This is a genomic window from Pseudomonas sp. SID14000, from assembly GCF_002165135.1.
In the GTDB taxonomy this organism is placed as follows: Bacteria; Pseudomonadota; Gammaproteobacteria; order Pseudomonadales; family Pseudomonadaceae; genus Aquipseudomonas.
The window spans coordinates 169,375-224,397 of sequence record NZ_NFZQ01000010.1 but is presented as its reverse complement, the minus strand read 5'-3'; the positions used below and the strand labels follow the sequence as shown (position 1 = coordinate 224,397).

The 55,023-nt window shown below is 61.7% G+C and carries 56 protein-coding genes and 2 pseudogenes (2 of these 58 cut by a window edge); 26 read left to right on the top strand and 32 right to left on the bottom strand.

Annotation, left to right across the window (positions count from 1 at the left end; all coding sequences use genetic code 11):
- The 11 genes from CAY82_RS17025 to CAY82_RS16975 all read right to left on the bottom strand — a co-directional run.
- Positions 1–1,028, bottom strand: partial view of a GntP family permease gene (locus tag CAY82_RS17025; protein WP_087502262.1) — the 5' portion only. Its footprint begins 364 nt before the window's first position; 1,028 of the gene's 1,392 nt are visible here — the first part of the coding sequence; the start codon lies at positions 1,026–1,028; its stop codon lies beyond the left edge, outside the window.
- Between the two features lie 268 nt (positions 1,029–1,296).
- Complete coding sequence (locus tag CAY82_RS17020; RefSeq protein WP_087502261.1) at positions 1,297–2,679, bottom strand: sigma-54-dependent Fis family transcriptional regulator; 1,383 nt, start codon at positions 2,677–2,679, stop codon at positions 1,297–1,299.
- Positions 2,680–2,819: 140 nt separating this feature from the next.
- Positions 2,820–3,836 carry an ABC transporter permease gene (locus CAY82_RS17015; RefSeq protein WP_087502260.1) on the bottom strand — a complete coding sequence of 339 codons (1,017 nt, stop codon included), beginning with the start codon at positions 3,834–3,836 and terminating at the stop codon, positions 2,820–2,822.
- Positions 3,836–4,894, bottom strand: coding sequence for a microcin C ABC transporter permease YejB (locus tag CAY82_RS17010; protein ID WP_087502259.1), 1,059 nt, complete (start codon positions 4,892–4,894; stop codon positions 3,836–3,838). Before CAY82_RS17010 ends, CAY82_RS17015 begins: the two co-directional genes overlap by 1 nt.
- Entirely contained in the window at positions 4,891–6,819 is a 1,929-nt protein-coding gene (locus tag CAY82_RS17005; protein WP_087502258.1) for an extracellular solute-binding protein, read from the bottom strand. Before CAY82_RS17005 ends, CAY82_RS17010 begins: the two co-directional genes overlap by 4 nt.
- A gap of 11 nt (positions 6,820–6,830) precedes the next feature.
- Positions 6,831–7,112 (bottom strand): peptidylprolyl isomerase, encoded by a 282-nt coding sequence (locus CAY82_RS17000; RefSeq protein ID WP_003248318.1) that lies wholly within the window; start codon positions 7,110–7,112, stop codon positions 6,831–6,833.
- 79 nt (positions 7,113–7,191) lie between these two features.
- Positions 7,192–8,247: a 3-deoxy-7-phosphoheptulonate synthase gene (locus CAY82_RS16995; RefSeq protein WP_087502257.1), complete on the bottom strand. Its 1,056-nt coding sequence runs from the start codon at positions 8,245–8,247 to the stop codon at positions 7,192–7,194.
- A 555-nt stretch (positions 8,248–8,802) separates the two neighbouring features.
- Positions 8,803–9,354, bottom strand: a complete 552-nt coding sequence (locus tag CAY82_RS16990; protein WP_087502256.1) for a YbhB/YbcL family Raf kinase inhibitor-like protein — start codon at positions 9,352–9,354, stop codon at positions 8,803–8,805.
- Positions 9,355–9,402: 48 nt separating this feature from the next.
- The gene (locus CAY82_RS16985; RefSeq protein WP_087502255.1) at positions 9,403–9,717 is read right to left on the bottom strand and encodes a hypothetical protein; all 315 of its coding nucleotides are present in this window, start codon (positions 9,715–9,717) and stop codon (positions 9,403–9,405) included.
- 126 nt (positions 9,718–9,843) lie between these two features.
- Positions 9,844–10,809 (bottom strand): endonuclease, encoded by a 966-nt coding sequence (locus tag CAY82_RS16980; protein WP_087502300.1) that lies wholly within the window; start codon positions 10,807–10,809, stop codon positions 9,844–9,846.
- A gap of 142 nt (positions 10,810–10,951) precedes the next feature.
- Complete coding sequence (locus CAY82_RS16975) at positions 10,952–11,419, bottom strand: Lrp/AsnC family transcriptional regulator (protein WP_087502254.1); 468 nt, start codon at positions 11,417–11,419, stop codon at positions 10,952–10,954.
- A 167-nt stretch (positions 11,420–11,586) separates the two neighbouring features.
- Between CAY82_RS16975 and CAY82_RS16970 the strand changes: the two genes are divergently transcribed.
- Together CAY82_RS16970 and CAY82_RS16965 are read left to right on the top strand one after the other, a co-directional pair.
- Positions 11,587–12,837 (top strand): Zn-dependent hydrolase, encoded by a 1,251-nt coding sequence (locus CAY82_RS16970; protein ID WP_087502253.1) that lies wholly within the window; start codon positions 11,587–11,589, stop codon positions 12,835–12,837.
- Between the two features lie 79 nt (positions 12,838–12,916).
- Positions 12,917–14,245: a diaminopropionate ammonia-lyase gene (locus tag CAY82_RS16965; RefSeq protein WP_087502252.1), complete on the top strand. Its 1,329-nt coding sequence runs from the start codon at positions 12,917–12,919 to the stop codon at positions 14,243–14,245.
- Between the two features lie 50 nt (positions 14,246–14,295).
- On the opposite strand, the gene CAY82_RS16960 is transcribed toward CAY82_RS16965, so the two are convergent.
- A complete protein-coding gene (locus CAY82_RS16960; protein WP_087502251.1) occupies positions 14,296–15,480 on the bottom strand; it encodes an MFS transporter in 1,185 nt (394 codons plus the stop codon).
- A gap of 81 nt (positions 15,481–15,561) precedes the next feature.
- Positions 15,562–16,443: a LysR family transcriptional regulator gene (locus CAY82_RS16955; protein WP_087502250.1), complete on the bottom strand. Its 882-nt coding sequence runs from the start codon at positions 16,441–16,443 to the stop codon at positions 15,562–15,564.
- A gap of 170 nt (positions 16,444–16,613) precedes the next feature.
- On the opposite strand from CAY82_RS16955, the gene CAY82_RS16950 reads away from it, so the two are divergent.
- Positions 16,614–18,257, top strand: coding sequence for an acetolactate synthase large subunit (locus CAY82_RS16950; RefSeq protein WP_087502249.1), 1,644 nt, complete (start codon positions 16,614–16,616; stop codon positions 18,255–18,257).
- 61 nt (positions 18,258–18,318) lie between these two features.
- Here CAY82_RS16950 and CAY82_RS16945 read toward each other — a convergent pair whose 3' ends face one another.
- A complete protein-coding gene (locus tag CAY82_RS16945) occupies positions 18,319–19,119 on the bottom strand; it encodes an SDR family oxidoreductase (RefSeq protein WP_087502248.1) in 801 nt (266 codons plus the stop codon).
- A gap of 107 nt (positions 19,120–19,226) precedes the next feature.
- On the opposite strand from CAY82_RS16945, the gene CAY82_RS16940 reads away from it, so the two are divergent.
- Both CAY82_RS16940 and CAY82_RS16935 read left to right on the top strand, forming a co-directional pair.
- Positions 19,227–20,171: a GlxA family transcriptional regulator gene (locus CAY82_RS16940; RefSeq protein WP_087502247.1), complete on the top strand. Its 945-nt coding sequence runs from the start codon at positions 19,227–19,229 to the stop codon at positions 20,169–20,171.
- 177 nt (positions 20,172–20,348) lie between these two features.
- The gene (locus CAY82_RS16935) at positions 20,349–20,975 is read left to right on the top strand and encodes a dTMP kinase (protein WP_087502246.1); all 627 of its coding nucleotides are present in this window, start codon (positions 20,349–20,351) and stop codon (positions 20,973–20,975) included.
- 34 nt (positions 20,976–21,009) lie between these two features.
- On the opposite strand, the gene CAY82_RS16930 is transcribed toward CAY82_RS16935, so the two are convergent.
- The 4 genes and pseudogenes from CAY82_RS16930 to CAY82_RS27095 all read right to left on the bottom strand — a co-directional run.
- Complete coding sequence (locus CAY82_RS16930; protein WP_170931093.1) at positions 21,010–21,432, bottom strand: hypothetical protein; 423 nt, start codon at positions 21,430–21,432, stop codon at positions 21,010–21,012.
- Positions 21,433–21,578: 146 nt separating this feature from the next.
- Positions 21,579–22,820: a DUF4010 domain-containing protein gene (locus CAY82_RS16925; RefSeq protein ID WP_087502244.1), complete on the bottom strand. Its 1,242-nt coding sequence runs from the start codon at positions 22,818–22,820 to the stop codon at positions 21,579–21,581.
- On the bottom strand, positions 22,805–23,626 hold the full coding sequence (locus CAY82_RS16920) for a helix-turn-helix domain-containing protein (protein ID WP_087502243.1): 822 nt from the start codon (positions 23,624–23,626) through the stop codon (positions 22,805–22,807). Before CAY82_RS16920 ends, CAY82_RS16925 begins: the two co-directional genes overlap by 16 nt.
- Positions 23,627–23,680: 54 nt before the next feature.
- Positions 23,681–23,835: pseudogene (locus tag CAY82_RS27095) on the bottom strand (NAD(P)-dependent alcohol dehydrogenase); the annotation flags it as partial.
- 204 nt (positions 23,836–24,039) lie between these two features.
- On the opposite strand from CAY82_RS27095, the gene CAY82_RS16915 reads away from it, so the two are divergent.
- Entirely contained in the window at positions 24,040–24,966 is a 927-nt protein-coding gene (locus CAY82_RS16915; RefSeq protein WP_087502242.1) for a universal stress protein, read from the top strand.
- A gap of 284 nt (positions 24,967–25,250) precedes the next feature.
- Positions 25,251–25,925: a dienelactone hydrolase family protein gene (locus CAY82_RS16910; protein ID WP_087502241.1), complete on the top strand. Its 675-nt coding sequence runs from the start codon at positions 25,251–25,253 to the stop codon at positions 25,923–25,925.
- Here CAY82_RS16910 and CAY82_RS16905 read toward each other — a convergent pair.
- Positions 25,907–27,274, bottom strand: coding sequence for an erythromycin esterase family protein (locus CAY82_RS16905; RefSeq protein ID WP_087502240.1), 1,368 nt, complete (start codon positions 27,272–27,274; stop codon positions 25,907–25,909). The two genes, CAY82_RS16910 and CAY82_RS16905, sit on opposite strands and share 19 nt — an antisense overlap.
- Positions 27,275–27,702: 428 nt before the next feature.
- Here CAY82_RS16905 and CAY82_RS16900 point away from each other — a divergent pair, with 428 nt between their 5' ends.
- Positions 27,703–28,434 (top strand): helix-turn-helix domain-containing protein, encoded by a 732-nt coding sequence (locus tag CAY82_RS16900; protein WP_087502239.1) that lies wholly within the window; start codon positions 27,703–27,705, stop codon positions 28,432–28,434.
- Here CAY82_RS16900 and CAY82_RS16895 read toward each other — a convergent pair.
- From CAY82_RS16895 to CAY82_RS16880, 4 genes are all read right to left on the bottom strand, one after another.
- Positions 28,409–29,140, bottom strand: a complete 732-nt coding sequence (locus CAY82_RS16895; RefSeq protein ID WP_087502238.1) for a hypothetical protein — start codon at positions 29,138–29,140, stop codon at positions 28,409–28,411. The two genes, CAY82_RS16900 and CAY82_RS16895, sit on opposite strands and share 26 nt — an antisense overlap.
- Positions 29,141–29,357: 217 nt before the next feature.
- Positions 29,358–29,783, bottom strand: coding sequence for a potassium channel family protein (locus tag CAY82_RS16890; RefSeq protein WP_087502237.1), 426 nt, complete (start codon positions 29,781–29,783; stop codon positions 29,358–29,360).
- 28 nt (positions 29,784–29,811) lie between these two features.
- Positions 29,812–31,659, bottom strand: a complete 1,848-nt coding sequence (gene ftsH / locus CAY82_RS16885; RefSeq protein ID WP_170931092.1) for an ATP-dependent zinc metalloprotease FtsH — start codon at positions 31,657–31,659, stop codon at positions 29,812–29,814.
- Between the two features lie 19 nt (positions 31,660–31,678).
- Entirely contained in the window at positions 31,679–32,326 is a 648-nt protein-coding gene (locus CAY82_RS16880; RefSeq protein WP_087502235.1) for a BON domain-containing protein, read from the bottom strand.
- Positions 32,327–32,522: 196 nt separating this feature from the next.
- On the opposite strand from CAY82_RS16880, the gene CAY82_RS16875 reads away from it, so the two are divergent.
- The 4 genes from CAY82_RS16875 to CAY82_RS16860 all read left to right on the top strand — a co-directional run bounded on the left by CAY82_RS16875 (position 32,523) and on the right by CAY82_RS16860 (position 37,714).
- A complete protein-coding gene (locus CAY82_RS16875; protein WP_087502299.1) occupies positions 32,523–32,777 on the top strand; it encodes a hypothetical protein in 255 nt (84 codons plus the stop codon).
- 5 nt (positions 32,778–32,782) lie between these two features.
- A complete protein-coding gene (locus CAY82_RS16870) occupies positions 32,783–35,065 on the top strand; it encodes a heavy metal translocating P-type ATPase (protein ID WP_087502234.1) in 2,283 nt (760 codons plus the stop codon).
- A 110-nt stretch (positions 35,066–35,175) separates the two neighbouring features.
- Positions 35,176–36,795 carry a chaperonin GroEL gene (gene groL, locus CAY82_RS16865; RefSeq protein ID WP_087502233.1) on the top strand — a complete coding sequence of 540 codons (1,620 nt, stop codon included), beginning with the start codon at positions 35,176–35,178 and terminating at the stop codon, positions 36,793–36,795.
- A gap of 28 nt (positions 36,796–36,823) precedes the next feature.
- A complete protein-coding gene (locus CAY82_RS16860) occupies positions 36,824–37,714 on the top strand; it encodes a universal stress protein (RefSeq protein WP_087502232.1) in 891 nt (296 codons plus the stop codon).
- An 87-nt stretch (positions 37,715–37,801) separates the two neighbouring features.
- On the opposite strand, the gene CAY82_RS16855 is transcribed toward CAY82_RS16860, so the two are convergent.
- Complete coding sequence (locus tag CAY82_RS16855) at positions 37,802–38,374, bottom strand: phosphoribosyltransferase family protein (protein ID WP_087502231.1); 573 nt, start codon at positions 38,372–38,374, stop codon at positions 37,802–37,804.
- Positions 38,375–38,653: 279 nt separating this feature from the next.
- Here CAY82_RS16855 and CAY82_RS16850 point away from each other — a divergent pair, with 279 nt between their 5' ends.
- The 4 genes from CAY82_RS16850 (at position 38,654) to CAY82_RS16835 (ending at position 40,687) form a co-directional block, all read left to right on the top strand.
- Entirely contained in the window at positions 38,654–39,091 is a 438-nt protein-coding gene (locus CAY82_RS16850; protein WP_087502230.1) for a YeeE/YedE family protein, read from the top strand.
- 1 nt (position 39,092) lies between these two features.
- Positions 39,093–39,512, top strand: a complete 420-nt coding sequence (locus CAY82_RS16845; RefSeq protein WP_087502229.1) for a DUF6691 family protein — start codon at positions 39,093–39,095, stop codon at positions 39,510–39,512.
- Positions 39,513–39,602: 90 nt separating this feature from the next.
- Positions 39,603–40,103: a peroxiredoxin gene (locus CAY82_RS16840; protein ID WP_087502228.1), complete on the top strand. Its 501-nt coding sequence runs from the start codon at positions 39,603–39,605 to the stop codon at positions 40,101–40,103.
- A 125-nt stretch (positions 40,104–40,228) separates the two neighbouring features.
- Positions 40,229–40,687, top strand: a complete 459-nt coding sequence (locus CAY82_RS16835; RefSeq protein ID WP_087502227.1) for a MaoC family dehydratase — start codon at positions 40,229–40,231, stop codon at positions 40,685–40,687.
- A gap of 30 nt (positions 40,688–40,717) precedes the next feature.
- Here CAY82_RS16835 and CAY82_RS16830 read toward each other — a convergent pair whose 3' ends face one another.
- The 4 genes and pseudogenes from CAY82_RS16830 to CAY82_RS16815 form a co-directional block, all read right to left on the bottom strand.
- Complete coding sequence (locus CAY82_RS16830) at positions 40,718–41,584, bottom strand: patatin-like phospholipase family protein (RefSeq protein ID WP_087502226.1); 867 nt, start codon at positions 41,582–41,584, stop codon at positions 40,718–40,720.
- A 90-nt stretch (positions 41,585–41,674) separates the two neighbouring features.
- A pseudogene (locus CAY82_RS26175) lies at positions 41,675–41,773 on the bottom strand (tyrosinase family protein); the annotation flags it as partial.
- 239 nt (positions 41,774–42,012) lie between these two features.
- Positions 42,013–42,834 carry a helix-turn-helix domain-containing protein gene (locus tag CAY82_RS16820; protein ID WP_087502224.1) on the bottom strand — a complete coding sequence of 274 codons (822 nt, stop codon included), beginning with the start codon at positions 42,832–42,834 and terminating at the stop codon, positions 42,013–42,015.
- 2 nt (positions 42,835–42,836) lie between these two features.
- Positions 42,837–43,052 (bottom strand): hypothetical protein, encoded by a 216-nt coding sequence (locus tag CAY82_RS16815; RefSeq protein ID WP_087502223.1) that lies wholly within the window; start codon positions 43,050–43,052, stop codon positions 42,837–42,839.
- A 17-nt stretch (positions 43,053–43,069) separates the two neighbouring features.
- Between CAY82_RS16815 and CAY82_RS26725 the strand changes: the two genes are divergently transcribed.
- Together CAY82_RS26725 and CAY82_RS16805 are read left to right on the top strand one after the other, a co-directional pair.
- Positions 43,070–43,279: a hypothetical protein gene (locus CAY82_RS26725; RefSeq protein ID WP_170931091.1), complete on the top strand. Its 210-nt coding sequence runs from the start codon at positions 43,070–43,072 to the stop codon at positions 43,277–43,279.
- Between the two features lie 144 nt (positions 43,280–43,423).
- Complete coding sequence (locus CAY82_RS16805) at positions 43,424–44,350, top strand: universal stress protein (protein WP_087502222.1); 927 nt, start codon at positions 43,424–43,426, stop codon at positions 44,348–44,350.
- Between the two features lie 27 nt (positions 44,351–44,377).
- Here the strand turns inward: CAY82_RS16805 and CAY82_RS16800 are convergent, their stop codons facing one another.
- Complete coding sequence (locus CAY82_RS16800) at positions 44,378–44,926, bottom strand: GNAT family N-acetyltransferase (protein WP_087502221.1); 549 nt, start codon at positions 44,924–44,926, stop codon at positions 44,378–44,380.
- Positions 44,927–45,113: 187 nt separating this feature from the next.
- Between CAY82_RS16800 and CAY82_RS16795 the strand changes: the two genes are divergently transcribed.
- The 4 genes from CAY82_RS16795 to CAY82_RS16780 all read left to right on the top strand — a co-directional run bounded on the left by CAY82_RS16795 (position 45,114) and on the right by CAY82_RS16780 (position 48,814).
- On the top strand, positions 45,114–46,040 hold the full coding sequence (locus CAY82_RS16795; protein ID WP_087502220.1) for a universal stress protein: 927 nt from the start codon (positions 45,114–45,116) through the stop codon (positions 46,038–46,040).
- Positions 46,031–47,398, top strand: coding sequence for an MBL fold metallo-hydrolase RNA specificity domain-containing protein (locus CAY82_RS16790; protein WP_087502219.1), 1,368 nt, complete (start codon positions 46,031–46,033; stop codon positions 47,396–47,398). Before CAY82_RS16795 ends, CAY82_RS16790 begins: the two co-directional genes overlap by 10 nt.
- Before the next feature lie 55 nt (positions 47,399–47,453).
- On the top strand, positions 47,454–48,062 hold the full coding sequence (locus CAY82_RS16785) for a hypothetical protein (protein WP_087502218.1): 609 nt from the start codon (positions 47,454–47,456) through the stop codon (positions 48,060–48,062).
- Between the two features lie 62 nt (positions 48,063–48,124).
- Complete coding sequence (locus CAY82_RS16780) at positions 48,125–48,814, top strand: phosphoribosyltransferase (protein ID WP_087502217.1); 690 nt, start codon at positions 48,125–48,127, stop codon at positions 48,812–48,814.
- 57 nt (positions 48,815–48,871) lie between these two features.
- Here the strand turns inward: CAY82_RS16780 and CAY82_RS16775 are convergent, their stop codons facing one another.
- A complete protein-coding gene (locus CAY82_RS16775) occupies positions 48,872–49,441 on the bottom strand; it encodes a GNAT family N-acetyltransferase (protein WP_087502216.1) in 570 nt (189 codons plus the stop codon).
- A gap of 219 nt (positions 49,442–49,660) precedes the next feature.
- Here CAY82_RS16775 and CAY82_RS16770 point away from each other — a divergent pair, with 219 nt between their 5' ends.
- The 3 genes from CAY82_RS16770 to CAY82_RS16760 all read left to right on the top strand — a co-directional run bounded on the left by CAY82_RS16770 (position 49,661) and on the right by CAY82_RS16760 (position 53,166).
- Positions 49,661–50,221: an Hsp20/alpha crystallin family protein gene (locus tag CAY82_RS16770; protein WP_087502215.1), complete on the top strand. Its 561-nt coding sequence runs from the start codon at positions 49,661–49,663 to the stop codon at positions 50,219–50,221.
- 68 nt (positions 50,222–50,289) lie between these two features.
- The gene (locus tag CAY82_RS16765) at positions 50,290–50,754 is read left to right on the top strand and encodes a CBS domain-containing protein (RefSeq protein WP_087502214.1); all 465 of its coding nucleotides are present in this window, start codon (positions 50,290–50,292) and stop codon (positions 50,752–50,754) included.
- A 36-nt stretch (positions 50,755–50,790) separates the two neighbouring features.
- Positions 50,791–53,166, top strand: coding sequence for a phosphoketolase (locus tag CAY82_RS16760; RefSeq protein ID WP_087502298.1), 2,376 nt, complete (start codon positions 50,791–50,793; stop codon positions 53,164–53,166).
- A gap of 14 nt (positions 53,167–53,180) precedes the next feature.
- On the opposite strand, the gene CAY82_RS16755 is transcribed toward CAY82_RS16760, so the two are convergent.
- Complete coding sequence (locus CAY82_RS16755) at positions 53,181–54,164, bottom strand: ribose-phosphate pyrophosphokinase (RefSeq protein ID WP_087502213.1); 984 nt, start codon at positions 54,162–54,164, stop codon at positions 53,181–53,183.
- A gap of 110 nt (positions 54,165–54,274) precedes the next feature.
- Between CAY82_RS16755 and CAY82_RS16750 the strand changes: the two genes are divergently transcribed.
- Positions 54,275–54,811 carry a BCAM0308 family protein gene (locus CAY82_RS16750; protein WP_087502212.1) on the top strand — a complete coding sequence of 179 codons (537 nt, stop codon included), beginning with the start codon at positions 54,275–54,277 and terminating at the stop codon, positions 54,809–54,811.
- A gap of 55 nt (positions 54,812–54,866) precedes the next feature.
- On the opposite strand, the gene CAY82_RS16745 is transcribed toward CAY82_RS16750, so the two are convergent.
- On the bottom strand, positions 54,867–55,023 hold the 3' portion of the coding sequence (locus CAY82_RS16745; RefSeq protein ID WP_087502297.1) for a universal stress protein. Its footprint extends 833 nt past the window's final position; 157 of the gene's 990 nt are visible here — the last part of the coding sequence; its start codon lies off the right edge, out of view; its stop codon occupies positions 54,867–54,869.

Below are 55,023 nucleotides of genomic sequence, written 5' to 3'. Positions count from 1 at the left end.
ACCAGGAAGCCCGGCAGCGAGGCGATTACCGCGCCAAAGCCGTATTCCGAGGCGGTGTTCATGGCCGCCAGCAAGGCGCCGCCCACGGCGCTTTTGGTGCCTTCGGCCAGGCGGGCGCGGATGGCGCCGAAGGCACACACCAGCACCATCAGGATGCCCACCAGCAACGCTGCCTGCACTGCCCAGATGGCGGTAAGCTTGGCCACATCGCTTTGTACCGGCGCGCTCATGCCGGGCAGTTGCAGGCTGTGGCTGGGGCCGTACCACTGCGGAATCCAGTGGGTGAACAGCAGGTTCATCACCCCCACCAGCAGCAGCGGCGACAGCGCCAGCCAAGGATTGGGCAGGGCCAGGTCGGCAGCGGTTTCCGGTTCGTTGCGCAAGTCGCTGCCATAGCCTTCACCGGTGCGCTGGGCCTTGTTGCGCTGGCGCTGCAGGTAGGCCATGCCGACGCAGAACACGAACAGCGTTCCGATCAGCCCCAGCCAGGGCGCGGCCCAGGCGGTGGTGTTGAAGAAGGTGCTGGGGATGATGTTCTGGATCTGCGGGGTGCCGGGCAGGGCGTCCATGGTGAACGAGAACGCGCCCAGGGCAATGGTTGCCGGAATCAGGCGCTTGGGGATATTGCTCTGGCGGAACATCTCGGCCGCGAACGGGTACACCGCGAACACCACCACGAACAGCGAGACGCCGCCATAGGTGAGCAGGGCGCAGACCAGCACGATCACCAGCATTGCCTGGCGGGTGCCGAGCACGCGGATGGCGGCAGCGACGATCGAGCGCGAGAAGCCGGACAGTTCGATCAGCTTGCCGAACACGGCGCCTAGCAGGAACACCGGGAAGTAGAGCTTGATGAAGCCGACCATTTTCTCCATGAACACCCCGGTGAATGCAGGGGCCACGGCGGACGGGTCGGTGAGTAATACCGCTCCGAGAGCGGCGATGGGGGCGAAGAGGATTACGCTGTAGCCGCGGTAGGCAGCGAGCATCAGCAGGGCCAAAGCGGCGAGGGCGATGAGCACGGTCATCGGGTGGATCTCCTGGGTGAGTCTTGTTTTTATTGATTTGCAGGAGATAGCGGGAATCGTGCCAGATTTTAACTTATTGATTTATATAGGTATTTTGTTTTCTTCTGAATTTTTGTCTCTTATTTGAGATTTTGGGGCCGCCTTGCGGCCCATCGCGACACAAGGCCGCTCCTACAAGTGCACCGCGGTTCCCTGTAGGAGCGGCCTTGTGTCGCGATCAAGGGCAAAGCCCTCGCGGCAATCTCAAAATGGAAACAAAAGTCTCCTATCAGAGACCAAGCGCCACCATCTTCTTGTATAGCGTCGAGCGCCCCAGTCCTAACGCCGACGCAGCTTCCGGCACATTTCCCGCATGTTCGGCCAGTGCCCCGGCAATCAGCTCGCGCTCAAACTCTTCACACGCCTCACGGTATGTCTGTTGCACTGGCGTATCGGCCACCGGGCTCATTGGCCCCAATGCCGCCCGTAGATCCGCCACCCCCAGCCGCGGCTGATCCGCCAGCAGCGTCGCCCGCTCCAGCACATTGCGCAGCTCGCGAATGTTCCCCGGCCATGCATGCCGTGCCAGCAACTGCTGCGCTTCGGCCTCCAGCTCATACTGGCTGCCCAGTTCGCCCAGGATGGCCTCGCACAGCGCTGGCAGGTCCTCCAGGCGTTGCCGCAGTGGCGGTACCTCGATCGGTAGCACATTCAGCCGGTAATACAGGTCGGCGCGGAATGCCCCGCGAGCGATGGCGGCCTGCAGGTCGATGGAGGTGGCGGCAATGATGCGCACATCGCTGCGTAGCATCTGGTTCGAGCCTACCGGCTCGTACTCCTTCTCTTGCAGCACCCGTAGCAGTTTGCTCTGCAGGGCCAACGGCATATCGCCGATCTCGTCGAGGAACAGCGTGCCGCCTTCGGCCAGTTGCAGCTTACCGCTGCGGCCCTTGCGGTCGGCGCCGGTAAAGGCACCGGGGGCGGTGCCGAAGAACTCGGCTTCCAGCAGTGTCTCGGGGATCGCCGCACTGTTGATGCTGACAAACGCCTTGTGCGCCCGTGCCGATGCCGCGTGGATGGCATGGGCCAGCAGCTCCTTGCCGGTGCCGGTTTCGCCCAGCAGCAACACCGGCGAATCACCGCTCGCGCCACGCCGGGCGCGGCGCTTGGCCTCCAGGCTGGCGGCGCTGCTGCCGACGAACTGGGCGAAGCTGTACTTGGCCTGGCGGGCGCGTAGCTGCGAGCGGGTCGAGGCCAGCTCCTGCTGCATGCTGGAGTAGCGTTTGAGCAGCGGCGACAGGCTGCGCAACTCATCGAACAGGGCAAAGCCGATGGCGCCGATAAGCGCACCCTGGTCATCGTGGATGGGCAAGCGCATTACCACCAGGGGCTCGTTCGGGGTGTCGAGCATGTCCAGCAGGATCGGCCGGCCATTACTCACCACTTCGCGCATCAGGCTGCCCGGGATCACCGCCTCGCACGGCTGGCCGATGGCACTGGCGGCGTCGGCCAGACCAAAGCGCCGGGCGTAGCGCTCGTTCATCCAGACGATACGCGCCTGGCGGTCGACGATCACCGTGCCTTCGCTGGACTGTTCGATGATCTCGAACAGGGAGCGGATCGCCAGTTGCCGTACCTGGGGGTAGTCCTTGAGGCTGTCGCTGTCGTGCATGGGTAAAAATCCTGAAATCTGTAAAAGCAGGGCCGGCCTCTTCGCGGGTAAACCCGCTCCCACAGGTACCCCACAGTCCTCAGGATTTGTGGTGACCCTGTGGGAGCGGGTTTACCCGCGAAGAGGCCTGACCTGCAAACCTATCCCCTTGGGTCGAACGCCTCGCGCAAGGCATCCCCGATAAACACCAGCAGCGACAGGATCACCGCCAGCGCAAAGAATGCGGTAAAGCCCAGCCATGGCGCCTCCAGATGCTGTTTGCCCTGGGTCACCAGCTCACCCAGCGAAGCACTCCCGGCCGGCATGCCGAAACCGAGAAAATCCAGCGCAGTCAGGGTAGTGATCGCACCGGTCAGCATGAACGGCACATAGGTCAGCGTCGCGTTCATGGCATTGGGCAAGATGTGCCGCAGCATCACCTGGCTGTCCGGCAACCCCAGCGCCCGGGCAGCCTTCACGTACTCCAGGTTGCGACCGCGCAGGAACTCGGCGCGTACCACATCGACCAGGGTCAGCCAGGAGAACAACGCCATGATCCCCAGCAGCCACCAGAAGTCCGGCTCGACGAACCCGCTCAGGATGATCAGCAGGTACAGTACCGGCAACCCTGACCAAACCTCCAGCAGGCGCTGGCCGAACAGGTCTACCCAGCCCCCGTGGTAGCCCTGCAAGGCACCGGCCACCACGCCGATCAGCACGCTGACCACGGTCAGGGCGAAGGCGAACAGCAGCGACACCCGCGTGCCGTACAGTACCCGGGCCAGCACATCGCGGCCCTGGTCGTCGGTACCCAGCCAGTTGCTCGCGCTTGGCGGGCTGGGGGTGGGCACTTGCAGGTCGTAGTTGGGGGTATCGGCGCTGAACGGGATGGGGGCGAACAGCATCCAGCCACCTTGCTGTTCGATCAGCTGGCGTACATAGGCGCTGCGGTAGTCCGGCTGGAACGGCAGCTGGCCGCCGAACTGCTGTTCGGTGTAGCGCTTGAGCGCCGGCATGTACAGCTCGCCCTTGTAGCCCAGCAGCAGCGGTTTGTCGTTGGCCACCAGCTCGGCACACAGGCTCAGCAGCAAAAGGCCGGCGAACAGCCAAAGCGACACCCAACCCAGGCGGTTGCGTCGAAAGCGCTGCAGGCGACGGCGCGAGATCGGCGAAAGCATCAGTTTGCCCTCGCGTCGAAGTCGATACGCGGGTCGAGCAGGGTGTACGACAGGTCGCCGATCAGACGGATCAGCAGGCCCGCCAAGGTGAAGATGAACAGCGTGCCGAATACCACCGGGTAATCCCGCGACACGGCCGCGTCGTAACTCATGCGGCCCAGGCCATCGAGCGAGAAGATCACCTCGATCAGCAACGAGCCGGCGAAGAACACCGTGATCAACGCCTGTGGCAACCCGGCCACCACCAGCAGCATGGCATTGCGCAGCACGTGGCCATACAGCACCCGACGCTCGCTCAGGCCCTTGGCGCGGGCGGTGACCACGTATTGCCGGGAAATCTCGTCGAGGAAGGCGTTCCTGGTCAGCAGTGTCAGGGTGGCGAAGCCGCCAATCACCAGGGCGCCGACCGGCAGTACCAGGTGCCAGAAATAGTCGGCGACCTTGCCCAGCAGGCTGAGCTCGTCGAAGTTGTCCGAGACCAGGCCGCGCACCGGGAACCAGTTGAGCGAGGTGCCGCCGGCGAACAGCACGATCAGCAGCAGGGCGAACAGGAACGAGGGCAGGGCATAGCCGACCACGATCAGTGCGCTGCTCCAGGCGTCGAAGCGGCTGCCGTGGCGAACCGCCTTGCGGATGCCCAGCGGGATCGACACCAGGTAGGTGATCAGCGTGGCCCAGAAGCCCAGCGACAGGGTGACCGGCAACTTGTCGAGGATCAGGTCGGTGACCTTGGCGCCGCGGAAGAAGCTGTTGCCGAAGTCCAGCCGGGCATATTGGCCCAGCATCAACCACAGGCGCTCGGGGGCGGACTTGTCGAAGCCGTACTGGCGTTTGATCTCCTCGATCAGTTTAGGGTCCAGGCCACGGGTGGCCCGTGACTCGGCGTGTACCACCTCCGCCCGGGCACCGGGAGCGCCGCCGCCGATGCCCTGCAGGCGCGCTACCGCCTGCTCCACCGGGCCACCCGGCGCGGCCTGGACAATGACGAAGTTGACCAGCAGGATCGCCAGCAGGGTCGGGACGATCAGCAACAGGCGGCGCAGGATGTAGGTGGTCATGGCGAGGGTTTCCGGCGTTCGGCCATTTGCGCATTGGTCAGCGCGGTAGGGCTGATTTCCCACCAGGTATCCAGGCCTTCGTCATACGCAGCCTGGACCTTGGGCAGGCCGAAGCGGTTCCACCAGACGGTGGAACTGCCAGGTGGGTAATAGTTGGGGATCCAGTAGTAGTTCCATTGCAGCACCCGGTCCAGGGCATGGGCGTGGTGCAGCATGTCGGCCTGGGTGTCGGCGCGTACCAGGCCGTCGATCAAGTGGTCCACGGCGGGGTCCTGCAGCACCATCAGGTTGTTCGACCCGGGGTCGTGGGCCGCTGCCGAGCCAAAGTAGTTGTACAGCTCGGCGCCAGGCGACAGGGTAACCGGGTAGCCGGTAACGATCATGTCGTAGTCACGGGCCATCAGGCGGTTTACGTATTGGGCCGAGTCGACGTTGCGGATGTCCATGGTCACGCCAATCTGTGCCAGGTTGCGCTTCCATGGCAGCAGCAGGCGTTCCATACCTGTCTGGCCATTGAGAAAAGTGAACGCCAGCGGCGTGCCCTGGCTGTTCACCAGACGGTCGCCTTCGGGGCGCCAGCCGGCTTGCTCCAGCAGCGCCAGCGCCTGCAACTGCTGCTTGCGGATGATCCCTGAACCATCTGTGACCGGGGCGGTGAAGACGCTGCTGAAGACTTCGTCCGGTACCTTGCCGCGCAAAGGTTCGAGCAGTTTCAACTCGCTTGCATCCGGCAGTTGGCGGGCGGCCAGTGGGGTATTGGAGAATACGCTTTGCTGGCGGATGTACATACTGCGCATCATCTGCCGGTTGCTCCACTCGTAGTCCCACAACATGCCCAGCGCCTGGCGCACGCGGCGATCCTTGAACTGCGGCTGGTCGAGGTTGAACACGAAGCCCTGGGCCACCTGCGGCTTGGCCGGGCCCAGGTGGGCGCGCTGCAGACGGCCGTCGTCCAGTTGCGCGCCGTTGTAGCCCAGGGTGTAAGCAGTGGCGGAGAACTCACGGTTGTAGTCGTAGCCACCGCCTTTTAGCACCTGCCGCGCCACCTCGGTATCGCCAAAGTACTCGATGCGCAGCTTTGTGAAATTGTAGCGGCCACGGCTGACCGATAGGTCGCGCGCCCACCAGCTCGGATCGCGCTCGAAGGTGATGCTGCGGCCGTTGTCGATGTGCCCGATACGGTACGGCCCGCTACCTACCGGTTTGTCGAAACCGGCGCCGTTGGCAAAATCGCGCTGCTGCCAGTCGTGTTCAGGCAGTACCGGCAGGCTGGCGAGGTCCAGCGGCAGGGTGCGGCCGTGGTCGGGTTTGAGGTCGAAGCGCACGCTGTGCGGGCTTTCCACGACAACGGCGGCAACATCGGCGAACTGGGTGCGGTACTTGAGGCTGCCCTTGCTCATCAGCAGCTCGAAGGTAAAGCGTACATCTTCGGCACGCACCGGCTTGCCATCGGCGAAGGTGGCGCGTGGGTCGATCTCGAAACGCAGCCAGGCATCGTCCGGGCCGCGCTCCATGCGCCGGGCGATCAGGCCGTAGACGGTGTAGGGTTCATCGAACGAGCGCACGGCCAGTGGTGCGTAAAGCAGGCCATCGACCTCGCTGACGCCGATGCCCTTGTCGATGTACGGCAGGATATGGTCGAACTGGCCGATCTCGATGGCCGAGCGGCGCAGGATGCCGCCTTTGGGGGCGTCGGGGTTGACGTAGTCGAAATGCCGGAAGTTGGCGCTGTAGCGGGGGGCTTCACCGTAGACGGTGAGGGCGTGGGTGGGTGCAGCCTGGCTATTGAAGGAAAAACAAAGCAGAAAAAGGTAACACAGGGCCTGTGGGAACGGGTTCACCCGCGAATGCGTCCGTTCACGCAACGTCGTTGCCTGATCTGGCGCTTTCGCGGGTGAACCCGCTCCCACAGGGGACATGAGCAGCTACTGGCTACTTAGTCCTGGCGGCTGGTCACTTCCAGCAGGTGGTAGCCGAACTGGGTCTTCACCGGGCCTTGTACGGTGTTGACCGGGGCGCTGAACACCACGGTGTCGAACTCCTTGACCATCTGGCCCGGGCCGAACGAGCCCAGGTCACCGCCCTGGCGGCTGGATGGGCAGGTGGAGTTGGCTTTGGCGATTTCAGCGAAGTCGGCGCCTGCTTCGATCTGGGCTTTCAGTTCGTTGCATTTATCTTCGCTGCTGACCAGGATGTGGCGGGCGGTTGCACGGGCCATGGGTACTGCTCCTTGGGGTAAAAAGGCAAGCCTAGCGCACTTGTCCGGGGTATGTCTCGCCAGGCTTGCAACCCGCTTCCTACAGTTTTTGTGCCGCCTCCCGCAACAGGGTTGCGGTCGAGGCCCAGCCCAGGCAGCCATCGGTGATCGACACGCCGTATTTCAGTGCACCCTTGCCCAGCGTCTGGCAGCCGTCGAACAGGTGCCCTTCGATCATCACGCCGACGATCGAGCGGTCGCCGGCCAGGCGCTGCTCCAGCACATCGTTGAATACCGCCGGCTGACGCGCCGGGTCCTTGCCGCTGTTGGCATGACTGCAATCGACCATGATCCGCGCCTGCAGCCCGGCCTTGGCCAGCGCCTGGCGGGCCATGGCGATGCTGTTGGCATCGTAGTTAGGGCCCTTGTGGCCGCCGCGCAGCACCAGGTGCGTATCCGGGTTGCCCAAGGTCTCGATGATGGCCGGGTAGCCCTGTGCATCCATGCCGAAGTGGCGGTGCGGGTGGGCGGCGCTGCGCATGGCGTCGCTGGCGATGGCAATACCGCCGTCGGTGCCGTTCTTGAAGCCGACCGGTAGCTCCAGGCCACTGACCATTTCGCGGTGGATCTGCGACTCGGTGGTGCGCGCGCCAATCGCGGCCCAGGCCAGAAGGTCATCGAAGTAGCCGGCAGCCATGGGCTGCAGCAATTCGGTGGCAACCGGCAGACCGCGTTCGATCATGTTCAGCATCAGCCCGCGGGACAAGGCGATGCCGCCGTGCATGTCATCGCTGCCATCGAGGTGCGGGTCGTAGGCCAGGCCTTTCCAGCCGACCGTGGTGCGAGGTTTTTCGACGTAGGCGCGCATCACCAGCAGCAGCTTGTCGTCGACTTCGCGGCTGAGGGCTGCCAGGCGATCGGCGTATTCCAGGGCTGAGCGTGGGTCGTGGATCGAGCAGGGACCAACGATCACCAGCAGGCGCTGGTCACGGCCTTCGAGAATGTCGCGGATGGCCTGGCGGTGGGCATGGACTTGCTGGGTAAGGTCGCTGGACAGCGGCATTTGCTGCTTGAGCAGGTGCGGGCTGGGCAGGCGCTGGCTGACGGTGGTATTGGCTGCTTGCGGCTGGGTCAGGGCGAGGCTGGAAGCTTGCATGGCGTTTTTTCCCTGGGCGGACGGCGGGTTCTGGCCCGCGCGGTCGGCCCTATCGAGGTGTTCGACAGATCGTTGAATTCGTATTGGCTGCTGCATTGCCACCTGTGGAAGACCGAACGGAGGCGGCAGGCTGGCCCGAACGGGATTGGCTAAATCGCCAGGCGTAGGTGTTTGCGTAGTAATAAGTGGCGTAGTTCATGAATCTGTCCTCAATGTGAATCGGTGTTGTTCAAAGGCCTGAAAAGCAAAACCCCCGGTCGGGGAGCCGACCGGGGGTTTGAGTATTCTCATGTTCGGCGGCCCCTCGAAGGTGGGCGCCGTGTGGGTATCGGCGCCTAGTGGCTAAACCAATACCCGAAGTAATAGCTGGCAGGTGCCACGCAGCCGGCAACGGCCAGCACAGGGCGCAGGGTGCGACCGGTGTGGTTGGCGTGGTTGCGGGTGTGTTTTGGCATGTTGCTCTCCAGTGAATGAGCCCGAGCTTACTTCAGTTCGGTCGGGCCATTCAATGGATAAATGCTATGGGGGCGATCATTTGTTTTTGTACTGGATGGTTCAATGGCCATAGCGCCCGATCAGGCTCTGCGCCCCTAGCGCGTGGCCTTGCAGCAGTTGCAGCAGGCCACTGCGGTCCAGGCCCTCGGGCAGGGTGCCCAATGGCAGGTCGGTGGCGATCAGCGTCAGTGCGTAGTGGTGCGGGTTGTCGCCGGCGGGTGGGCAGGGGCCTCGGTAGCTGAGCGTGCCCCGCGAATTGCGACCCACGGTCACGCCTGGCCCGGTCAGCCCGGCGATGCCTTCCTTCAGCCCATCCTGAGCCGGGTCAATGTTGTAGGCGATCCAGTGGACCACGCCAATACCCTTGCCGCCGTCCGGGTCGAACATGATCAGCGCCAGCGACCGGGTGCCTGCGGGGAGGTTGTCCCAGCTCAGTTGCGGGGTGCGCTCTTCGCCAGCGCCGCAGGCCGGGTCCGGGCCAACCTGCTGCAAGGCGATCACGCCGCCATCGGTGAACGACGACGAACTGATCGACAGCGCACCCTGGCCGCCAGCGACGGCCAAGGTGCTGCACGGCAGCAGGGCGGCAAGCAGCCAGGGTTTGAGGTTCATGGTGAATCCTTGGCAGGGCGTTCGGGCGCAGTGTAGCCCAGGCTGGCCTCAATGGCTGTCCTGGTCCTCGGCGGTGCCGCCGGTGCGCCCGGCGCCGGAACCGGTGGCTTCGCCGGTGCTGTTGGAGCCGCCAGCGGCGCCGTCGGCGGCATCGCTGTTGCTGCCGGTGTCGCTGCTGTCGTTGCCTTTGCTGCTGCCAGGGCTGTTGACGCTGCTACCTTCACCGGCAGTCTTGCCACCGGACTGGTCGGTTGGCGGGTGGCTGTCGGTATGGGTGTCGGTGGCGGCCAGGCTGGTGCCAGTGGCAGCGGCCAGGGCAAGGGCAAGGGCAAGGCACAGCGAGAGTGGGCGAATGCGGATCATGGAACGTCTCCTTTGCGGATGATCTGTCATTCGTTGGGCTGAGGGCGGGGAGTGGGGTGCCGTCTGGGCGACGGATGGTCATTCGATCGGGCTGCTGTGCAGCCCGATCGATTGCAAGGGGGCCGATCAGCGGCAGTTGCCCGCCTTGCGATAGCCCGCTGCCTGCGCCTCACCTTCTGTGGCGAAGGTGACCTGGTTCTTCGCGGTAAGCTGGGTATAGCCCGGGCAGCCGACGGAGAGGTGATAGACGTGGCTGTTGCGGTTGCCAAGCACCGCCCCCACCGACCCGGCACTGGCCAGGCTCGGCTTGGCCTCCGGTTTGGCGGCCTTCGCCGGCACCGCTTGCACCACGCCACCGCCGACCGGCTTGTAGTTGGCGGTCCATTTGCGTTCCCCGGTCACGAAGGGGTTGGCATGCCCCATGATCGCGGCAATGCGCCGGTCACGCTCTTTCTCCCAGGCCGACACCGGGTATTGTTTGTCCCAGGCCATCAGCAGCTGTTGCTGCTGGCGCGACATGTTCAGCTTGTAGCGGTCGTACATGTAGAACGTGGTGCGGGCGACCAGGCCTTTCACTTCGTCACGTGGTTCGGCAGCACGCTGCACGAAGTCGACCTTGGTGGAGCACTGCCCGTATTGCCCGGCATTGCCAGCAACCATGCCGTAGTTGAAATTGCTGCGGTCGCCGTTGACCTCACCCACTGCCGGGTACAGGTTGAACAGGTCGGCCTCCATGGCACGGAATACCGGGTCGTCATCCACGCAATGCTCGCGGCCACCGTTCTTCCAGCACTGGCGCTGGTTGCCGAAGGTATAGGCCGGCACGATGTGCTCCCATTCGGTGCGCTCTGCTCGGTTCTGCTGCTTGCGGGTCTGGTAGCCGCACGAGGCGGGATCGATACGCCCGCCGGACTTGCCCACCCAGGTCCATTTGCAGCCGCAGTACAGGTCACCCATGGCACTGCTGGCCTGGTCCATGTACACCTTCTGCTTGGCCACCACTTTGGCTTCGGTGAAGGTCGCTGGCGGGTTGGCCAGGGCGGGGAGGGTGAAGGAAAACAGTAAGAATACGGCGTAAAGCAGTGATTTCATGAGAGAAACATATTTCAGGTTGGGGCGCGCATTGTAATCATTTCCCAGCGGCTGGCCAGCTTGGGCAATGTGGCTGTCAACCTCGGTCAGGTAGAGGTAAACGCGGGCAATTGCCTGTCGAGCTGCGCGCTCCTGCAAGGCTTCAGTGCGTGAGGGTCGGCACAAACATGCCAGTTTTCACATTGCTCATCGACACCAGTGTCTTGAAGCGCTTGACGTTGTTGTTTTCGAAGAACAGCTCACGGGTCAGCTGGGTGTACTGCTCCATGTGCCGCACCAGCATGATCAGCACGAAATCGCATTCCCCGGCCACGTAGTAGCACTGCTGCACCTGCGGGCAGGCGAGGAAGGTGCGTTTCATCTCGTCCAACAGGTCCAGCCGCTCGTTCTCTACTTCTACCTCGGTGATCACGGTCAGTGTGTAGCCCAACTGCTCCGGGTTCACTTGCGCAACCGTGCCACGGATCACGCCGTCGGCTGCCAGCTTCTTCAGCCGGCGGTTGACCGCTGCCGAGGACAGGTTGACCTGCGCCCCGAGGTCCAGCTGTGAAGTGCCGGCGTCACGCTGTATGGCATCGAGCAGGGCCAGGTCGAAGTGATCGAGGGGCATGAAGCGGCTCCGTAGGTGAACAGCGGTGAATGCCGAGAATACGTAATAAAAGTGCATGCAAAGGCAGAAAATCAAGATTTTAGTGCAGTACGAGCGAATAGAATTCCCCCATGAACAAAAAAACGGTGGTGTAGAGCCAAGGCTTTGCGCGCAGGGAGAAATGGTTGATGAATGCAAGTACCCCACTGCAACTGAACGGCTCTTTGCTGCTGCAGCAGATCCGTGCACTCGGCCAGGTAGGCGCTGACGCCCCCCATGGCGGGCGCACCCGGATTGCCCTGAGCGATGCCGAAAAGGCTGGGCGCGACCTGCTGGTCGGCTGGATGCACGAGCTTGACCTCGACGTGCAGGTCGACCGTATCGGCAACATTTTCGGTACTTTGCGCGCAGCCGCTGATAGCGGCGAGCAACGCCCACTGATGATCGGTTCGCACATCGACACCGTCACCAACGCCGGAGCCTTGGATGGCTGCTATGGCGTGCTGGCCGGGTTGGCGGTGATTCGGGCGTACCGTGATGCCGGGCACTTGCCCGAGCGTTCGATCACGGTCGGCGCGTTCACCAATGAAGAGGGTGTGCGATACCAGCCCGACATGATGGGCTCATTGGTCTTCGCCGGTGGCCTGCCTCTGCAGCAGGCATTGGATACCCTGGGCACCGACGGTACGCGGCTTGGCGATGAGCTGGCGCGCATCGGCTATGCCGGCACGCTGGAACCTGGCGCCATCGTGCCGTACGAATACCTCGAACTGCATATCGAGCAGGGGCCGATCCTCGAAGCCGAAAACACCTTGATTGGCGTGGTCGAGAACCTGCAGGGTATTTCCTGGCAGCAAATAGAGGTGAAGGGACACGCCAATCATGCAGGCACCACGCCGACCCATTTGCGCCATGATGCAGGCTTCGTCGCCAGTGCCATCGTCGCCGAGTTGCGCGCCATGGCCGTGGAATCCGGCACGACCTTGGCCACGGTCGGCTGCATGCAGTTCGAGCCGAACGTGATCAACGTCATCCCGCGCAAGGCTACCTTTACCGTTGACCTGCGCGACCCCGACGAAACCTGCCTGGCTTACGCCGAAAACCACCTGAGCCAATACCTGGAAGCGCTCTCCAAGCGCGAAGGAGTCACCATTACCACTGAGCGCCTGGTGCGTTTTGAACCGGTGGTGTTCGACGCAGGCCTGGTCGGTGCCATCGAAGCCTCGGCGCAGCGTTTCGGTTTCAGCCACCGCCGCATGACCTCTGGTGCAGGCCACGACGCGCAAATGATCGCCCGCATTGCCCCTGCTGCGATGATCTTCGTGCCCAGCCAGGGCGGTATCAGCCACAACCCGCGCGAGCATACCGATGACGAACAACTGATCCAGGGCGCCCAGGTACTGCTGGACGTCGCCAGCCGTCGCCTGACCCACGCCTGATCCCCACTGTAATGCCCCGACCGCTGAAGCCTGGTTTCAGCGGCATGGGCTTCCTGTTGCCTGTAGAAAGGAGTGCCGCATGTTTGTTTCCAACCCCAAGGCTGGCCGCCAGCCTTACCCGCAAGCGTTGCAGGAGGTGATGAGCATCGCCAAGGCTGAAGAAAGCCGCCAGTGGCTGGCCGGGTGGGTGCGCTTGAACGCAGGTGCTACGCCGCTGTACAGCCTGCCTGACCTGGCCGCGGAGCTGGGCGTTGCCCAGCTGACGGTGAAGGACGAATCGGTGCGTTCGGAACTGGGCAGTTTCAAGGCGCTGGGCGCGCCGATTGCCCTGGTCCGGCTGATCCTGCGTACCTTCCCCGCACAGCAGTTCGACCCGCGCGGCTTGCTGGATGGCCAGTACGCGAACCTGCTGGCCCCCTTCACCGTGGTCAGTGCCACCGATGGCAACCATGGCAAGGGGCTGGCGGCGGCCGCGCAAAGCATCGGCTGCCGCTGCGTGATCGTGCTGCATGCCAAGGTCAGCATAGAGCGCGAGCAGGCGATTGCGGCCTATGGCGCGCAGATCGTGCGTATTGCCGGCAATTACGACGAATCAGTCGAGCACGCCGCGGAGTTGGCGGCCAGCAATGGCTGGACCGTGGTTTCCGATACCTCTTATGAGGGCTACGAAGTGATCCCGCGTGATGTGATGCAGGGCTACTGCACCATCGCCGCAGAAATCACCGAAGCCACTGCCGGGCAGCCGCCGTTGACCCATGTGTTCCTGCAAGGCGGGGTGGGGGGCCTGGCGGCCGGCATCGTCAGCTATCTCTGGGAGCACTACGGCGCACAGCGTCCGTTGGTGGTCATGGTCGAGCCGGAGCAGGCCGACTGCCTGTACCAGAGTGCCTTGCTCGGCAAACCGGCCAGGGCGACCGGCTCGGTGGACTCGGTAATGGCGGGCCTGGCGTGCGGCGAGACATCGCCATTGGCCTGGCGATTCCTTGAGCCGAGCGTCGATTACTTCATGACCATCACAGATGACCAGGCTGTTGCCGCCATGCGCCGCCTGGCGGCTGGCAGCGCTCGCGACATTCCGCTAGTGGCTGGTGAGTCCGGCGTCGCCGGCCTGGCCGGGTTTGCCCGCCTGGTAGCGGATGCTGGCGCAGCTGCCGACCTGGGTATCGACGGCAACGCCCGCATCCTCTTCATCAGTACCGAAGGCGCCACTGCGCCTGGCGTCTACGCCGATCTGCTGGGCGAGTCGGCCAGCTCGGTACTGGCCCGCCAGCAAGCCTGGGTTCGCAAGCGATCCTCGTACCCTGTGGGAGCGGCTTTAGCCGCGAAGAATCCAACGCGGTGCATGGCACCGGCTGCGCCGGTGTTCGCGGCTAAAGCCGCTCCCACAGGGTCCCTGCTAATTCAATGACTTATGGGCTGCATGGCAGCCCCGTTCACGCTGTCTGTCAGGCCTGAACCTCAGTGCCCGCCCTTCATCCGCCGTGCCACCAGGTAGATCCCCAGCCCAACCAGCGCCGTCGCTGCGCCGATGTAGCCGGTGCTGGTCCAGCCCATGCCCGCGGTAATTGCCATGCCTCCCAGCCACGGCCCCAGCGCATTGGCCAGGTTGAACGCCGCATGGTTCGACGCCGCGGCCAGGCTTGGCGCTTCATGGGCAATGTCCATCAGGCGGATCTGCAGTGGCGCCGCCAGGGCAATCATGGTTCCGACCAGGCCAATGCCCAGCAGCAGGCTCCACAGCGCCTGGGCAGCGAAGGTGAAGAACAGCAGCACGGCAATCGACCACACCAGCACCAGCCCCACGGCGCGGAACTGCAGGTGGTCGAACAGCTTGCCCCCGGCGATGTTGCCGACGATGCCACCGACGCCGAATGCCGCCAGGCCGAACGGAATCCACTGCGGCGAGACCTGGGTCACTTGCAACATGGTTGGCGCCAGGTAGCTGAACACACAGAACATGCCGGCAAAGCCGATCGAGGCGATGGCCAGCGCCATCCACACTTGCGGCAGGGTGAACGCTTGCAGTTCCTTGCGCGGGTCGCTGCGCACTTCATCGTGGCGCTGGGGCACATAGCGCCAGACCAGGGCAATGGTGCACAGGGCGATCATGCCGACCAGCACGAACGCCGAGCGCCAGCCGAAGTACTGGCCCAGCAAGGTGGCGACCGGGTTGCCAAGCAACATGGCCAAGGTCAGGCCCATCATCACCCGTGCCACGGCCCCCGCCCGCTGATCTTTGGCCACCATGCTCGACGCCACCACCGCCGCAATGCCGAAGTAGGCGCCATGGGGCAGTCCGCTGATGAAACGGAAAGCGACCAGGCCGCTGAACGAGGGGACAAAGGCGGTAGCCAGGTTGCCAAGGGCATACAGCGCCATCAATAACAGCAGCATATTTTTGCGCAACAGCCGGGCACCGATAATCGCCAGTGCCGGGGCCCCGACCATCACCCCCAGCGCATAGGCGCTAATGGCATGGCCCACCTGGGGCTCGCTCAATTGCAGGTTGCTGGCGATGTCGGGCATCAGGCCCATGATGGCGAACTCGCCAGTGCCGATAGCGAAGCTGCCCAGTGCCATGGAGGCTTCCATCTTGGCGACGGTACTTTTGCTAGGGAGAGGGGGTAATTCCTGAACTGACATCTGGATCCTTGTTGAAACATGCTGAAACGTTCAACGTGGGATCATAGTCAATCCGCGATAGTGACGTCGAGGAGGGTGGAATCAGCGCTCCAGGTAATGGGTCTGCGCGGCAAAGTCGATGAAGCGCTTGCTGGCCAGCGACAGGTATTCCCCCGATCGCCAGCACAAGCGGAAGCTCATCTGCTGCGCTGGCTGGAAAGGTACGCCAACGATGCCCGGCGTGCGCTGCTGTACCGAGCGCAGCAGGGTCGCCACGCCCATGTTGTCCAGCGCGGCCTGCACCACCAGCGATACGAAGTTGCTCTGCAGCGCCACCCGGTAAGTAATGCCATGTTCGGCGAAGAATGCGTCCAGCAGGTGGCGCTGCACGAAGGTGCGGTCGAACACCACCATGTCGGTATTGCGCAGGTCCTCGGCCGTGAGGAAGGCCTTGCCGGCATAAGGATGGTCAGGGTGCATGCACGCCAGCATCTCGTCGCTGCCCAGCAGGATCGATTCCTTGTCGGGCGGCACGCGCCTGGACTCCAGTAACGCCAGGTCGATATCCCGTTGTTCCAGACGATGGCCGATGTCCTCGGCACTGCCTTCGAATACGGTCATGGCAATGCCCGGGTACAGCTGGCGGAAGGCGTTCATTAACCCGGGCACATAGTGCAGGCCGAACATCGGCGGAATACCCAGGCGTACTTCGCCGCGCTTCAGGTCGGCCATGTCGCGCAGCTCTTGCCGGGCTACATCCATTTCGCGCAGGGCCGATGCAATACGTGGCAGGAACCGTTCACCCTCGGCCGTCAGGATGACTTTGCGTGTTGTGCGGTTGAACAGGGTCACGCCCAGTTCTTCTTCCAGGCGGGTAACGGCCATGCTCAGTGCCGGCTGGGCGATGTGCAGGTGCTGCGCGGCTTTGGTGAAGCTGCCTTGGCGTACGATTTCGACGCAGCAGCGCAATGCCTTGAGGTTCATTGAAGGGGCTTACCATTCATAACAAACTGTGATGCCAAGCATAATAACAATATATTTATTATTATTAACCAGAGGGCCTACGATGCGCGCCACTGAGACATCCTGCAACATCTCAGTCACGCAGCTTAATAAATCTGCAATCCCACAAAGATTTTGAGGTAGTACCCTAAATGGCCAAGGCCGCCGATGTCGTTGTGCAATGCCTGGAAAACGAAGGTGTCGAGTATGTATTCGGCATTCCCGGTGAGGAAAACCTCGACCTGCTGGAATCCCTGCGCAAGTCGAAGATCAAGCTGGTACTGACCCGTCACGAGCAGTCCGCAGGTTTCATGGCTGCTACCTATGGTCGCCTGACCGGCAAGACCGGCGTCAGCCTGTCGACCCTCGGCCCTGGTGCCACCAACCTGGTCACCGCCAGCGCCTACGCCTACCTGGGCGGCATGCCGATGATGATGATCACCGGCCAGAAGCCGATCAAGAAGTCCAAGCAGGGCCGCTTCCAGATCATCGACGTGTGCGGCATGATGGACCCCATCACCAAGTACACCCACCAGTTCGCCTCGGCTGACAACATCCCGGCCCGCATGCGCGAGGCCTTCCGCCTGGCTGAAGAAGAAAAACCAGGTGCGGTCCACCTGGAGCTGCCGGAAGACATCGCCGCCGAGCAGACCGACGCGCTGCCGATCCCGCCAAGCCTGCACCGCCGCCCACTGGCCGAGCACGTGGCGATCGACGCTGCCGTGCAAAAGCTGAAGAACGCCCGTAACCCGATCCTGGTGATCGGTGCCGGCGCCAACCGCAAGATGACCGCCAAGGTCCTCAAGCAGCTGATCGACAAGACCGGCATCCCGTTCATCACCACCCAGATGGGTAAAGGTGTGGTCGACGAACGCCACCCGCGTTTCCTGGGCAACGCTGCACTGTCCTCGGGTGACTTTGTCCACCGCGCCATCGAAGCGGCCGACCTGATCGTCAACATCGGCCACGACGTGATCGAGAAGCCACCGTTCTTCATGGTCCGTGGCGGCACCGAGGTCATCCACATCAACTTCCGCTCGGCCGAAGTCGATGCCGTGTACTTCCCGCAGGTGGAAGTGATCGGTGACATCGCCAACGCCGTGTGGCAGATCAGCGAAGCGCTGAATGACACTTCGCACTGGGACTTCACCCGCCTGATGGCCATCCGCGAAGCCAACGAAGCGCAGATCGCCGAAGGTGCCGACGACAATCGCTTCCCGGTGTACCCGCAGCGCCTGGTTGCCGACATCCGTCGCGTACTGCCGTCCGAAGGCATCGTCGCCCTGGACAACGGCATCTACAAGATCTGGTTCGCCCGCAACTACAAGGCGCACAAGCCCAACACCGTGCTGCTGGACAACGCCCTGGCGACCATGGGCGCCGGCCTGCCATCGGCCATGGCCGCGCACCTGGTGCACCCGGACCGCCCGGTTATTTCGGTGTGCGGTGACGGCGGCTTCATGATGAACAGCCAGGAGCTGGAAACTGCTGTACGTCTGGGCATGCACATCACCGTGGTGATCCTGCGTGACGACGGCTACGGCATGATCCGCTGGAAGCAGGCGAACATGGGCTTCACCGATTTCGGCCTGGACTACGGCAACCCCGACTTCGTCAAGTACGCCGAAGCCTACGGTGCCAATGGCCACCGCGTGGAAAGCGCCGAAGGCCTGCTGCCGCTGCTCGAGCACTGCATCAAGACCCCGGGCGTGCACGTGATCGACTGCCCGGTCGACTACAGCGAGAACGACCGCATCCTCAACAGCGAGCTGCGTGAGCGCGCGCTGGCGGTGTAAAGCCTGACAGGTACGGCGCCTCCTCAAGGCTGGCGCCGTAGCCCTGCAGGAGCGACCAATCTCAAGATCCTTCGCTGTAGCGAGGTGCCAGTCGGTTGCTGGAAAGCTTACCGAACAGCGCCTGACGGCTGCTCTCATAGGTTTCGTAGCGCTGCAGCTCGTGCAGGGCCGGTATGGAAACCAGTACCTTGTTGTCGAAGTCCTGCAGGGCGCCTTCCACCAGGTCATCAACCGACATCACGATACCTGGGTCCAGGTTCTCTATCGGCAAGCCGCCAATCGCCCAGAAATCGGTAGCCGTCGCGCCAGGCAGCACGGCCTGAACCTGGATGCCGTGTGGCGCGAGTTCCTTGTGCAGCGACTGGGTGAAGGCGGTGACATACGCCTTGCTGGCGCCATACACGCCATTGAGCAACTCCGGGGCCAGGCTGACGATCGATGAAATGTTGATCACTGCACCTTGCTGACGGGCAACGAAACCTGGAGTGATGGCATAGGTAAGGCGGGTTAGGGCGGTGACGTTGAGGCTGATCATCTCTGCCATGCGTTCGACATCGCTTTCCAGCAGCGGGGTATGGGTGCCGATACCGGCATTGTTCACCAGCAGAGTGATGCTCGCGTCTTCACGCAACTTGCGCTCGACCCGGGCGAGTTCATCGGGGCGGGCCAGGTCTGCGGGGAATACTTCGACACTTTGCCGGGTTTCCCGGGTGATGCGGCTGGCCAGTGCATTGAGACGGTCACGGTTGCGTGCGACCAGCACCAGGTCGTAGCCGCGGCGGGCCAGGCGTTCGGCGTAGACCGAGCCGATACCCGAGGATGCCCCGGTAATGAGGGCGGTGCCTTTGTGCGAGAGAGTCATGACTCAAGCTCCAGTGGGGGGGATTGGGGTCATGATGCGGTAAATTTTCGCTGGCTCAAATGACGTATATGGTAGTGTTTCGAGACGCAACGGAACGGAGCCCGGTCATGCATCGTATCGGCTATCTGATCACTGAAGGTTTTCAGCTCATGGGCCTAGCCACGCAGGCGGTGTTCGAGTTCGCCAATATCGTGGCAGGGGAGGAGGTTTACCGAGTGCAGAACTTCTCGGTAGGTGGCGGCATGGTCCGTTCATCGCTGGGCATGCTCATCGATACCCTGCCGTTGGCTACGCCAGGCCTGGCTGACACCTGGATGGTCAGCGGTACCCTGACCCCCGAGATACCACCAAGTGATGAGGTGCTGGCGTATGTGCGAGGCTTTGTTGCCAGTGCGCGCAGGACCGCCGGGCTATGTACCGGCACCTTTGTGCTGGCCCAGGCCGGCGTGCTGGACAATCGCCGGGCCACCACCCATTGGGCCTATGCCAAGGCGCTGCGCCACATGCACCCCAGGATCGAGGTCGACGATGACCGGATCTTCATCGTCGATGGACCGGTCTGGACATCGGCGGGCATGACCGCGGCGCTCGACATGGCGCTGGCCATGGTGGAGAAAGACCTGGGGGCCGAACTGGCCAGGTCGGTGGCGCACAAACTGGTGATGCATCAGCGGCGCTCGGGTGGGCAGTCGCAGCATTCCGAACTGCTTGCGCTGGCGCCGAAGTCGGACCGCATCCAGAGTGCCTTGGAGTATGCCCGCCAGCACCTGAGCCGGCCGCTCAGTGTCGAAGAGCTGGCCGGCGTGGTGCACCTGAGCCCCAGGCAGTTCACCCGGGTGTTCACTGCCGAAACCGGGCAGTCCCCGGCCAAGGCCGTGGAAAGCCTGCGCCTGGAGGCTGCCCGCTTGATGATCGAGCAAAGCCGGCACAGTCTGGATGTGGTAGCCAGGGAGACCGGCTTCAGAGACCGCCGGCACCTTCGCGAGGTGTTCATCCGTGGGTTTGGCGTGCCACCGCAGGCGGTGCGCAGGGATGCCAGGCGAGTGGTCTAGAACTGCGTCATCTGCTTCGCGGGCATGCCCGCTCCCATGAGGACCACACTGGCACCCAAGCCGGCGTTGAATCTTCATATTGCCTTTGGAGCACAAATGTTCTCCTTCCGGGTAACCCTTGAAGGCAGACCACGATCAATGGTCTTATCGCGCACTTGGCCTGACTGGTAATGAAAAATGACCCGCCCGCTGTTTGTCTCCATCGATGGGCCCAAGGGCACCGGCAAAACCACACTTCTGGAGGCCGTTACCAAAGCCCTGAGGGCTGACAACAGGAAAGTGATCCGGCTTTGCGAGAAGAAAAGCGACCCCTACCGGTGTGAAACCATGGCTCTTGTCAATCAACTGGTCAGAAGCCCTTCACGGGACCTGGAATTGAGGGTGTGCGAGCGCTTTGCCGAAAGCCGTGCCTGGATTTCCCGGCACGTGCTGCCCAGGCAGCCATCGGGCAGTATCATCCTGATCGATCGCTGGTACCCGTCTGATGCCGCATTTCGCCGTACCGTGCCGTTCGACGAGATCCTGCGCCTGAACGCCGAGCGACATGTGCAGGTGCCCGATTTGCATGTCGGGGTTGTCACGGCCCCTGATACCTCATGGGCAAGGGCCGCAGCCCGCACGCGTGGGCTGGGCAGTACGGTAATCCATAGCCTGGACGAGCAGGTTGCCTGTACCGAGGCGTTCGAACGTGCAGTTGCGGATCATGGCTGGGTACTGTGCCGTAATGAAGGGGCCATCGAGGATGCAACAAGGCAGGTCGTGGCCGAAATCGATAGCGTGCTTCGACCACCTCATCGACCGTGATGCTATCACCGATGGCACCGTGGAGCAGTGCCGGTTACTGCGTCATGGGCATATCCATCATTGACGACTGCTGATCCATCATCTTCATCATCATGTCCATCATTCCGTGGTCCATGCCCATGCCGCCCTTGGCTCCCGACATCCCCATGCCCGAGCCCATGCAGCCAGCGGCATGGTGCTTGCTCATAATGGCCATGCTTTCCTTCATTGTCTGCATACCCTCGTGCATGGCGGCTTGCCGCTCGGCTGGGGTCTTCGCTGCAGCGGCTTTGTCATGAGCAATCTGCATCTTGTGCATTTGTTCGCTCATCGCCTTGTTCATGGCCGACTCGGAGGGTGTACTGGCGGCTGGCGCGTTGGTAGTGGCATCGCCAGCGTTTTGCTTTTCATCGGCATGCGCCATGAGTGCACTACCGGCCAGAACAACAGCAAGCATCAATTTCAATTGCGATTGCATGGTGAACTCCACGTATCTGGATATGGATGGTGTGCCCCAAAGGCCTTGGTATGCCTGGACGTTTTAAGTGTAGGCAGCCAGTTGGTCGCTGGTTTGACTTGAATCAAGCAAGTGGTCCATCCGGTTCTCACATATTCTGTGCCTCGTCAGTACATAGCCAGCCCAAACCACATTGCCCCGAGGATGATGATCTGTGCTGGAACAAGATAACGCGCAAACTGGAAACCGCCATTGCTGAGCGCCAGCACACATTTGGTCAGCGTGTTCCCGGTCACGGCCATCATGCCCGGTACCACGACATCGGCTACCTCCAGCCGTCCGGCCATCACCAGCGAGGCCACCGACGCAGTTGCTGCGTGGGCATCACCCAGCCCGCTGACGAATGCTGCAATGCTGACGCCGTTGTGGCCCAGTTGCTGAAGAAGAAACGCTGAGAACAGGGCGACGCCGGTCAGGGCAAGCGTGATGATCAGTGCGGTCCAGAGACTGAAGGCACCGTTACCCTGATGTGCCGCGGAGCCGCCAGAAGCGGCACGCCAAGGTGCCAGCAGTAATATCCCGTAAGCCACGGTGACCGATGCGCCAAGCCCGATCGAAATCACGAAAGGGCTCAGCAGGTGCCGGTCGATGATAATCAGCACCAAGGCGAATTGCGTAATGCTCGCAAGGTTGGACAGCACCGCCGATGCCGCGAAAGATCTGACTGCAAGTTTCTGCTGCCGAGCTTCACGGGCCAACAGCGCAATGGTTGCCGTGCCCGAGGCAAAGCCTGATGCTATTGCGCTCAAAGGCAAGCCATAACGAGGGCCCATCAGGCGCATGGCGATATGACCCACTGCACCGACAGCCATCAGCAGGACGACCAGCGTGCAGATCGTGCGGGGGTTGAGCACGCTATAGGGTCCCAGGAACCGGTCTGGCGTCAACGGCAGTACCACTAGTGCAACCGTTAGCAACATCAAGCCATCGCGCAGCTCTTCTTCACTCAGCTGCTGCAGTACGAAGTGATGAAGCTCACGCTGCATGGCCAACAGCACGGTCAGTACCACGCCTACCGCTGTAGCAAGCTCGGGCTCGTTCAGGCTCAACGCGCCCAGGGTCAGCACCAGCAGCAGAGCGATTTCGCTGGTGACCTCAGGATCTTTGTCGGCATGCTTGCGGTAGTGCATGCAGAGCATCAGTACCAGGCCCAGACTGGCTACCCCGACCAGCATCGGGCCTGCCAGCAACATACTGACGTAGCCCAGCAGGGCAGTGATGGCGAAGGTCCTGAGTCCGGCTGCGGCATGGTCTTCGTTGCGGCCTTTCTTGCGTTCGCGCTCAAGTCCTACCAGCATGCCGATGCCCAGCGCCACGGCGCCGTGTCCGACATTCAGGGTGTCGAGCATGGTGCCTCGGGAACTCCCTTGTGGTCACATTCAACACCGCCCTGTTCGAGCGTCATAAGGGCAGGCATGTCGAGAATCTCCACCAGTCTGCCATGCAAGCTGACGATGCCGAGCGCGCGAAGACGGGCGACGGCACGGCACACGGTTTCCAGACGCAATCCCAGGTACGACGCCATGTCTTCGCGGGACATGCGCAACATGAACCCATGGGCAGAGTAGCCCCGGTTGACGAAGCGCCTGGACAGCCCGACCAGGAAGCTGGCCAGCCGCTGTTCAGCAGTGAGGTTGCATAACATCAACACGCGCTCGTGTTCACGCACGATCTCCCGACTCATCAACCGATTCAGACTTTGTTGCAGGACCGGGAAGTCCCGTGCCAGGGCTTGCAAGCGGCGATAGGGCACGGGGCAGACTTCGCTGTCTTCCAGGGCAATGGCATCGCAGACATGATGCTCGGTGGCAATGGCATCAAGGCCAAGCACGTCACCCGGCATCCAGAAGTTGATCACCACCCCTTGGCCTTCGGCGCTGTTCAGGCTGGTCTTGAAGCTGCCGCAGCGAACCGCATACAGCGTGGTCAGTGAATCATTGGCATTGAACAGTGCGGCGCCTTTGCGAACTCGCATGCGTGGGCCTATCAGTGCGCCCAGGCAACTGTTGTCGTGAATGGGCAAGCCGGTGGGCAGGCACAGGCCGCTGACCCGGCATTCCCTGCACAGGGGCACCAGCGGTTTCAGGTGAATCGGATTTGCCACGCGCGACGAAACAGACTGATCAAGGAGCGTGACTTTCAGTTGACCGGACATTTTCAGGCCTCCTCCGAGCATCGGAGATTGGCAAAGCGGGTACGGGGTGACCAATCAGCGAATCTTCATGACACCATCGCGCTGATGGGCGAACAGTTCATAGGTAGCCTCAATGTCATCGAGTCGAAAGCGGTGCGTGACCAGTTGCGAACGTCGCCCCGGCCGTTGGCGATCACCGCCATCAGCCGGCGCATGTGCTCTTTGCCGCCATGGCCCGCCTCCGAAGCAAGAAATCATTGTTGATATGCCAGTAGCGTGCTCCGTTAGCGGCTAGAAGCCTTGATCAGCATCAAATTCCCGCGCCATCCAGAATGCCGTTTGTCTGCGCGGAAGCGGGCAGTTGACAAACATCAAATTTGCAAAAGATGAGTGGCAGATGCTCCAGGTACGTACCGCAATCGCAGAGGTGTGCCATGGACAATCCACAAAGACTGCTGCTGATAGCATCAGCCCTGATGCGCCGGACTCCGATCTATGATCGCGCAGCAGCGCTGGCCAAGGCCAAGGGCATGGCGCTGCACATTGTGGCGTTCGATTATCTGGAAGGGCTTGCCACGGCGGGCCTGGTCAATGACCAGGCGCTGGCTGTCATGCGCGAAGGCTATGTGCAGCAGCACCGTGACTGGCTGGAGTCCCAGGCGCTGTCGATGCGGCGCAATGGTGTCACGGTCACCACGGAAGTGGTGTGGGTGCAGCATCCGCTGGACGAGATCCTCGCGCACTTGCGCGAGCAGCCTTTCGCCATGCTGATCAAGGAGCTCGAGCATGAACCCTGGTGGATGCGCGCCATGTTCACGTCACTGGATGTTCAGCTATTGCGCGATACACGCATCCCGCTGCACCTGGTGCACAAGGCCAGCCATGCGCTGCCGCGCAGGATTCTTGCAGCTGTGGACCTGTCCAGGCCTGAAGATCAGTATGAGGGCTTCAACGACCAGATCATCAGTGAAGCGCTGAAGTTGGCATTGCAATGCAATGCCCAGATCGAATTGTTATATGCCTATGACCTGGGCTCGATGTATCTGGACGCTGGCGGCAGCCGGGAACATTCGTTCCTGTTCGACTCGAATTCCGCTCGAACCCTTCATGAGGCCCAGAGCGAAGCCTTCCAGTCGCTTGCCGAGCGCAATGGTATCGCCGCCGAACACCGCCACATGCGAATGGGCGATCCGGCCAAGGTCCTGGCGGTGTTCATGGATAACAATGATATCGACGTGCTGGTCATGGGCAGCTATCACCATCATGGCATCGGCTGGTTCATCGGCAGCACTGCGGAACGAGTGATGCATCGGCTCTCCAGCAGCGTACTGGTTATTTCACCGGAGCATTCCCAAGGCTGATGGGCAAGGCCCGCAATGGCCTGCTTTCAAAGCTTTCAAGGACGCAGGCCATGCTCGTACATGCGCTCGTGAAACGACAGGCGCCATCTCGGTGCGGGAGGTTTCATGTCATATGACCTTGCAGTGCAGACCTCGTTTCCAGACCGTCCCGAGGCCGGGCGTTGCCTTGTCGAACCGCTCACCCGGTTCGCCGGCAGGTCAAACTTCGGTTGAAGAAGTCATGGCGCTCATGCGTCAAGCTGACGCGCGCGTGCTTTCCCAGGATACTTCCCAGGAGCGAGGACATGACTGAGGTACGATCGCAGACTATCAAGCTGCCCGGCGTCGAATTGCTGGCCGACTTACGGTTGCCGGGCAATTGCCGCGCTCTGGTCATTTTCGCCCATGGCAGTGGCAGCGGTCGTTTGAGCGCCCGGAACCAGTTCGTGGCTGACATCCTCGCGGCTCGCGGGCTGGGGTCGTTGCTGTTCGACCTGCTGACGCAAAAAGAGCAGCGACTGGATAACGAGACCGGGGAACTGCGTTTCGACATTCCATTGCTGGCCAAGCGATTAGTCGATGTCGTCGATTGGGTACAACGGGATAAGCAACTCCAGCCCCTGCGCGTTGGCCTGTTTGGTGCCAGTACTGGCGCGGCCGCGGCGCTGCTCGCAGCGGCTCAACGCCCGGATGTGGTGGCGGCGGTGGTCAGCAGGGGAGGCCGGACTGACCTGGCCTGGTCAGTGCTGCAGCGAGTAAAAGCGCCAACGTTGCACATCGTGGGTAGTGAAGACGTACAGGTGCTGGAGCTCAATCGTCTGGCGGGTCGCATGTTGCAATGTGAGCATCGACTTGAAGTGGTGCCAGGCGCTACGCATCTTTTCGAAGAACCTGGCACGCTGGGCAAGGCTGCGGCGCTCGCTGCCGACTGGTTTGTAGCGCACCTGCAAGCTTCGGGCAGTCACACGCCAAATGGATAGGTTTCGTCCTCCGGTTCCAGATGTTGTTGTTTCGGCAAGGGCAGCGCGGTGACCGGCCTGGTTTGTTCGACCCAGAGCATGGCATCGAACTGCTCGGCCAGAACTGCCTCGAAATAGTGGCTGAGCCGCTCGCTTTCGGGACGATAGATGACACCAATGGCCCGCTCGAGCAATGGCGTGGACAAGATCCGGCGCAGTTCCTTGCGCTGCGGGTCTCGCCAGTCGGTCAACGAGGCTGGCACTCCGGCAAGCCGGAACTGGCACTCCCAACTGTCCGGGCGGGATGGACGTATGTCCTTGATCTGCAGGTCGCCGTCCCAGTCATCGGCTGCGGCCACCTGGCCTCGGTCGGTCGCCATGCCGATCAGCACGGCATCCCGTCCAAACGCACTGCGACACAGCTGACCGATGTTGAACTGGCCTTTCCAGCCCATTTCTGTGGCGCCTGCATTGCCGATATGAGAATTGTGTGCCCAGACCACCGCCTTGGCTTTCGGACCGCGGCGCTCGAGCAGCGCACGCAAGGTATCGAACATGTGCCGGTCGCGCAGGTTCCAGGATGCGGCCGACCCTCGGTAGATGGCTCGATAGTATTGTTCCGCAGCAATGATTACGCGTGCATTCTGCGTTGCGTTGAAAAAGGCTTCGTCATTGCGGATCAAGCCTGACAATTGTTCGGCCAGCATGACATTCAGTTGCTCGATCACCGGTTGCTCGCAAGGCATGACGCCACCGCGCTCGACAAAATGGCCATACAGCGCAGGGTCGTCCTGCCAGGGCGTCAGGCAGCCGTAGCGCCGACGGGCCTCATGGGCCAGATGCGGATCGACCCGGTCCAGATAGGCCAGCACTTCATGTATGGAGTTGCGCAGGCTGTAGACGTCCAGGCCACGAAACTCTACGCGACGGTCCTCGGCCAGCATGCGATTGTGCGCGTGGAGCCAATGGACAAAGGCCTTGACCTCACTGTTGCGCCACATCCAGGTTGGGAAACGGCTGAAGATATGGCGTTTCCACGCTGAATGTGCAAGCCCTCGCACATATTGATCGACATGCCCGGCATCCGGCCAGTCGGCTTCGACGGCCACGATGTTGAAGCCATGCAGTTCGATGAGTCGTCGGGTAATAGCCGCACGGGCGCGGTAGAACTCGCTGCTGCCATGGCTCGCCTCGCCGAGCATCACCACTCGGGCATCGGCATAACGGTCGAACAGCTTGGCAAAAGCCGGGTCTTCCAGGTCCGGTAGGGGCTCGGCGTATTGGTGCAGCATTGGCGCGATATCACCAGTATCGACCTGGTATTGCTTACCGTAAAGCTGCTCCATCAGCTTGTTCGAAGGTCCGTTCATGGGCATTCTCCCTTGGAGGGATTGCTGCGTCGGCCCGCGGTAGATGCCAGGCGCCGCAGCATGACAGGTCATGGGGCGGTGGCCTTGGGTCAGCTCAGTGCAAGGCGGTGGATGACCTCTTTCGGACCAGGCTACGGCCTTGGCAAACTCAATGATTTGAGCATTGGGTGCCTGTTAGTCGAGGTCTTCGCAGCTTGCAGGCGCAATTGTTCGGGTAGTCCATGACCAGCAGGTCGGCATCCGTCAGTGCAACATGCGTAGCCACGCTCTTCGCCGTCGGTTTCATTATTTGCGCATGAAGGCCGTAAGACTTGATCCTGATCAAGCCTTGGCAGGTGACATTACCCTTCGTCGGTAGCCCGGAAACCACTGAGCGTAGCGGCTAATTTTGAATTAATGCTCGCATGAAAAAACGTTGAGGCGTCATCATGTCAGGCCCTGTAGATATGGGGGCAAGGCCCCATGTGAAGTGCCTTGCGTGTTCGTTGAGCCGCCTTTGCTTGCCCGCTAGCCTCAGTGCTGACGAAGTGGACAAGCTGGAACGTATCGTGCGCCGTAACCGTCCGTTGAAGAAGGGTGCCTATCTGTTCAAGGCCGACGAGCCGATGGACCATGTATTTGCCCTGCGCTCGGGGGCTATCAAGAACTTCCTGCTTGATGCCGAGGGCAACGAGCGGGTCACCGGCTTCGTCCTGCCGGGTGAGATGCTGGGGCTGGACGCTATCGGTGCGAGTCATTATCGAAGCTACGCGCTGGCGCTTGAAGTTTCTCTGGTCTGCTCCATCCGGCTCGATCAGCTGGTTGATCTGTCGGGGCAGATCCCTGGCTTACGCTACCAGCTATTGCATATGCTGAGCCTGGGCATCCAGGGCAAGGATGAACACCTGCGGTGCTGCCATGGGCGGGCCGATCAACGGTTGTCGATATTCCTGTTGGGCATGTCGGCGCGCTACCATGAGCGCGGATTGAGGGCAGATGTTTTCAATCTGCCCATGTCCCGCAGCGATATCGCAAATTACCTGGACCTCACCCAGGAAACCGTCAGCCGGTTGTTCACCCGGTTCATCCAGGCAGGGTTCCTGCAATGCGTAGGGCGCGAGGTACGACTTGTCGACCAACAAGGGCTGCTCAACCTCAGCCGGCCGGAGGAACCCGTTTAAGCGCCGCGAGCACTCTGTCATAGCGTTGCACAAGCCCACTCGATGGCGACTGGGTACTCCAGGTCGGGTAGGGCACATGGTCTGTTCGCAGCCAGATGCGCTGTGGCTGCACGCCTTTTCGCCAGCACAAGCGTGCTGCCTGGCGCGCTACTTGCGGTGGTGCACAGCAGTAGACCGTATCCGGCCTGAAATCTTCCAACTGCTTTGTCAGTTGCGTCCATCCGCTTTCGCTGTCGCGCACTACCGTCTTTTGTGCCGTCAGGCACACGAGGCAATCTGCGGGCAAATGCTCCAGGGGCAAGCCTTCGTGTAGCAGCCGCACCTGAACCCAAGGTAGCCAGCAGCGGATTTCATCGAGCAGGCAAAGAAGCGCCAACACCCCCTCGCCGCGAGTGATGGCCAGCAGCCGCTTGCTTTGCAGGGGTACTGGCCAGGCGTTGCCCAATGGCCCGGAATAGCGAAGCAACTGACCCGCCTTATCCAGTGCCTGGGTAGCATGAGTGGTTACCATGAACCGGCCAGCCATCCCTGGCAGGCTCACATAGCTGCAGGGCCAACGTTGCTCGCGACTGGCCAGAAAGCAGTATTGGCCCGGCATCGCCTCGCTGCGCTGCGGGGTGCAAAGCGCCAGGCGCAGGTACTCCTGGGTGCCCATACCCGACAACGTTTCCAGCAAACGGACACATCCACCGTCGTCCCGCCCCATGTGCGCCTCGATTGTGTCTGGTACGACCCTGCTGCATTCAGGTTAGGCGCCTGCCTTCCCTGGACCTTGATCAGGATCAAAGGGGCAGCGATGGTAGCCGCTAGCAGATTGATAAACGCAGGGTTGCCTCCGCCCCCAAGACTGATCGAGCATGGTGAAGACGTGCCTGACGTTGCGCAATGGCACTGCACGCGGCCGCCAAACGACTGAACCACCGTTATTTGGCTTTCCAGTACTTCTGCATTTCCAGGAACAGGAACGAAGCTGTCCAGGTGATCAGCACCAGGCCGGTCAATGCCTGTAGGCCAGTGAGGTATTTGAGGTGCCCGGTAGGGGCGATGTCGCCGAAGCCGATGGTGGTGTAGGTGGTGAAGGAAAAGTACACGCAATCCAGGAAGCTGCCATCGAAATTGCCACTGAGCGTGCCCCAGCCATCAGCGTGAGCCATCAGGTAATAGGCCAAGGCAAAACACCAGACCTCCAGGGCATGGGCCAGCAGCGCGCCGAACACACCCGCAACTATTCGGAATCGGCTCCACAATTTAAGCCGCGGTAGCCAGTCATTCAGGCGCAGCAAGCATTCGTAGTGAATGATTACCACCAGTATGACTACCAGCATGTTGATCAATGTGACGGTGAGCATGGTCGCTTTCCTGAGCAGGAGCGGAGCGTCATTTGGCTGTGTCGAGTAGCGGGTAGGTGACAGCTTCCTTGACCAGCGGCAGCAGTGCCGGGAATTCTTCGGGGGTGATGGTCTCCTTGGCCAGTAACAGGCGTGCTCCGGCGTCGAGGTCCGCCCGGCGCTGTTCGAGCAACACCCGGGCACGGCTGTAGGCCTCTTCCAGCAAGCCACGAATGCCCAGGTCGATCTCCCGTGCGGTCTGTTCAGAATAGTCCTTGCGCTCCTGGCGCAATACCGACTCGCCCAGATAACTGGCCTGTTGCCGCTCGAGCACGGCCTGGCCCAGCTCCGCGCTCATGCCGAAGCGCGTGATCAACTGCCGGGCTATGTCGGTGGCGCGCCCCAGGTCGTCGGCGGCACCGGTCGAGACCTGGCCGAATGCCAGGCTTTCGGCAGCGCGCCCGGCCATCATCACGACGATACGGTCACGGAGCATCTGCGCGCTGATCAGGAAGCGGTCATCGGTGGGCCGTTGCAGGGTATAACCCAGCGAGCCTGCGGCGCGGGGGATGATCGAGACTTTATGCACCGGGTCCATCGCCGGCAGGCTGCTCGCCGCCAAGGCGTGCCCCATCTCATGGTACGCCACCACTTGACGCTCATCGTCGCGCAGCACGTTGCCCTTGCGTTCCACACCCGCGACCAGGCGCTCGACGGCAGCAGTGAAGTCCTGCAATTCCACCCACTGGCTGGCACGTCGTGTGGCGATGATGGCCGCCTCGTTTACCAGGTTGGCCAGGTCGGCACCGGTCAGGCCTGGCGTGATTTCGGCAATACGCTCGCAGTCCAGGTCGTTCTTGTAGACGATCTTGTGCAAGTGCACCTTTAGAATCGCCAGGCGACCTTTGCGGTCGGGCCTGTCGATGAGAATCTGCCGATCGAACCGTCCTGCGCGCAGCAGCGCCGGGTCCAGCACTTCGGGGCGGTTGGTGGCCGCCAGCAGCACGACGCCTTCGCGCGCGTCAAAGCCATCCAGTTCGGCCAGCAGTTGATTGAGCGTTTGCTCCTTCTCATCATTGCCGCCAAGGCTGCCAAGCCCGCGCATCTTGCCCAAGGCGTCCAGCTCATCAATGAAGATGATGCAAGGCGCCGCCTGGCGTGCCTGGTCGAAAAGATCGCGAACCCGCGCGGCGCCCACGCCCACGAACATCTCGACGAACTCCGACCCGGAAATGGAAAAGAACGGGACCGCCGCTTCGCCGGCGATGGCCTTGGCGACCAAGGTCTTGCCGGTGCCGGGTGGACCGACCAGCAATGTGCCCTTGGGCACGTGAGCGCCCAGGCGGGCATACCACGCCTTGTTCTTCAGGAAGGCGACGATCTCGGTCAGCTCATCCTTGACATCGTCTATACCGGCAACATCGGCAAAGGTCACCTTGATATCGCGCTCGACATAGACGCGGGCGCGTGACTTGCCTACACCCATCAACCCGCCCAGGCCCTGTTTTTCACCAAGCCCATGGAACAGGAAGTACCACAAAACCAGCATCATCAGCAGTGGCATGAACCAGCCCACTGTGGTGGCCAGCGCGCTGTCCTCGGCGACACCGGTAAACTCCGCCCCCGAGCGCCCCAACTGCTCGCTCAGCACCGGGTCGATACGCACCGTGGAAAACATCGAATGTCCATCGATGGGTTCCTGCAGCCTGCCCAGGATGCGGTCGTGCTCGATGCGCAGGTCGTTGACTTTCTGCTGTTCCAGTAGCTGTAAAAACTGACTGTAAGGGATGGCCTGCACCGCCGGGCGGTTGAACAGGCCGAGTTGAACTGCGGCCAGCAACGACAGCCCGATGGCCAGGAAATAGAATTTCCATGGCTGACCCTTGTTCATGGTCATCCCTCCTACGGGCTGAGTGCTAGGCAATCAACAGGAAGTCTTCGACTTTGCTCACACCCGGTACTGACCAGGCCGCGCGCTCGACCACTTCCCGTTCACGAAGCAAATGCACCTTGCCTTCTAGCCTGACCACACCCCCGTTGACGGTGACGCGGATCCCTTCAGCCTGAATCTCTGCGCTGCGCTTGAGGGCTTCCTCGATGTGGTGCTTGATATCGCTGGCATTGGCCCGTGCCTTCAAGGTGATGCGGTTGTGTACGCTAACCACGCCCGACAGGCGCCACACGGCCTGTTCTATCACCTCCTTCTGGTATTGCCAGTCCAGCTCGCCTTCCAGGGTCACCGTGCCTTTGTGCACGGTAACCTTGATGCCCTCGACATTGGCATCCGAGCTCCAGGCAATGATTTTCAGGGCGCGGTTGGCAATCGTGTCGTCGGCCGTACCCTCCAGCTTGTTCAGTCGGACTTCGATTTCTTCGGCCAGCCCACGCACGCCTTTCATGGCTTTGACGGTGCGCTCGGCACTGACCTTCTGAGCATAACTGTTGACATGGCCGGAAAGCGTGACCACGCCGTCCTGCACCGTCACACCGATGCTCGCAGCATTGATGTCCGGCTGAAACTCCAGTTCTTCGAGTACCAGGTCGCGCAGTTCGAGGTCGTTCATGATGAGCTCCAGTGTCATATCCAGAAGTGGGTTGGAATGCCTTGAGCCCTTTTTTCTACGCTCCAGCGCTGTTGAGCGATTGACAAAGGTCAAGGTGGCGCACTGACAGATGCCTCATGAGATTGATAAATGTCAGGCTGCCGCAGGCGGTGCTGCCGATACTCAGGATGTCTTGGGCACGCGAGAGGGCATCTACATGCAACGCTATCTGCTTGTAGGATTGACGAGCCTGCTGCTGGCATCCGCCCTGGGATGTACGCGTTGGCCTGCCGAGGAATACGATGCACGTCTGGAGTCGGCTGAAAATAACGCGGCGACCGCCAGGCTGCGAGCCGACCAGGTGTGCTACCGGATCGATCTGGTCGAGCAAACCGCCAACGAGGCGCTGCGCAGGGCTACTCATGCCGAGGACCAGATCCAGCAGTTGCTCCGCCAGGCCAAGCACAAGTAGCCGCCATGTCACGTCGATGGCTGGACCCGGTCCTGTTGCTGGTTTGTGTTCTGGCCTTGCTGGTCGGTGGGCTGGCCTATGCGGCACAACGGCCTGCCTGGGCCTCTGTAATCTGGGCCGGTGGCAGCGCGATCATGGCAGTGGTGCTGGCGGTGGAAATGACTCAACGCCTGGCCAGACGCGAGGCGGGCATCGATCTGATCGCGCTGATGTCTATCGGCGCGGCCTTGGCTCTGGAGCAGATGCTGGTGGGGGCGGTGGTCGCACTCATGCTTGCCACCGGCCGTGCGTTGGAGGCGCTCAGTTTGCGTCATGCCGAGCGCGAGTTGCGCGCACTGATCGACAGGGCTCCCCAACGGGCCTGGATTCAGGAGCACGACAGGCTGCGAGAGGTGCCCGTGTGCGAAGTCCAGCCTGGCCAAGTCGTGCTGGTGCGACTTGGTGAAGTGGTTCCGGTGGACGGACGCCTGCAGACGGAACAGGCGACCCTCGACGAGGCCGCGTTGACTGGCGAATCGCTACCCGTCACCCGCCATGCCGGCGAGCCTGTGGCCAGCGGTGTGATCAACGCGGGCGCGCCGTTGCTGTTGTTGGCCACGCACACCGCCGCGCAGAGCACCTATGCCGGCATCGTGCGCCTGGCCGAAACAGCACGCCAGTCACGGGCACCCTTCGTGCGCTTGGCCGACCGTTACGCGCTGGCGCTCATTCCGCTGACGCTGTTCATCGCAGCGCTGGCCTGGTGGGCCAGTGGCGACGTGCAACGGGTGCTGGCTGTGCTGGTGGTTGCCACGCCTTGCCCACTGATACTGGCCGTACCGATAGCCATTCTGTCAGGTATTTCCAGAGCCGCGCGGCGCAACATCCTCGTGCGTGATGGCGAGGTGCTGGAAGCGCTGGCCGGGATCCGTCATGTGTTCCTCGACAAGACCGGCACCTTGACCAGCGGCCATGCCCAGTTGCAATCGATCGAGATCAAAGGGGAGGGGACGCCCTTGCAGATCTTGCAACTGGCCGCGTCGTTGGCCCAGGCTTCCACTCATCCGATTGCCCAGGCCATCGTTCACGCTGCCCGTCTGCGCAACCTGGCGCTGACACCTGCGCAACAGGTACAGGAAAGCCCTGGCCTGGGGCTTGCCGGCAATGTGCAGGGCAAAGCCGTCCGCTTGGGGGCCCTGGCTTACGTGCGCAATGGCACAGATGATGGCAGCTGGGCTCAGGCGCGCTTACAGCAACTGGACTACTTGGCCAACAGTGGCAGTTTCGTGGCGGTCGACGGTGCGTTGAAAGCCGTGCTGCGGCTTGCCGACGACCTGCGCCGGGAAACACCCCAGACCCTGCGTCTGCTACGTGCCCGCGGCATTGACAAGATTGTCATGCTGACCGGAGATCGCCCGGAAACGGCCGAGATGATTGCTCTGACAGCGGGCATCGACGAACTTCGTTCAGGGCTTTCTGCGCAGGACAAAGTTCGCCTGGTCCAGCAAGGCTGCCGCAGTGGACCGACGCTGATGGTCGGTGATGGCATCAACGATGCCCCGGCGTTGGCTGCAGCCGATGTCGGAGTTGCCATGGGTGCCACTGGGGTTACTGCCTCGGCGCAGGCGGCCGGTGTGGTCCTGCTGGTCGACAGGCTCGATCGTTTGGTCGAGGTACTGGATATCGCCCGGCATGCCGTGCATATCGCCCGGCAGGGGGTATGGGTGGGCATGAGCCTGTCATTGCTGGCTATGCTGGTCGCCGCAGCCGGTTACCTGCCAGCGCTGATGGGGGCGGTGCTGCAGGAAGGTATCGACCTGTTGATCATCATCAACGCCTTGCGCGCGCTTGGCCCCTTGGCGGGCCGGCGGCACACCGGGCTCCCCGTGGAAGACCTGAATCGGATGCAGGATGAGCATCGGCAGCTCGACGGGCTGCTGACGCAACTTGGCCAGATGGCTTGTGACTTCGCCAGGCGCCCTGCCGGGCAGGCTCGGGCCGACCTGCGCGAACTGGTCGGTGCGCTGCACGACCTGCTGGAGCGCCACGAGCGCGATGACGAACGCCGCTTGTATCCGGCGTTGAGCCGTTTCATTCCCGGTGAAGATCCACTGTCGGCAATGAGCCATACCCATCGGGAAATCTTTCGGCTCATCCATCTGCTGTCGTGCATGAGCCGGGATTTCAGCCAGGCGGCCGACAGCCCGAGCGCCGACGATATCCAGCACCAGCTCATCCGTCTGGATACTCTGGCCAAGCTGCACTTTGACCAGGAAGAAGCCTTGTATCGATATCTGGATCGCCGCTGAGCAGCGCTTCTGCTGCCCTGATGGGTTGACAAAAATCAAGCATCAGGGGGCGGGGGGCGAGATGCTGGCAGCATTCGCGATTAGTCCTGACCTGCATGGGAGGCGACGCCATGGCCCACAGCAAAATCCTGTTCCGCTCGGCCGCGCGGGAAAAAATTCTAAGTGGTGCCACTCAGCTTGCCGATGCCGTACGCGTCACCCTGGGGCCAAAATCCAAATCGGTGCTGATGCAGAGCAGTTGGGGGAGGCCGACCGTCTGCAACGATGGTGTGACCATTGCCAAGCGGGTCGATCTGCAGGACCCGGAAGAGAACCTCGGCGCCCAGATGCTGCGCCAGGCGGCCGAGCGTACCGGGGAGGCGGTGGGCGATGGCACCAGCACTGCGACTATCCTGGCCCACGCGATACTGGCCGATGGCGTACGTAATGTGGTGGCAGGGGCCAGTGCCATTGACCTCAAGCGTGGCCTGGACAAGGGGCTGGCATTGGTCATGAAATCGCTGCTGGCACAATCACGCCAGGTCAGCACGCTCAAGGAAAAGGCCCAGGTGGCGACCCTGTCGGCGCACAACGACCCATTGATCGGTCAGTTGGTCGCCGATGCCCTGGAGAAGGTCGGGGTCGAGGGCGTGGTCAGCGTGGAGGAGTCCAAAACCACCGAAACCGTGGTCGACATCATGGATGGCATGCGCTTTGACCGGGGTTATGTGTCTCCTTACTTCGTCACTGATACCGAAAAGATGCAGGTAGAACTGACCGATGCTTGTGTCTTGCTTTGCGACCACAAGATAGGCGCACTCAATGACCTGCTGCCATTGCTGGAGCAAGTGGCGAAAAGCGGCCAGCCGCTGGTGGTGATCGCCGAGGACATTGACGGCGAGGCGCTGACCACGCTGGTGGTCAACCAGATTCGCGGGGTGCTGCGCGCGGTAGCGGTGAAAGCTCCCGGCTATGGCGATCGGCGCAAGGAAATGCTGCAGGACATCGCCGTGCTCACGGGGGCGACCCTGGTTTCAGCGGAGCTTGGCGTCAATCTCGATCAACTGCAGCTGTCCCAGTTGGGCCAGGTGCACCGTGCGGTGGTGTTGAAAGACAGCACGGCGCTGATCGGTGGCAAGGGAACCCAGCAAGCCGTGGCGGCACGGATCGCACAAATCCGGGTTCAGATCGAGGCGTGCACCAGCGATTATGACCGGGAAAAACTTCATGAGCGCCTGGCAAGGCTTGCCGGCGGCGTGGCAGTGATCCGTGTTGGCGCACCCAGCGAAGCGGAGATGAAGGCGCGCAAGGATGCGTTGGATGACGCCTTGGCCGCCACCCGTGCGGCTATTGCCGAAGGCATAGTGCCAGGCGGTGGCCTGGCCTTGCTCAAGGCCGTGCCCGCGCTGCTCGCCGAAGAAGCAGATAGTGACGGCGATACGCGCACTGGCCTGCAGATACTACGGCGGGCGCTGGAGGCTCCAGCGCGAATGATCGCCGAAAATTCCGCGGTCGACGCGGGCGTGGTGGTGGCACGCATGCTCGCCGAAACGGGCAGCATCGGCTTCGATGCCGCGGCGAACGCCTACGTGGACCTGTATGAAGCCGGGATTATCGACCCCACCAAAGTGGTGCGCATCGCACTCGAGAACGCCGTGTCGGTCGCCAGTATCCTTCTGCTGACCGAGGCAACCATGACCGACATCCCCGAAAAGACACCGCCTTTGATGCAACCCCCGTTGCCTGAGTGATCAGGCGAACTGATCGTTGGAGGCAACCATGAGCCACTATCAACGCCTGCTGCTGATCCTGCACCCGGCATTGCGTCAGTCCAGCGCTTTGGAGCAAGCTGCCGCCCTGGCCAGGTCAAGTTCGGCCAGCCTGCATATCGTCGGCCTGCTGGAGTCGCTGGACAAACTCAGGTTCCTGGAGACAGGTGATCGTCTAGCGGAGCGGCAGGCCTACCTGCAATCCCAGCAGCAACAGCTTGAAAGCCAGGCGCAAGCGCTACGCGCTTCGGGGGTGCAAGTAACGAGCGAAGTTGCCTGGAGTAGCGATCTGCAGGCAGATATTCTTGAGCGTGCGTTGGAAATACAACCGGATCTGTTACTCAAACAGGTCGATCACGAGCCGGTGCTCAAGCGGGCTTTCTTTACCCCATTGGACTGGAAGCTGCTGCGCCATTGCCCGATCCCGGTCTATTTGTTGGGGGCTGCCAGGCCGGCCTTGCCACGGCAGATAGTAGCGGCAGTGGACGTAGCGGATTCGTCACCTGAGGGCGAGGCGCGCAATGAAAGCATTGTCCAGCAGGCCAACGCCTTGGCCTTGCAGACTGGAGCGCAACTGGATCTGTTGCATGCCTGTGACCTGACGATGGCCTACATGGGCGATATGGGTTACTCCACGTGGGCAGTCGGCGATGTTGGCGAACAGTTGCGGCAAACCCTCGAGGCTGACTTCAGGGCGCTGGCCGACCGTTATGGCGCCCCGGCCGAACGCTGCCACTTCGTCCTGGGGCGCCCGGTCACCGTGCTGAGCGAGTACGTGGAGACTCACCCTGTGGACGTCATTGTCATGGGCAGGCCTTTTGCAAAGGTGCTGGACCGGCTATTTGGTAGCACCACAGAGCACGTCTTGTACCAGCTATCCTGCAATATTCTGGCCGTCTAGGGCCCTGGGCCGGGTCACGCAGTCCCCCCGCCCGCAAGCAGCTCGTAATGACAAGGGCATGCAACAGTTCTTCGCCCGCCAGGTGATTCAGGCTGTATCAGCTGTGCGCCCATGCCGCACCACTTCCACACAGAATTGCGCCTCGTAGGGCGGCACATGGCATTCGACGATATCCTGCGGCGCAACCTGCAGGTGAATGCCCACGATATCCGCATGAACCGGCTGGCGGCAGACGTGTCGGTCAACGAGCACTGCGCTGACGACACGCCGCGCACCCAGTTCGGCCAGATAAGCGCAGGTGCGCAGCAAAGAGTACCCTTCGTAGAGCACGTCATCGACAACCAGCAAGGTGGTACTGGCAAGGTCCAGCTTGCCTAGCTGAGGGTTCCCGGTGAGCTGCGTATGGGCGTGCAGGAGGCTGAGGTCGTCTGCATAGCGCTTGACCTTGATCGGGTAGAGCGGCAATGGTGCCGCACCGGTCAGTGCTTGCAGGTGCAGTTGCAGGCGACGCGCCAGCGGTTCACCGCGCCGTTGAATGCCCACCAAGGCCACATGGGACGCAGGCAGGTATGCCAAGGCCTGGCGGGCCATAGAGCGCAGCACCTCGTCCAGGTCCTCCTCGTCATACAGGCGAACCCTTGAGGGAGCGAGGCTGTTCATGATTTTTCCTTTGGCCGGACAATGGTCACTGGGAGCTTACCCAGGCAGCACTGGGTGGACTTGATAAATGTTAATTCGTGGGCGGTAGAGCAAGGGCAACGTATTACCGTCCGTTGAATGTCAGTTCTGATCCAGGCCAAACACCCCAGGCAAAGGCTGGGTATCGTTAAGGCGAAATTCTCTTTAAATTGGTTTGTATGTATCCGGGATAATCTTGAATTCATTCTGTTTGTGTTGAAACTTTATCCTTCTCTTATTCCTGTTGCAGGGAGAAACACGATGGCAATTGATTTGCTGGCCTTCACACCATGGTCCGCTCTGGCCGGTGGTGCGTTGATCGGGCTGGGGGCTGGTTTGTTCGCGGTGATGAATGGTCGTATTGCGGGAATCAGTGGTTTGCTTGGTTCGATGTTGCAGCGAGGCGGGGAAGGGCGCAGAGAAAAGCTGGCCTTTCTTTTGGGATTGCTGGCAGCACCGCTGTTGTGGGGGGTATTTGCCACGGTGCCGTCCCCCCATTTCACTACGGCATCGGGGACGCTCATCATGGCAGGGCTGTTGGTAGGCCTCGGCACACGCTACGGCAGCGGTTGCACCAGCGGCCACGGCGTCTGCGGCCTTTCTCGCCTGTCACCACGTTCGGCCGTGGCAACGCTGTGCTTCATGGCAACCGGTTTTGCCACGGTGTATGTCGTCCGACACCTTGTACAAGGGGGCTGACATGCCTGTCATCAGTGGGTTTCTCGCCGGGGTGCTGTTCGGCATTGGGTTATTGCTGGCGGGGATGGCCGACCCTTCCAAGGTGCTCGGTTTCCTCGACATTGCCGGACAGTGGGATCCTTCGCTGGGGCTGGTGATGATCGGGGCCATCGCTACGGCTTGGTTGCCGATGCGCTGGGCGCGCCGACATTCAACGGCGTTGCTGGGTGGGGTGATGCAGTTGCCCGACCGACGCGATGTGGATCGCCGTCTTATTGGTGGCAGCCTGGTATTCGGCATTGGCTGGGGGCTTGCGGGTATCTGCCCGGGGCCGGCACTGGTTCTGCTGCCTGCCGGTTACTGGCAGGCCTGGCTGTTCGTCGCTGCAATGCTGGGAGGCATGACATTGTTCCAGTGGATTCAGACACGCCGTGGCACCTGAGTACGGGGTTGTCTGAATAAACCGCTGTATGTACGTACCCTGGTAGATTGCGGCATGATGCCTGGCTACTTTTCGTGCAGGGAGACAACGATGATCAAGACCGGCGATACACTGCCCGACGTAACGCTTTACGAGTACAGCAACGGCGAGGGCGCCTGCGCGTCAGGCCCGAATGCGTTTTCCCTGCATGAGCGTTGCAAACGGAAAAAAGTGGTGATTTTTGGCTTGCCTGGTGCCTTCACGCCTACCTGTTCGGAGCGGCACGTCCCTGGTTACGTGGCCGCGGCACAGAACCTGTTCGCTGCCGGTGTTGCCGAAATTCTCTGTGTTTCGGTCAATGATGCGTTCGTCATGAATGCCTGGGGCGTGAGCCTGCAGGCGGGCGAGGATGTCAGGATGATCGCCGATGGCAACGGTGAGTTCAGCGAGGCGCTGGGGCTGATGCAGGACCTCTCGGCGCGTGGCATGGGCCGGCGTTCGCAGCGCTATGCCATGTTGGTCGATGACCTGGTGGTCGAGCACATCGCGGTCGAAGCACCCGGCAAATTCGAGTGCAGCGATGCCGCGAGCATGTTGGCTTTGCTGCGTTAGTTCGTGAACTGAAGGCACGCCCGCTCCCACAGGGCCAGCTCATTGTCGAAGCGGTTGTTCAATGCCACTGAAAACCGTACTCAACTGGCGCCAGCTTCAGAACTTAAGCTACCCGGAGGTGATCCATGGCTTCTGCAACTGACAGGCTCTATTTCGAGGATTTGCAGGTAGGCGATTCCTTCATCAGCGGCTCGTATGAAATGACCCAGGAGCGGATCGTGAACTTCGCATCGGAGTTCGACCCTCAGCCATTCCACACGGACGCCAATGCTGCGAAAGACACCTTTTTTGCCGGGCTGGCTGCTAGTGGCTGGCATACATCCGCTGTCACGATGCGGTTATTGGTAGAGAGTGTTCCAGTGGCTGGAGGGCTCATCGGCGCCGGTAGCGAAATCACCTGGCCTAGAGCCGTGCGACCAGGTGACCGGTTGCGAGTGACAACAACGGTAAGGGAGCTTGTTGCGTCGAAGTCGAAGCCTGATCGGGGAGTCGCTGTCCTTGAGAGCATCACGCTCAATCAGGACGACGCCGTATGCCAAACCACTGTTTCAAGGGTATTGGTGTTTCGTCGAGCAGATTCATAAGGCCCCCAGCCGGGATCGCTTTCAGATCACTCAATGCTCACAAGCATGAGAGTGAACGGTCAGGGCACCCGGTACCTTGGTCCGCTCGAGCCCGCCGTGGTCTAACCACCGAAGTGTCTGCTCATAGGCACGCTCCAGCAACGACTCGGTCTGGTCAAAGTTGAATACCGAGACATCGACCGGGCACAAGGGGGGAACGATATGCAGGCTGGTGATCGTGCGGAAGTGTTCGATGTCACTGACAAGCTGGCGCATGCTCATCAGGTTGATAGTGTGCAGGGCCAGCGCAACAAGGCCTCGGGGTGGTTGAGTCAAGGCGCAGCTGAGCCCGGTGGGGATTACCACAACGTTGCTGGCGCCCAGCGCTACGGCAGTTGAAATAGGCGTATTGCTTGCCACGCCGCCATCCACCAGGAACTGGCCGCCGATCTGCACGCAAGGGAAAACCAGCGGGATCGCAGCGCTGGCCAGTAGCGCCTGCTCGAGTTCGCCATTGGACAGGACTGTCTCGGCACCGCTAAGCAGGTCGGTGGTGACGATGTGCAGAGGCAGTTTCGCATCCTCGATACGATGAATAGGCAGCGCCTTGCCAAGCAATCGGTGCAAGGCCGCCGGCTGTAGCAGGAAGCCGCGCCGTTTGAGCAGGCCTCTACAGGTATCGAGCCAGGACAAGGGGAAAATGTCAGTTCTACTCAGGCCTCGCCAGAATGCGGCGAGCGTCTCCACCCCCTGAGCGTTGGGCCTTGCTGCAAAGTAGGCGCCGTTAATCGCACCTACCGAAGCGCCAACCACCATGTCGAATTGCACATTGGCTTCGACCAGAGCCCGTAGCATACCTACCTGGACCGCGCCCAGACTGCCGCCGCCAGCGAACACGATCGCGGTTTGTGTAGGCATGATTGCAGTCTCTGTGCAGGCATGTGTCGGTTGAGTGTAGCTGGCGTGTCGGCTCCGGAACTGGCGGCTGACAAGGCCCTGTTCGGAGGTACAGTCGATCAGTTGTTCCAGGTACAGCAGGTAGGCCCGGTGCCAGAGGGCAAATGCCTCCTGGTAATGCAGGCACCAGTTGGTGTGGATGTAGGCGTACGGTCAAGGGAGTCCTATGAGTTGCCGCTGGACGGGGGGCTACACCGGGCCGTCGATGCCTGACTGGAAGCCAGTGGGGTGCATGGCACCCCCAAGGACCCGCGCAGGCCAGAAGATTGATGCAGGAAAGTTCTCCGACCTAGACTGCATCGTCCTCAAGCCCAGTGCAGTACCTGTGGAAGCGCACTCAGGCCCCACCAGGTTGCCGATGCCCAACACAACAGCGATATGGCTGACATTCACCGTTGCGAGCATGGCGTCTTTCGCGCTGCCTTGGTCTCGGCTTCCGCGCCGTCTTGCTCGAGCGCCATCAATGCGGGCAGGTCGAGTATCTCTACGAGCCTGCCACGCATGCTGACGATACCTAGCGCGCGCAAGCGGGCAACTGAACGACACACGGTTTCCTGGCGTAGGCCCAGGTACGAAGCCATGTCTTCTCGAGACATGCGCAGCATGAAACCGTGGGCAGAATAGCCCCGGCTGACGAAGCGTCTGGACAACCCGACCAGGAAGCTGGCCAGCCGCTGTTCGGCGGTGAGGTTGCACAGCATCAGCACTCGCTCATGCTCGCGCACGATTTCCTTGCTCATCAGACGGTTCAGGCTTTGCTGCAGGACAGGAAAGTCGCGCGCCAGTGCCTGCAGCCGGCGATAGGGGACAGGGCAGACCTCGCTGTCTTCCAGGGCAATGGCGTCGCATACGTGATGGTCGGTGGCGATGGCGTCGAGCCCAAGCACATCACCCGGCATCCAGAAATTGATCACCACGCCTTGGCCTTCGGCGCTGTTTAGGCTGGTCTTGAAGCTGCCGCAGCGTACGGCATAGAGCGTCGTCAGCGGATCGTTGGCATTGAAGAGTGCGGCGCCTTTGCGAACACGCATGCGCGGGCCGATCAGCGCGCCCAGGCAACTGTTGTCGTGCACTGGCAGGCCGGTGGGCAGGCACAGCCCGCTGACACGGCACTCGGTGCACAGGGTCGTTAGCGGTTTCAGATGAATCGGGGTTGCCGGGCTCGGCGCTGCAGGTTGGTCGAGCAAGGTGACGCTTCGTAGGCCGGTCATTTTCAGGCCTCCTTCGCGCATCGGAGATCTGCCTGGGTTGCCATTCGCGCAGATGAACAGCCGGCAAGCATGTCCAGCGCATGGGGCGCGTTGAGGCGGGCATTCAACCGTTCGACGAACGCTTGCGCTTCGGCGAAGGTATTGAAGCTCACCCGGCAATCATCCATTCGGACCCACCAGCGGTTCTGTTCGGGATTTTCTTCGACGTAGATGTTCATGGAAGCCTCCAAAAAGCATGCATGAGCAAACCAGCTGCAAATCCATGCGAAACGAAGGCATCCCTGCCGACAACAGGGGTGGTTCAGGGTGTAACGGCCATTTTCATTACGCCATCGCGCTGGTTGGCGACCGATTCACAGGCGATTTCGATGTGTTTGATGAGCACCATGGCGTGCCTCTGGGGCATTCGATGATTGTTGTTGGTATAGATCAGATTGCGCTGTAAATGCCTCGAAGCTTTGATCCGCATCAAATACACGCGCGGCCGGTATTGCCGTCTGTCCGCGCAGTGGTTCAGTGATAAACATCAAATCCGCGAGGCGCGGGTGGTGGATGATCCACTGACACTTCCCAACCGCTGAGGTGCGCCATGGACAACCCGCAAAGACTCTTGCTGATCACCTCGCCCCTGATGCGGCGCACCCCGGTTTACGACCGTGCGGCTGCGCTGGCCAAGGCCAAGGGCATGGCGCTGCACATTGTGGCGTTCGATTATCTGGAAGGGCTTGCCACGGCGGGCCTGGTCAATGACCAGGCGCTGGCTGTCATGCGCGAAGGCTATGTGCAGCAGCACCGTGACTGGCTGGAGTCCCAGGCGCTGTCGATGCGGCGCAATGGTGTCACGGTCACCACGGAAGTGGTGTGGGTGCAGCATCCGCTGGACGAGATCCTCGTACACCTGCGCGAACAGCCGTTCGCCATGCTGATCAAGGCCTTCGAGCATGAACCCTGGTGGGTGCGGCCGATGCTCACCTCGCTCGACATTCAGTTGCTGCGGGAAACCCGTATCCCCCTGCATCTGGTGCATCAGGCCAGCCATGCGCTGCCGCGCAAGATTCTGGCCGCCGTGGACCTGTCTCGCCCTGAGGACCTGTTCGAGGGGTTCAACGACCAGATCATCAGCGAAGCACTGAAACTGGCATTACAGTGCAATGCCCAGATCGATTTGTTATATGCCTACGACGTGGGGTCCATGTACCTGGACGCAGGCGGCAGCCGCGAGCATTCGTTCCCGTTCGACTCCAACCTCGCCCAGACACTGCACGAGGCGCAAACCGATGCCTTCCATGCACTTGCCGAGCGCAACGGTATCGCTACCGAACACCGCCACCTGCGGTTGGGAGACCCGGCCAAGGTGCTGGCGCTGTTCGTGGAGCACAATGATATCGACGTACTGGTCATGGGCAGCCACCACCATCACGGCATTGGCTGGTTCATCGGTAGCACTGCGGAGCGGGTATTGCATCGATTGTCCAGCAGCGTGCTGGTGATTTCACCGGAGCCTTCCAAAGGCTAGGCTGCAAGGCCCGAAAGGGCCTTGTTTTCAGGCGCGAAGGTCAAGTTCGTGAATGATTTCGCTGACATCGCCACCCAGGTAGCGTGAGCTGAACCCCAGTCCCTTGGCCAGCCGGTGCATGGCGTAGTTGTTCGCCAGGTCCCTGGAGATCATGCAGTGAAAGCCATTGCGCTTCGCGGCCGCGATCAGGTGCTGCATCAGCAGCCGGCCCAACCCCTTGCGTTGCCATTCTTCGTGTACGGCTATGGCGCATTCACAGAGCCGGCTGCCGGGAACACTGGCATACCGGCTGACCCCGATCTGCCGCAACTGGCCATCTGCATGGACCAGGGCAACGTAGGCTTCGCTCTGGTGATGATCCACTGGCATATGTTGCGCATCCAGGCTCGGAAGGCCGCCACTGAGCCCGGCGATGAAGCGGAAACGCCGTGCCTCGTAGGCGATCGTGCTGAGAAAGCGGCGGTCCCTTTCGCGGTCTTTGTCATCCAGCGGGCGGATCAGTACGGCAGAGCCGTCCGAAAGCTTTTCGATCCAATGCTCGCACGCGTCTGGCTGTTCAGTCTGCTGCCTGTTCATGTCGCCTCCCGGTCACCTGGTCGATGCTTGCTGCAGTGGTTGTACCGTGCTGGGCGGCGCCGGTTCTGACAATCGTCAAGTTCAGGCTCGACGGTGGGTTTTTCTGATCTGCATCAAGCGCGAAGCGACCCGTCTTCGGACAATCGCCTACATCATCACGCCAGCCGCGCAAGCCCGGAGGTTCACCATGGGTCAATATCGACAACTGTTGGTGCTGCTCACCGAGGTCGATCCGCATTCGGCCGCACTGCGCAGGGCCCTGGCCCTGGCGCATGTCAGTGGTGCCAGTGTGCATGTGCTGGGCTTGTTCGAACCGACGCAGGAGCACCTGCTGCGCGAAGAGCGATTGAACGAGGCGGATATCCAGCGCCAGTTCGATCACTACCGTGTGCGGCTGGCGGGGTTGGTCGAGCGTCACCGTGGCGGCAGCATCGCCTTGACGGTCGACAGCCTGCAGGCGGACGACATCCGCAGCCAGGCCATCGACTACATCAGCGAACTGCAGCCCGATATGGTCATCAAGGACAGCGAAGCGACGCCAGCCATGGTGCGACTGTTCCGCACGCCTCTGGATTGCGCCTTGATGCGGGGTTTGAAGGGCGTCACGCATTTCGTGCCGGCGGCCGCGGTGTCGCTGCCCAAGCGCGTGCTGGTCGCCGTTGACACTTCTTTCAGCGAAACACCCGACGTCCAGGCGTCCTTCAACCGTGGGCTGATCCGTGCCGCGCAGGCGCTGGCGCTGCAATGCGATGCGCAGTTGCACCTGCTCTCGGCCTACAACCTGGCAGGCGTGTTCGCCTCGGACATGAACGTCACCCAGGCGTGGATCGATGAGATGCGCAGTGCCTTGAAGGAGCCGTTCGACACCTTGGCGGACGCCGAGGGGGTCGCGGCGGATCGCCGCCACTTCATGGAAGGTGGCCCCGTGCATGTGATTCGCGAGCAGGTCGCTGCGCTGGACATCGACACGGTGGTCATGGGTGTCGTGCAGCCCAAGGGCCTGGACAAGCTGCTGGGCGACACTACCGAGCGCATCATCAGCCGTCCACCGTGCAGCGTCCTGGCGTTTCACCCGCAAGCGCTAGAAGCCCTGGAGCCCTGGCCATGCAACTGACATTTCTTGGTGGTACCGGGACCGTGACTGGCAGCAAGTTCCTGCTGACTCGCGACAGCAGCCGCGTGCTGATCGACTGCGGGCTGTTTCAAGGCTACAAGCAACTGCGTCTGCGCAACTGGGAACCGTTGCCGGCGGCGCTGAGCGCGCTCGATGCCGTGGTACTGACCCATGCCCATCTCGACCACAGCGGTTATCTTCCGGTGCTCGCGCGGGAGGGCTATACCGGGCCTATCTACGCAACCCCGGCCACTTGTGCCTTGGCCGAGATCCTGTTACTCGACAGTGCCCGGCTGCAGGAGGAGCAGGCCGAGCATGCCAACCGGCACGGCTACTCCAGGCATTCGCCGGCACGCCCGCTTTACACCGAACAGGATGCAAAGCGCGCCTTGGCACTGTTGCGCCCTGTGGCGCTGCATCAACCGATCATGGTCGCGCAGGGCATGGAGCTGCTGCTGCGTACGGCTGGACACATACTCGGCGCGGCGACGGTGCAGATCAAGGCCGATGGCCAGACCTTGGTCTTTTCCGGCGACCTGGGACGGCCACAAGACCCGATCATGCGGGCACCGGAACTGATCAGGACGGCAGACGTGCTGCTGGTGGAGTCCACCTATGGCGATCGCCAGCATCCAACCGAATCGACCGAGCAATTCCTGGCCCAGGTCATCAACCAGACCCTCCTGCGTCATGGCATCACCTTGGTGCCGTCGTTCGCCGTTGGCCGTGCCCAGTTGCTGATGTACTACCTGTACAAGCTCAAGCGCGATGGCCTGATACCTGATATCCCGGTCTACCTCAACAGCCCGATGGCCACCGACGCAACCGTCCTGTACCAGCAGTTCAGGAGCGAGCATCGGATGACGCCGGCGGAATGCGCCGCAATGTGCAGGGGCACGCATATCATCCGCACGGTAGATGAATCCCGGCGTCTGGATCAGCTGCGTGAGCCTGCGGTCATCATCGCCGCCAGTGGCATGGCGACCGGTGGGCGCGTTCTGCACCATCTCAAGGCGTTGGCACCCAACCCACGCAACAGCATTCTGTTCTCGGGTTTCCAGGCTGGTGGTACGCGCGGCGCCGACATCGTCGCTGGTGCGCACAGTGTCCGCCTGCATGGCGAAGACGTGCCTGTCCGGGCCCAGGTATATGCCATGGAAAACCTCTCAGCGCATGCCGATGCCGACGAGATCATGGAGTGGTTGCGCGGGTTCGCCCGCCCGCCACGCCAGACCTACGTCATCCATGGCGAGCCGCACGCCGCCGATACGTTACGACGGCGGATCAGCATCGAGCTCGGTTGGCAGGTGTATGTGCCCGAGTACCAGGAAACCGTTGCCATTGACCCAGTGCGCTAGCCTGGGCCGGGAGGCTGTCATGGATACACAAGCAAGGGCGAAACTCCGGGCCTGGATGCATCGGCCACGGGGTAGCCTGGGGTTGATCGTGGCCATCTTCGCATTGCTCGTCATGGCCGCTGCCTACCGGTCGTTGAGCCCGAGCTGGCGCCTGCCCATGCAACATCCGTTCGTGCTGTTGGCGTTGCTGGCCTTGTGCGTGGCGTTGGGGTGGGTGGTGCAGCGTGGTGTGAAACGTACGGTCGGCAAGACCATATTCAATGGCCAGGCCACGGGCTGGCAAGCTCGGCTTGCCTTCGTGCGCTCGGTCACCCAGGAGTCGAACATTCTCTTGGGCCTGCTGCTGTTCTTCGCATTGTTGGGTGGCGGCACTGTTTGGCTTGCCGGGCGCTCGGTGGACCGCATCGTGCAGAGTTGCGCGGACAACCTGCAGGCCCAGGTGACCACTTCCGAAGATGAAAAGCTTACGGCGTTGGTTGGCAAGCCGGTGTGTACGTGCCTGGCGCAAACGTTCCTCGATCGTAATGGGGTGATCCGCCTGGCCTTGTTCGAAACGCCGATGCGGGAAGTTAGCGCATATAAGGCGTTAACCGCGGACGACGAACAGCGCTGCCTCGACCAGTTCGACCTGCTGCCTGAAGAGGCCCGGGCGATGGCGCCTTGAATAGCGGCAGTGCTTGCCAGTAGTTGATACGACAGGCGCCCGTCGTGGCGCGGGAGGTTTCCATGTCACATGATCTTGCTCGTCGAACCCTGTACCCCGACCGCGCCGAAGCCGGCCGCTGCCTGGTGGCGCCTTTGAGCCAGTATGCCGGAAGGGCTGACGTGATCGTGCTAGCCCTGCCGCGGGGCGGCGTACCGGTGGCTTATGAGGTTGCGAACGCTCTCGAGGTTCGCCTGGATCTGCTGGTGGTGCGCAAGCTCGGAATGCCTTCGCACCCTGAATATGCCATGGGCGCGATCGCCGGGGGCGGGGTGAAGATTCTCAACGACGATGCATTGCGGGCTTATCAGGTCGACCGGGCCCTGTTGGAAAGCGTGGTAGCCAAGGAAACCCAGGAACTGATTCGACGTGAGCGCGCCTACCGGGGGACCCGCCCACCGCTTCGGCTCAAGGACCAGACGGTGATCCTGGTCGATGATGGCTTGGCAACCGGGGCCTCGATGATGGCGGCCATACAGGCGACGCGTGCGCAGTCACCGGCGCGCATCGTGGTCGCCGTGCCGGTCGCACCACCAGAAACACTGGAGGCCATGTGGGGCGAAGTGGAAGAGGTGGTCTGCCCGCTGGTGCCCGAGCAGATGGTTTCGGTCGGCTACTGGTACCAGGACTTCCCCCAGGTTTCGGACGAGGAAGTCATGGCGCTGATGGACAAGGCCGGGGTCGCGGAGTCCTCGTTTTGCCGGAGGCCGTGAGGCGAAAGGCGGGCGGGGCAGCGCGGTGGCTGCCCCAAACACCGCCGCAACGGTGCTTCAGGTCAGGTTGAGGCGATGGATGACCTGGGTCGGATCATCCGGGTCGATGCTGGTGGTAAATCCTGCCGCCTTTGCCAGGTCGCGCATCGCCTGGTTGGCGGCTGAGTCGATCGAGTACATCTGCCGCATGCCCTTGGCCCGGGCATGATCAATCAGGTGCTTGAGCAACAGGCGGCCCAGGCCATGATGCTGCCAGCTGTCGAGCACCGTGACAGCGCATTCGCATTCATCTTTGCCTGCAATGGCGGCGTAACGGGAAATGCCCACTTCTTGAAGCTCGCCGTCCACATGGGCGAGGGCGACGAAGGCGGCTTGCCGGTCCTGGTCGATCGCCATCAACTGGTCGAGCATCGCCTCACCGGGCTCCTTGATCTGGCACAGGAAGCGAAAGTGCCGCGACTGGGGCGACAGCCGCTCGATGAAGGCTCTCTCGCGCTCCCGGTCCTTGGCTTGCAGCGGCCTGATCAGTACATGGGTGCCATTGTCGAGGGCGTCGATCCAATGCTCGCCTGCAGGTTTGGGAAACGAGGGGGCGGTGTATTGACGGGAGGGTTCTGTGGGAGTCATGGCAGCAATCCTCAAGTGTCGGAAATGAACAATGGAGGTTTAGTTTCGACACTCGGCCCTGCGCGGACTTGATAGTTGTCAATTGTCCGGTCGCCGGCCGCTGTCACCTGTCAGGCATTGCGGCAGCCCGCTGATTGATAAAGGTCAAACGCGGGGTTGCCTCACAGCGCAAGATCGAGGCGTCTCCCTGGGAGGCATTACTTATTCGAGGAGGTCGCCATGTCCGAAGCAGCCAAGAAAGTACCTGTCACCCCCGCAGCCACGCAGCCCGCCAAGGTTTCGCCACCAGGCACCGAACCATCGGACCTGTGGCGGCCGATCCAGCAGTTGCGGCGTCAGATCGACAGCCTGTTCGATGACTTCGGGCGCCGGCCATTGCGCATGCCGTTCAGCCACACGCCGTTCGATGTCGAGCCATTCTGGCGGCGTGAGCTGTTTAGCCATGGCATGCCGGCGATGGATATCAGCGAACTGGCCGATGAGTTTCGCATCAGCGCCGAACTGCCAGGTGTGGATGACAAGGACATCGAGATCAAACTTGTCAATGGCAATGTGGTGATTCGCGGCGAGAAGCAGGAAGAGGTCGACGAAAAGCGCAAGGAATACCACCTGTCGGAGCGGCACTACGGCAGCTTCGAACGGGTCTTCCAGCTGCCCCGTGAAGTTGACGCTGAAAAAATCAATGCCCAGTTTGCCAAGGGCGTGCTGCTGGTGCACCTGCCCAAGCGCGCTGAAGCGATTCACCCTGAAAAGGTGATTCCCATCAAAAGCAGCAAGTGATTCACCCGACTGATTTCGGGAGCAGGGACGCTCCACCTTCACCTTCGCATTCCAAAGGGTAAAACATCATGTCCATTGGCAAATACTGCAACCGGGATGTGGTCACGGCGCCCCCCAGCATTTCCATCGGCGCCGCGGCGCGGATGATGAGCCGATACCACGTTGGTGACCTGGTGCTGGCCGAGCCTGTCGACCGAGACCGTTGTCGGCCCATCGGCCTGATCACCGACCGCGACCTTGCGCTGAGGATCATCGCCCGCAACCCTCCGGACCAGGAAGATCTGCAAGCCATCGATATTATTCCACGGCCACTGATCACCGCGAACCAGAATGAAGACCTGTTCGATGTGATTCTGAACATGCGGCGGGCCAACATTCGGCGGATCCCGGTGGTCGATGACTTTGGCCTGTTGGTCGGCATCGTCACGGCAGACGACCTGGTGGGGCTGTTGGCCGATCACCTGCACGAGCTGACCTTGCTGATCCGTCAACAGAGCCGACGGGAAGAAGATATCCGCGCCGGGGATTTTTGAACGCATATGCGCACGCGCCAGGCAGAAGGGGCGATCATGAACGATTTTCCAGGTACCGAGGAACTCGAATGGCTGGATGCCTACTGGCGGGCCGCGAACTACCTTACCGTCGGTCAGATCTATCTTCAGGACAACCCCCTGTTGGCCACCCCGCTGAAATTGTCCGACATCAAGCCACGATTGTTGGGGCATTGGGGTACGTCGCCTGGGCTCAACTTGATCTACACCCATCTGAACCGGCTGATTCGCCAATACGATCTCAACGTATTGTTCGTCGCCGGCCCTGGCCATGGGGGCCCGGCCATGGTCGCCCAGGCGTATCTGGATGGCACCTATACCGAGCTGAACCCGGCGATCGAGCGCAACGCGCAGGGGATGGCCCGGCTGTTTCGTCAGTTCTCCTGGCCGTACGGCATTGGTAGCCATGTTGGCCCGCATGTCCCGGGTTCTCTGCACGAAGGTGGCGAGTTGGGCTATGCCTTGGTCCATGCCTATGGCGCTGCCCTGGATAACCCACAGTTGATCGTGGCCTGCGTCATCGGCGACGGCGAGGCAGAAACCGGTGCGCTGGCGGCAAGCTGGCATTGCAACAAGTTCCTCAATGCCGCGCGCGACGGTGCGGTACTGCCGATCCTGCACCTCAACGGCTATAAGATTGCCAACCCGACGGTGCTGTCGCGGATCAGCGAGGATGAGCTGACCAGCCTTATGTATGGCTATGGCTATGATCCCTATTTCGTCGAGGGCGACGAGCCGATGGAGGTTCATCGGGCGCTGGCCAGGACGCTGGACGTGATCTACGAGAAAATCTGCCAGATCCAGCGCCTTGCCCGGCACACCGAGGCAGGCGAAGCCATCGACCGGCCGCTGTGGCCGGTGCTGGTATTGCGCACGCCCAAAGGCTGGACGGGGCCGAAGTTCGTCGATGGGCAGCGGGTAGAAGGGACTTGGCGCTCGCATCAACTGCCCCTGGCGGACCTTCGCAAGCCGCTGCACTTGCAGCAATTGCAGCAATGGCTGGAAAGCTACCGACCCCATGAGCTGTTCGACGCTCAGGGGGCATTGCTTGCGGAGCTGGCCGCGCAGGCCCCTACCGGGCGGCGGCGCATGAGCGCGAACCCGCATGCCAATGGCGGGCTGCTGTTGCGGGCGCTGGACCTTCCACGCTTCACTGATTACAGCGTGAAGATGGACGGGCCTGGACAAGTGCGTGCAGAGGCGACCCGGATACTTGGAAGTTACTTGCGCGACGTCATGAAGAACAGCCTGGTGTCCCGCGATTTCCGCCTGTTCGGCCCTGACGAGACGGCTTCCAACCGGCTGGATGCAGTATTCGAAGCGACCAGCAAGGTCTGGCTGGACCCCCACGGTGCCGAAGACAACCACCTCGGACCAGACGGCAGGGTGATGGAGATACTCAGTGAGCAGATTTGCGAAGGTTGGCTGGAGGGTTACCTGCTGACTGGCCGCCACGGCCTGTTTTCCTGCTATGAAGCGTTCATCCATATTGTCGATTCGATGATCAACCAGCATGCCAAATGGCTAAAGACCGCCGCCGAGGTGCCATGGCGCAAGTCGATCGCTTCGCTGAACATCCTCCTGACCTCGCATGTCTGGCGTCAGGACCATAACGGCTTCTCGCACCAGGACCCAGGTTTTCTCGACATGCTGGCCAACAAGAAGGCCGATATCGCGCGTATCTATCTGCCACCGGACGCCAACTGCCTGCTGTCCGTGGTTGATCATTGCCTGCGCAGCCGCAATTACATCAATGTCATCGTTGCGGGCAAACAACCAGAGTGGCAATGGCTGGATGCGGATGCGGCGAACCTGCACTGTCAGTCCGGCATCGGCCGTTGGGCATGGGCCAGCCATGACGATGATCTGCCGGAGGTGGTCCTCGCCTGCGCCGGCGATGTGCCCACGCTGGAAGTGCTGGCGGCAGTGACCCTGCTTCGTGATTACGTCGCCGATCTGCGGGTAAGGGTAGTGAACGTGGTTGACCTGATGGCAATGCAATCACCACAACAGCATCCGCATGGCTTGCCCGACAGTGACTTCAATGCGCTGTTCACCGAAGAGCAGCCGGTGATCTTCGCCTTCCATGGTTATCCGGCCTTGGTTCACCGTCTGATCTACAAGCGTGCCAACCCGCAGCGCTTCCATGTGCATGGTTTCCGTGAAGAAGGTGCGACCACGACGCCGTTCGACATGGCGGTCATCAACAACCTGGACCGCTACCAGTTGGTGCTGGATGTGTTCGAACGCGTGCCTCGCCTGCAGGCACAGGTGGAGCAGGCGCGAACCCGCTATTGGTCGACCATGGAAAAGCACAAGCTGTACCTGATCGAGCATGGCGAAGACCTGCCTGAGGTTGCGCAATGGCACTGGACGGCGCACCCAGATGCCTGAGATGCCGCCAAACCCTATCGTGGTGTAGGTGACGAAGGAAAAGTACCAGCGCCCCGGCGGTTGGCAAGCAACTCGGCGACCAGGGCGCTGGTATCGACGATATCCAGCTGCGTCAGGCATCGCACGGGTAGGCGAAAGGGCGCGACGCTGTCAGCCACTAGCACCCGTTCGAACGCGCCGTTGTCAAACAGCTCGCCACCGGTGGTGAACAGACCGTGGGTGGCAGCGGCCAGTATGCGGTTGGCTCCGGCCTGCCGGCAGGCCTGGGCAGCGCGTAGCAGCGTCTGCCCCGTGCTGATCAGGTCGTCGAACACGATGACGGTGCTGCCTGCAACGTTACCGACCAGATGTTCGCCGCTCAGGCCCACCTGCTGGCGGTGCTTTTCCATCATGGCCACCGAGACCGGGCGCGCCAGCAGGTCCGCCAGGACCTGGCGAAACTGCTCGGCGCGTTTGATGCCACCGATATCCGGTGACACAACCGTGACTGTCTGTTCACCGAGTAGCGGGGCCAGGTGTTGGGCGAATAGCTGGGTGCATTGCAGGTTCCAGCTCGGGATTCTGTAGGCGTTGTCGAAGGCACTGGGGTTGTGCACGTCCAGCGCAACCACGCGGTCCACGCCGCAGCTTTCCATCAGGCGAGCTACATGGCGGGTGATGGTAGCGTCCTGAAACTCCACCTTGCGGTCCTTGCGGCCATAACACAGGTAAGGCGTGACTGCCGTCACCTGGCTGGCGCCGGCGTCCTTGAGTGAGCCACAGAAGAACAGCAGCCGGCACAGCTTGTCGTGCGCGCTGTGGTGCGCGTCACCATAGAGCGAGTGGAAGACGATGACCGCTTGACCGTCGACCGATTCGACAGGCCAGCACTTGTGTTCTCCGTCCTCGTAGTCGCGTTCTTCATGTTCAGACAGTTTCCAGCCCAGGCGTTGCGCCACGGCATTCCCATAGGCCTGGCTGCCTTGCAAGGCGAACAGTAACGGCGGTGTGTCATTCATGCCCTGCGCTCCAGAGGTCGTTCACAGCAACATAAGCGGCATGCCACTGCGCGGTTTGATGATTATCAAGTCGAGCATAGCCAGTGGGCGGACACTGGGCAGGTCAGAGCATGCCACGGCCTGCGCCCCTCACACCCTGCACGGAGAGTACGCCAATGGACAAATACCAGAAGAGCCACAAGGACAAACTATTCAAGTCACAGCCGTTCGATCCCTATGCTACGCCACTTCGTTCTGGCGGTAGTGCGCGTTGTCCGCAATGTGGAGCTGCCTACCACGGAGGAGAGTGGCACGCGCATGGGGCGACTGGACCTGGGTCGATGGAGTCGATCGTCTGCCCGGCATGCCGACGGATCGAGGACCATGCCGCTGCCGGACAAGTGCGGGTGTCGGGCCGTTTTCTGGCGGCGCATGAAGAGGAGATTCGCCAGCTCATGCGTAACGTGGAGCAGCAGGAAAGGCAGACGCATGTTCTGGAGCGCTTGATCGCCATCGATTACCAGCAGGACCAACTGGTGGCAACCACCACGGGCACCCACCTGGCCAACCGCATCGGTCATGAGCTGGAGGCTGCCTACGACGGTACGTGCAGCTACCGCTACAGCGACAGCGAAGTGTACCTGAGTGTCGACTGGCATCGCGACTGAGGCCATGTCGCCTGGTTTCACTCCAGGGAGGAGGTGAAACCAGGCGGGCGATCATTCAACCGTGGATAGCCAGAATGCTGGAGTGAACCTTGTACAGGGTTTGCTCGGTAGTGCTGCCGACGACCTTGCTCACCCCCTCGTGGTAGATCGTGCCCATCACCACCACATCGAAGCCATGCTGGTTCGCGTATTCGCTGACCACGTTACGGGCA

Excerpts from the sequence above, each read along its gene's own strand:
- CAY82_RS16765 (WP_087502214.1), top strand. The coding sequence starts at position 50,290 with ATGTCCATTGGCAAATACTGCAACCGGGATGTGGTCACGGCGCCCCCC.
- CAY82_RS17000 (WP_003248318.1), bottom strand. The coding sequence starts at position 7,112 with ATGGCCCGTGCAACCGCCCGCCACATCCTGGTCAGCAGCGAAGATAAA.
- CAY82_RS16980 (WP_087502300.1), bottom strand. The coding sequence starts at position 10,809 with ATGAAATCACTGCTTTACGCCGTATTCTTACTGTTTTCCTTCACCCTC.
- CAY82_RS16850 (WP_087502230.1), top strand. The coding sequence starts at position 38,654 with ATGGCAATTGATTTGCTGGCCTTCACACCATGGTCCGCTCTGGCCGGT.
- CAY82_RS16785 (WP_087502218.1), top strand. The coding sequence starts at position 47,454 with ATGCATCGGCCACGGGGTAGCCTGGGGTTGATCGTGGCCATCTTCGCA.
- CAY82_RS16935 (WP_087502246.1), top strand. The coding sequence starts at position 20,349 with ATGACCCGCCCGCTGTTTGTCTCCATCGATGGGCCCAAGGGCACCGGC.
- CAY82_RS16755 (WP_087502213.1), bottom strand. The coding sequence starts at position 54,164 with ATGAATGACACACCGCCGTTACTGTTCGCCTTGCAAGGCAGCCAGGCC.
- groL (WP_087502233.1), top strand. The coding sequence starts at position 35,176 with ATGGCCCACAGCAAAATCCTGTTCCGCTCGGCCGCGCGGGAAAAAATT.
- CAY82_RS16790 (WP_087502219.1), top strand. The coding sequence starts at position 46,031 with ATGCAACTGACATTTCTTGGTGGTACCGGGACCGTGACTGGCAGCAAG.
- CAY82_RS16840 (WP_087502228.1), top strand. The coding sequence starts at position 39,603 with ATGATCAAGACCGGCGATACACTGCCCGACGTAACGCTTTACGAGTAC.
- CAY82_RS16920 (WP_087502243.1), bottom strand. The coding sequence starts at position 23,626 with ATGTCCGGTCAACTGAAAGTCACGCTCCTTGATCAGTCTGTTTCGTCG.
- CAY82_RS17015 (WP_087502260.1), bottom strand. The coding sequence starts at position 3,836 with ATGCTTTCGCCGATCTCGCGCCGTCGCCTGCAGCGCTTTCGACGCAAC.
- CAY82_RS16760 (WP_087502298.1), top strand. The coding sequence starts at position 50,791 with ATGAACGATTTTCCAGGTACCGAGGAACTCGAATGGCTGGATGCCTAC.
- CAY82_RS16880 (WP_087502235.1), bottom strand. The coding sequence starts at position 32,326 with ATGAACGACCTCGAACTGCGCGACCTGGTACTCGAAGAACTGGAGTTT.
- CAY82_RS16845 (WP_087502229.1), top strand. The coding sequence starts at position 39,093 with ATGCCTGTCATCAGTGGGTTTCTCGCCGGGGTGCTGTTCGGCATTGGG.
- CAY82_RS16820 (WP_087502224.1), bottom strand. The coding sequence starts at position 42,834 with ATGACCGGCCTACGAAGCGTCACCTTGCTCGACCAACCTGCAGCGCCG.
- CAY82_RS16855 (WP_087502231.1), bottom strand. The coding sequence starts at position 38,374 with ATGAACAGCCTCGCTCCCTCAAGGGTTCGCCTGTATGACGAGGAGGAC.
- CAY82_RS26725 (WP_170931091.1), top strand. The coding sequence starts at position 43,070 with ATGCATGAGCAAACCAGCTGCAAATCCATGCGAAACGAAGGCATCCCT.
- CAY82_RS16995 (WP_087502257.1), bottom strand. The coding sequence starts at position 8,247 with ATGCAAGCTTCCAGCCTCGCCCTGACCCAGCCGCAAGCAGCCAATACC.
- CAY82_RS16800 (WP_087502221.1), bottom strand. The coding sequence starts at position 44,926 with ATGAACAGGCAGCAGACTGAACAGCCAGACGCGTGCGAGCATTGGATC.
- CAY82_RS16990 (WP_087502256.1), bottom strand. The coding sequence starts at position 9,354 with ATGAACCTCAAACCCTGGCTGCTTGCCGCCCTGCTGCCGTGCAGCACC.
- CAY82_RS16970 (WP_087502253.1), top strand. The coding sequence starts at position 11,587 with ATGAATGCAAGTACCCCACTGCAACTGAACGGCTCTTTGCTGCTGCAG.
- CAY82_RS16775 (WP_087502216.1), bottom strand. The coding sequence starts at position 49,441 with ATGACTCCCACAGAACCCTCCCGTCAATACACCGCCCCCTCGTTTCCC.
- CAY82_RS16915 (WP_087502242.1), top strand. The coding sequence starts at position 24,040 with ATGGACAATCCACAAAGACTGCTGCTGATAGCATCAGCCCTGATGCGC.
- CAY82_RS16905 (WP_087502240.1), bottom strand. The coding sequence starts at position 27,274 with ATGAACGGACCTTCGAACAAGCTGATGGAGCAGCTTTACGGTAAGCAA.
- CAY82_RS16860 (WP_087502232.1), top strand. The coding sequence starts at position 36,824 with ATGAGCCACTATCAACGCCTGCTGCTGATCCTGCACCCGGCATTGCGT.
- CAY82_RS16985 (WP_087502255.1), bottom strand. The coding sequence starts at position 9,717 with ATGATCCGCATTCGCCCACTCTCGCTGTGCCTTGCCCTTGCCCTTGCC.
- CAY82_RS16925 (WP_087502244.1), bottom strand. The coding sequence starts at position 22,820 with ATGCTCGACACCCTGAATGTCGGACACGGCGCCGTGGCGCTGGGCATC.
- CAY82_RS16955 (WP_087502250.1), bottom strand. The coding sequence starts at position 16,443 with ATGAACCTCAAGGCATTGCGCTGCTGCGTCGAAATCGTACGCCAAGGC.
- CAY82_RS16795 (WP_087502220.1), top strand. The coding sequence starts at position 45,114 with ATGGGTCAATATCGACAACTGTTGGTGCTGCTCACCGAGGTCGATCCG.
- CAY82_RS16780 (WP_087502217.1), top strand. The coding sequence starts at position 48,125 with ATGTCACATGATCTTGCTCGTCGAACCCTGTACCCCGACCGCGCCGAA.
- CAY82_RS17010 (WP_087502259.1), bottom strand. The coding sequence starts at position 4,894 with ATGACCACCTACATCCTGCGCCGCCTGTTGCTGATCGTCCCGACCCTG.
- CAY82_RS16890 (WP_087502237.1), bottom strand. The coding sequence starts at position 29,783 with ATGCTCACCGTCACATTGATCAACATGCTGGTAGTCATACTGGTGGTA.
- CAY82_RS16870 (WP_087502234.1), top strand. The coding sequence starts at position 32,783 with ATGTCACGTCGATGGCTGGACCCGGTCCTGTTGCTGGTTTGTGTTCTG.
- CAY82_RS16750 (WP_087502212.1), top strand. The coding sequence starts at position 54,275 with ATGCCACGGCCTGCGCCCCTCACACCCTGCACGGAGAGTACGCCAATG.
- CAY82_RS16975 (WP_087502254.1), bottom strand. The coding sequence starts at position 11,419 with ATGCCCCTCGATCACTTCGACCTGGCCCTGCTCGATGCCATACAGCGT.
- CAY82_RS16940 (WP_087502247.1), top strand. The coding sequence starts at position 19,227 with ATGCATCGTATCGGCTATCTGATCACTGAAGGTTTTCAGCTCATGGGC.
- CAY82_RS16965 (WP_087502252.1), top strand. The coding sequence starts at position 12,917 with ATGTTTGTTTCCAACCCCAAGGCTGGCCGCCAGCCTTACCCGCAAGCG.
- CAY82_RS16900 (WP_087502239.1), top strand. The coding sequence starts at position 27,703 with ATGTCAGGCCCTGTAGATATGGGGGCAAGGCCCCATGTGAAGTGCCTT.
- CAY82_RS16960 (WP_087502251.1), bottom strand. The coding sequence starts at position 15,480 with ATGTCAGTTCAGGAATTACCCCCTCTCCCTAGCAAAAGTACCGTCGCC.
- CAY82_RS16930 (WP_170931093.1), bottom strand. The coding sequence starts at position 21,432 with ATGCAATCGCAATTGAAATTGATGCTTGCTGTTGTTCTGGCCGGTAGT.
- CAY82_RS16815 (WP_087502223.1), bottom strand. The coding sequence starts at position 43,052 with ATGAACATCTACGTCGAAGAAAATCCCGAACAGAACCGCTGGTGGGTC.
- CAY82_RS16950 (WP_087502249.1), top strand. The coding sequence starts at position 16,614 with ATGGCCAAGGCCGCCGATGTCGTTGTGCAATGCCTGGAAAACGAAGGT.
- CAY82_RS16895 (WP_087502238.1), bottom strand. The coding sequence starts at position 29,140 with ATGGGGCGGGACGACGGTGGATGTGTCCGTTTGCTGGAAACGTTGTCG.
- CAY82_RS16875 (WP_087502299.1), top strand. The coding sequence starts at position 32,523 with ATGCAACGCTATCTGCTTGTAGGATTGACGAGCCTGCTGCTGGCATCC.
- CAY82_RS16835 (WP_087502227.1), top strand. The coding sequence starts at position 40,229 with ATGGCTTCTGCAACTGACAGGCTCTATTTCGAGGATTTGCAGGTAGGC.
- CAY82_RS16805 (WP_087502222.1), top strand. The coding sequence starts at position 43,424 with ATGGACAACCCGCAAAGACTCTTGCTGATCACCTCGCCCCTGATGCGG.
- CAY82_RS16770 (WP_087502215.1), top strand. The coding sequence starts at position 49,661 with ATGTCCGAAGCAGCCAAGAAAGTACCTGTCACCCCCGCAGCCACGCAG.
- CAY82_RS16830 (WP_087502226.1), bottom strand. The coding sequence starts at position 41,584 with ATGCCTACACAAACCGCGATCGTGTTCGCTGGCGGCGGCAGTCTGGGC.
- CAY82_RS16945 (WP_087502248.1), bottom strand. The coding sequence starts at position 19,119 with ATGACTCTCTCGCACAAAGGCACCGCCCTCATTACCGGGGCATCCTCG.
- CAY82_RS16910 (WP_087502241.1), top strand. The coding sequence starts at position 25,251 with ATGACTGAGGTACGATCGCAGACTATCAAGCTGCCCGGCGTCGAATTG.
- ftsH (WP_170931092.1), bottom strand. The coding sequence starts at position 31,659 with ATGACCATGAACAAGGGTCAGCCATGGAAATTCTATTTCCTGGCCATC.
- CAY82_RS17020 (WP_087502261.1), bottom strand. The coding sequence starts at position 2,679 with ATGCACGACAGCGACAGCCTCAAGGACTACCCCCAGGTACGGCAACTG.